The following is a 57,671-nucleotide window of genomic DNA, read 5'->3' as shown; positions in this document are numbered from 1 at the left end:
TGGACATCTTGATGAGATGTTGAGCATTATTGAAGCTTTTGGGGGTCATGAAATATTTTTTGTTACTACTTTTGCTGAAACTACGAGGGATTTAAAAGAGATTGCTGGTGTATATTATGTTAGAGAGCAATATAATGTTAAGCATAGAGTTTTTATAATTCCTATTGAATTGTTTTACATGATTAAGCTAATGTTTTCATGTTTAAGGATTTTACTTACAGAAAAACCACAAGTGATAGTAAGTACAGGTGGAGGATCTACCATTCCACTTTGTTATTTAGGTAAGTTATTTGGAGCAAAAATAATTTATATAGAAAGTATAGCTCGAGTAAATCAGCCTTCCGGCACTGGAAGAATTATCTACCCAATAGCAGATTTGTTTTTAGTTCAATGGAAGAGTATGCTTAGATTTTATAGAAAAGCAATGTATAAGGGGCGTGTGGTATGATCTTTGTAACGGTGGGAACAAGTTCATGGGACTTTTCTAGACTTATTATAGAAATGGATTACATTGCAGGAAAAATAGATGAGAAGGTAATAATGCAAATCAGCAATACAAAATATATTCCTGAAAATGCAGAATATTTTAGATTTACTTCTAATGAAGAAATTGAGAAATTATTTGAAAACTCAAGGGTAATAGTATCTCATGCTGGTGTTGGATGTATAATTTCTGCATTGAAACATAATAAATTAAATATTGTTGTACCTCGAAGAAAACAATTTAAAGAACATTTTGATGATCATCAAATGGATATTGCAAAAGAATTGGAGAAAGAGGGGATTTTAATAATAGTCGAAAACATAAAAGATTTAGAACAAAAATTGAAAAATATTGAAGAATATTCCTCTATTAAACAAAAAGAAAATAAATTAATATATGAACTAAAAAAATATATACGTAATCTTAATGTGATTGAATGAATAAGATTATAGGTAAAATCACTTAATATCAATTTAATAAACTATGTTCGAAAAATATGGAGATGGTAATATAAAAGGTCCAATTGATTATGATGAATTGCATAAACAATACTCTTATTGTCTAAATTTAAATGCAAAAAAAATGAATAAAGTTTCTCTGAAAATTGAAGGTGGTGATATATTATGCGATATCGGTGTCGGGACAGGCGAGTTAATTGATCGTATCACAGATAGGTTCAATTTTGTGTATGGTGTGGACACAGATGACAATGCTGTAGTTTTCTGTTCTAAGAGATTCTCCGACTATAAGAATATCTTGATTATTAAGAGGGATATCATAGAACCAAATGAAGAATTTAGAAATTTAGAATTTGATTATATTACAGCTCTGGATGTTCTAGAGCATTTAGACCCTGATATTGCTAATAGATATTTAACAAAAATATATACGCTACTAAAAAGAGGAGGAAGATTTATTTTTACAGCACCAAATTGGTATGATATAATTGGGATAAAACTTGGACACTCAAAACTTCATAAATTTTCACATAGTTCATATGGCTGGAGCCGTATGATAAAGCGGTCTGGGTTAAAAATAAAATCCATTGAATCTGTAGAGTTTCCTCTTTTAAATGATAATGAATTTTTGGCAAAACATTTTCACATATTTGGAAAGTGCCCATTAATAGTAGCGGAGAAAGTTTAAGAGTGATTTAAAATGAACGAGACATTATATTATAATCTACACAATGTAATCAATTTGAGATCGCGAGAGAATTGGAAAAAGAGAAAAATGAAAATGGTGTGGGATGTAGATAATTCAGGTGAAACACTGTGGAAGTTTGAACCCTTTTTCGAAACTTTCTTATAATAAAAAGTATTTGGTTTATTTAAAATGGAAAAATATTATAATATTCATAACACAATAAAATTTAAACTTGTGAATACAGGGTCATCTAAATATCAATTTAATAAAGTATGTAGCAAATATAAAAGTTTTGAAAGTGAAAATAGTAAAGAATATGATTTTATTGTGTATTTAGGAAAATTTGATCCTGCAAATTCAGATTGCCAAATCATTAATAATATATATTATATTAAAAAAGATTATTTGTATTGTAGTGAGGATTCGTATAAATTTACAAAATGGAAATTTGAAATATCTGGGTTTGAGAATGAAAATACTATAGTTCGTGTTTCGGGTAATTTTTTAAGTAGTATGGCTATATCTGGTCATTTAATAGATATTTTAATGCGTATTAAAATGAATCAGAAAGGCTATCCATTTATCCATGGGTCATGCATAAACAAAAATTCCCGTGGTATTTTATTTCCTTCACGAAGTGGTGCTGGCAAAACCACAATTGCATTACATTTTGTCGAGGAAGGATGGGACTTTTTAAGCGATGATTACACAATAATCCATGATAAGAAAGCTGTTGGTTTTCTTTCACAATTAAATATTTTTACTTATAATTTATCCCCATTAATCAAAAAAAATATTGGAGTTAAAAGTAATATTATTTTAGGTCTGAAAAATTTATTATATAAAATGACTTTTGGATATATTAAAATATTTACGACATTATATCCTATGGAAGTATTCCCAAATTCAATAATTAATGAATGTATGTTGTCTGCTGTTTTTCTTCTAATCCCAAAAGATGAATTTAAGGTAAATAGGATATCACGTGATGAATTAATTTGTCATTTGGTTGTGAGCCAGAAACTTGAATCTCTCCCATTTACTAAGCATTTGGTGGAGTACTCATATATTTTCCCAGATAGCAAGTTTGCGAATCATTGGAAGATGTATAAAGAGAATCTGAAGAATCACTTGCCTGAAAACATACCTTTTTATAAAGTTGAAGTCCCACAAAAGTACGATACAAAAACATTTGAAAAAATTTTGGCGATAATTAATGAAACAAATACTTAACTATAATATCCACAATTTAATAAAATTTCAAATAATCCGAGATAATAAGCGTGATTACGTAAGAGATTTAAATTTACCCTTCGCGTTTTTTGAAGTTAAAGAAATGGATGCACCAGACATTATACTTAACATAGGAAAATTTACTCCTTCAAATAATGATTGCTATCTTCTAGACCATAAATACCATATCAAAGAAAATTATCTTTATTGCAAGGATTCCGGAGGAAGAGCAAAATGGGAAGTAGAAATATTTGGATTTGAAGATGGGTCAACAACTATAAATTATAACGGTAAAGTATCTGGATCAGAAGCACTTTTCCATGATCGAGTGCCTCAAAATTTTATACTGCAGCCATTCATTGAATATAAACTCTGTAAAAAAGGTCACCTTTTCATTCATGCTGCTGGTGTCACTAATAATAATAAAGGGTATATATTGGCAGGAAGACCCAGTGCTTTTAAATCAACACTCACTATGGATTTTGTTCGAAAAGATGGATTCAAATGGTTGGGTGATGATAGAGTTATTATCCAAAAAGATAAAATACTATGTTTTCCTATTTCTCCAATAACTTTTGACTTTAAATGCAAGTATCTATCAACCGAAGAATTCAATGGCATTTTTGATCGAATTAATTTAATTAAATACCTCCATAATAAAGCCGATTATAAGAAGTGCGATAAATCAATAGCGAACTCAGCCAGGTTGGATGCACTTTTCTTTATTAGCCGAACAAATAAAGGAACCATTAAAAAGAATAACATCAGCCTTAATGAAGCTGTTGGTAAATTGATTGAAAATAATCGAGGAGAAATGATACTCCTGCATTTTTATAAATATATGCTAGCATATACCTTTGTTTTTCCTATGAGTGGAATTGCAATGCATTGGGATCGCTTGAGGATAAATTTAGAAAAATTTTTGAAAGAAGTGCCTATTTATGAAGTTGAAATACCTCAAAATTATAACTCAAGTGTATTTAGAGAGGTGCATGCTCTACTATGAACAAAAATGAACTTGTATCTATCCTTCTTCCTACTTACAACCGGGCAAACCTATTGCCCCAATGCATAGATTCAATTTTAGCACAATCATACCCGAATTGGGAGCTTATTATTTCCGATGATGCATCTTCTGACGATACATTGGCAATTTCACAACAGTATACCGAAATAAATCCGAGAATTCGTTATAACAAGAATTTTTCACGTTTCGGACTTCCTGCTAATAGAAATGTGGCAATATCACTATCCTTGGGCAAAATTATATTTTTTATTGAGGACGACCTTGTTGTGGAAAAGGATTGCTTGAAAATATTGGTGGATACATTCGAAGAGCTTGTTAATAGTGGGGAGAATGTTGGTGCTATTGCTCCTAAACTTCTACTAAAGAATAAAGACCGATTTACCAAAGGACCATTAAGTCTCGATTATAAAATGACCAAGAATAACTATGCATGTATATTTGATAAGAAAACAGGGTTGATGTATCGCAATTTTGATATTTCTACAGATAAAATTCAGGAAGTTCCAGACGTTCATGCATGTTCATTATATCTTAAAGATGCGCTCCAAAAAGTAGGTGGATATGAGGAGAATGCATACAAGGGAAATTACACATGCGAAGAAGTAGATCTTAATTTCAGGATAAGAAAAATAGGATTTAAATTGTACTTCCAGCCAAAGGCAGTGGTATATCATTATAAAGCAGAGCTTGGCGGAGTTAGACTTTCTTCAGCATACCTCACGAATTATTACATGGTTAGAAACCATATTATTTTTATAATAAGAAACTTTGGAATCAAATCATTTTACATGGTTCCATCTTTTTTGTTTCACTTTGCTGATCTTATAATTAAGTATTATACTTCAAAAATGCTATCCCCGCAATCGCAAAAAGAGGGGGTTTAGAGAGAGTGAAGGTATCTGGCGTTAGTACAGATGTTGATAAAAAACTCGGTACCATAGGGGCAGTGGGAGCTATTATTCTCTTAGTTTATTCCACGAGTATATTAAAATCATTTATATTGCAAGAAATGTCTTTAACGGTGTTTTTAGCTTGTATTGTCTATCTGTTGTGCCGAGAAAATCTTTCAACTCTAAGTCCACTTGACTTTTCCACAAATATGAAAGAGATTAAATCAATTTTGTTCCTACTTAACATCCTTTTTTTTGGATTTTTAATTCTAAGTTTTATCATATGGTCACGAAGCGTTCAGCCTCAGCCTTTTATTTTATTGTTAATAGCATCTATCATTTCAAGCATTTTGGCAGTTGAAATATTTTATAACAACAATAGAGCTTATTCAGCCTTTATATTGGTTAAACTCCTTATGGTGGGAATACTCCTCAGGGCATATCCTTATTTTCTATTCCCCCTTCAAGCAGGAGTGGATTCACTTTATCATGTTAATTTTATAGAACAATTGCTATTGCAAGGACATATACCAATTAATACGTCTTATGAATCATATCCTATGACACATATCGTCGCAGCTTTACTATCACAACTTACAGGATTAAATGTTAAAAACTCCTTTTTCTTCATAAGTATTATAGCAGTACTCAGTCTAACCTTTCTATTTTTAATTGGAAGAAAGCTTTTTAATGAGAAAATAGGGTTATTATCAGTTTTAGTTCTAGGGGTTAGCGCTTCACAAATCACATTGGGGTGGTGGATAACTGCAATGACCCTAGGGTTAGGGTTATTGTCAATGTTTATCTTCTTCTTATGGTCATCACGTGAAAAGGGAAAAGAAATCACTTACAAAGTATTCATTTTACTATTAATGATTATAGTTATTTTAACGCATCCTGTTCCGTCCACAACCGTGGGAATATTGTTGGGACTAACCATAATAGTATCTTACCTAATGTACGAGATTTTAGGGGGTTCAGCGAAATCAACTCAGGTTACTAGTATTCCATTGACTGCCATATTTATTACCATGCTTCTTGGATACTGGAGGTCTATATCAGGTTTTTTAGACTATCATATAGCCAGTTCTATGGTAAGTGCCTTCAAAGTTGATCGATCATTAGCAATAGATGTCGCCCCTTCAATGGCAATTAAAAATGATGTTTTAGAATCAATATGGCGTTCTCTTCCAATACTTATTTTTTTATTTTTTATGATAATAGGTTTTTTAGCAATATTCCGCAGAAATTATACCAGGCAACTACCACAAATCCATTATGGCATTTTATGTGCCTGCTTCGTATTCTTTGTTTCCGGTATCCAATTATTCAAGTTTTATGAAGCTCTTCCAGGGAGGTGGATTTCTTTTATGGAGATAATCTCGGCGTTTTTGGTTGGAATTGGACTATTAGTAATCACTAATTCAACGAAAGAACATAGAAAATTAGTGGCAATTTTTACACTGACTATGATTTTTGCCATCGTTATGATCTCGAGTGGAATATCCAACGTTATTTCAATAACTCCATGGGATAGTAAGCCACGAATGGTACTGTTAGATTCGGAAAGGTATGCCGCAGAGCGGATATATCAACTTTCAGTATCTGAAGAATCCAATAAAAATAATATCTATGTTGATTCATATGTGATGTGGCCTTACCAATATAAAAATAGTACCTTCACCGCTCAAGATGCTGGAGACATATTTTTAGGAAGACAACCTCTTGAAGGAATATTGATATTGCGGAAGGAGGTGATGGATAACACTGTCTTGATATCTTCGCAAGGTTTTACGCAAGAATTTAGGATGGATAGATTCCAATTCCTGTCATTTATTGAAGGATCGGAATATAATATAATCTATGATAGTGGCACAGTTAGAGCAATAAAAAATAGGATGTAAATTTGATGAAAGTGGCAATGTTATGTCAATACCCTCTACACAAAATGTGGGGAGGCCCTGCGGTATATATCGATCGATTAGCGTATCATTTGTCATGCATCAAAGATGTTGATTTGCATGTAATAACGATTGGTGAAGAAGGAAAACAGTTCAGAAGAGGAAATCTGAACATTCATATAGTTAAAATTCCTAAAGTCCTTCGTGTTCCCTTTTTTATTCCTTTTACAACTCTGATTTTGAAACACAAAGTTCTAAAATTAGATCCAGATATTGTTCATGCTGCCCAAGGAACCCTACCGCCTTATTCGCTTGTAGCGGTTCTCTTAAAAGGTAGATATCCAGTTCTATTGACCATCCTTGGAATTATATCAAAAGAAGCTGAATATAATACAAATATTGGTTATCGTATTGGGACATTTTTTAACCAACCAATAGAAAAGTATGTTATTTCTCGCATTCCAAATATCATTGTAGAAGCACCATCTATCCGAGATTTAATTTGTAAGAATACAAATTCTAATATATATATTAATCCAGTTGGTATTGATTATGATAAAATAGAAGATATGCATAAATATAAAGGAGAATCTAATTTTGATATTTTATATATTGGTAGATTAGAAAAAATTAAGGGCGTGGATATATTAATTAACTCACTTTACACTGTTATTAAATTAATACCAGGCATCAAGCTATATATCGTAGGATCTGGTTCTCAGGCGAAAAATCTTAAGGCTCTTGCCCGGAAGTTAAATTTAGAAAATAACGTAAAGTTTTTGGGTTTTATTTCGGAAATGGAAAAGTACCAAAAATTTAAGGCTTGCAAACTTGTTGTTGTACCATCCCGATGGGACTGCCAGCCATTTGCGCTATTTGACGCTGCTGCATCAGGGGTACCTGTAATTGCATCTGATATGTCCAATCCTGGAATTGTTGATAACGGAAAGACAGGTTTTATATTTGAATCAGAAAATATTGAAGATTTGGCTAATAAAATAATAACATTATTAAAGAATGACAAATTAAGAGAAGAGATGGGAAATGCTGCAAAGGAAAAAGCAAAACAATATGATTGGAATAAAATCGCAGAAAGAACCGTTGAGATTTATAGGGAAATAATAGCTAAAGCAAAAACAAAAGTTATGCAACATTAGACGATATATAATAGAAAATTTATGTAAAAATAGTTGAGACTGAAATGATAAAAAACCAACAAGTAATGGTGTTTAACCAAAATAAAAAGAGATAATAAAATGAAAGAAGAAAATTATCACAAAAATGAGCAATCTTATGAAGCCAACAAAATTAAGACATTTATTTCTAAATCACCGTTAGGTGATATTTATACATTTGATTTACACGTAAATTCTTTAAAAGATGAAATAGACAATTTTATTAAGAAAAATAACTGTGAAAAAAATGTAATAATTCAAGGATTAGGTTTTGTCGGGTCTGCCATGTTAACTGCAGTTTCTTCTGCAAAAAATAAGCAGGGAAACCCTAAATATGCAGTAATCGGCGTAGATCTACCAACCCCTGAAAATTATTGGAAAGTGGGTAGAATTAATGCGGGATCACTCCCGATAGTCTCATCGGATGAAAACTTGAAAGAGGTTTTTGATAGAACTTTTGAAAATGGAAACATCATGGCAACTACAAATTCTTATGCTTACGAAGTAGCTGACATAATAGTTGTAGATATCAACCTGGATGTTAGGAAAAAGAGTCCTGGAGATGTAAGAGAACCAATTGTAGAACTTGAAAATTTTAAAGAAGCTATGCGTACAATAGCACAGAGGATGAAACCATCCTGTTTGATTATTATTGAAACAACAGTTCCTATAGGAACCTGTGAAAGGATTATACTGCCTGTCATAGAATTGGAATTTAATAACAGGAATTTATTGAATACCTCTATAAAACTAGCTCATTCTTATGAAAGAGTAATGCCCGGAAAAAATTATTTGCAAAGTATCATCTCCTTTTATCGAGTCTATTCTGGAGTAAATGAAATTTCCAAGAAAAAAGTGAGAGAATTTCTTGAAAGCTTCATCGACACTAATAATTATCCTTTAACTGAATTATCATCTCCGACAGCTTCTGAACTTGGAAAACTGCTGGAAAATAGTTATCGAGCAACTAACATAGCATTTATTCAAGAATGGACTGAATTAGCTGAATCAGTTGGAGTAAACCTTTTCGAAGTAATTCAGGCCATAAAAAAAAGGAATACTCACAATAACATAATGCTTCCAGGCTTTGGTGTTGGTGGATATTGCTTATCAAAAGATCCTCTGTTCGCTAACTGGTCTATTTTTAATATATTCGGACTGTCCAGAGAGTTAAATATGTCTGTTGAGGCCGTACATATCAATGATTTAATGACTTATCACTCATTTTCTTTGTTAAGAAAAAACATGGGTGATATCAGGGATAAAAAATTGTTGTTGATGGGGGTCTCATATTTAGCTGATGTGGCCGATACACGTAATTCTCCCAGTGAAATTTTCTACAAAGAGTGTGTGAAGTCTGGAGCATTTATATTTTTACATGATCCAATTGTAAGTTATTGGCCAGAAATTGATTTGAAAGTGGAAAAGATTTTAGATCGTATGAAAAATAAAGAGATGGATGCGATAATATTGGCGGTAAAGCATGAAGAATACTTTAATTTAACACCAAATGATTTTAAAGATATTCTCAAACCAAATGGGCTCATACTGGATTGTAATGATCTGGTAGATGATGAAAAAGGAGAACAATTGAGGCAACTCGGTTTTAAACTGGTTGGTGTCGGTAAAGGACATTGGAATATAATAAAAGGTAATAAATATGAGTAAGATACTGGTTACTGGAGGGGCTGGATTTATTGGATATCATTTGATTAAAGAACTTATTCAACAAGGAAAAAATGAAATTCATGTTGTGGATAATCTCTCAAGAGGTAGAATGGATTCAGATTTTGAGGCATTTATTAATAATTCTCAAATTGAATTTATACATGCAGACCTTACAGACCTCCAGTCATTTTCCCGTTTAGATTTGGACTATGATTTTATTTATCACTTAGCTGCTGTAATTGGGGTAAAAAATGTCATTAATAACCCAGATAAGGTTCTTCATGTTAATATTGTTTCAACACTTAACCTTTTTGAGTGGGTTAAGAATAATCACAAGCATCTCAAAAAAATTTTATTTTCTTCAACGAGTGAAGTTTATGCAGGTACTATGAAACACTATGGAGTTTCTGTTCCTACTGACGAGACTGTAAATCTCACTGTTGAAGATATAACCTCTCCCAGAACAACATATGGTCTAAGTAAGATAATAGGAGAAAGTGTATGCTTTTCCTATTATAAAAAATATAATATCCCAATAACCATAGTTCGCTATCATAATGTTTATGGTCCTAGAATGGGCTTTGCCCATGTTATTCCTGAGTTAATGATTCGAGCATATAATGCAAAGGATTGTCTTGAAATATATTCACCAAATCATTCCAGGGCCTTCTGCTATATCGACGATGCGGTTCAGGCCACAATTAAACTTGCTGAATCCAAGGACTCTACAGGACATATCGTTAATGTCGGCAACAGTGAAAATGAAGTAACAATTGATATATTAGCAAGAAAAATTATAGAGTTGATCAACCCAACTTTGAAGATAAGATATATGGATGTTCAGGAAGGGTCGACTAGACGTCGATGTCCCAACACCGAAAAACTAATAAAACTTACACAGTTCCGACCCAGGATACCCATTAACTTGGGAATCCAATTGACCTGGAATTGGTATAAAAATAATGTAAGTGATATTTATGAATAAAGAAGAAATGAAAGCAGTAATACTTGCTGGTGGAAAAGGGACAAGATTAAAACCATTCACAACGGTTTTTCCAAAGCCTTTGATGCCAATTGACGATAAACCAATTATTGAGATTGTTATTCGGCAATTAAAATCTTGTGGTATTAATGAAATTATAATGGCTGTCGGACACCTATCGGAATTGATCATGGCATTTTTGGGGGATGGAAGTAAATATGGTGTTAAAATTAAATATTCAAGAGAGGATATACCTTTAGGTACAGTTGGAGGTTTAGGGCTAATAAAGAATGAGTTAAAAGAAACATTCTTGATGATGAACGGCGATGTTTTAACTACACTCAATTATTCTGAATTAGTCAATTTCCATAAAAGAAATGGAGCTGTTGCAACGATAGCACTTAATAAAAGATATGTTAAAATCGATTTTGGTGTTGTTGAACTTGAGGAAAGTACCATCTCAAAATATATAGAAAAGCCATCGATCGATTATTTAGTAAGCATGGGAGTTTATGTATTCGAACCAAGAGTATTAGAATATATTAAACTAAATACATATCTCGATTTTCCAGATCTCATTAAAAAATTGATCTCTAACGGTGAAACTGTGAAGGGTTATGTTTATGATGGTTATTGGTTAGACATAGGCAGACCAGACGATTATGAAAAGGCAAATAACGAGATAGATAGTATATTTAATAAACTGGGGATAGCATCGGTGGTATAATGGAATGGAAAATCCCTTTGTCGGATATTGATTTAGATGAAGAAGAAATTGGAGCTGTTACGAAGGTATTAAGATCCAAATGGCTCTCGATGGGTCCTGTTACCCAACAGTTCGAGGAAGAATTTGCAAAGTATCTAGGTGTAAAGTACGCTTTTGGTGTTGCAAACGGCACGGCTGCGCTTCATATTGCTCACAAAGTATTAGGAATCGCGGAAAACGACGAAGTGATTGTTCCTTCTTTAACCTTCGTGGCAACTGCAAACTCTGTTCTTTACTGTGGAGCAAAGCCCGTTTTTGCTGATATAACAAGTTTAGACGATTTCAATATATCACCTGAAGATATCATCGAAAAGATTACATCAAAAACAAAGGCTATTACCATTGTCCATTATGGCGGATACCCCTGCGATATGGATGCGATAATGAAAATCGCAAGCGATCATAACTTGAAAGTGATAGAAGATGCAGCTCATGCACCAGGAGCAGAATATAAAAGTAAAAAATGTGGGACGATTGGAGATATAGGATGTTTCAGTTTTTTTTCTAATAAAAATCTGGCGACTGGAGAGGGGGGAATGATCGTAACCAATAATGAAGCACTGGCTGAGAAAATACGGATAATGAGGTCACATGGGATGACCACTCTAACCTGGGATCGGCATAAGGGGCATGCGTATAGCTATGATGTGATAGATATAGGCTTTAATTATCGGATAAACGAAATGGCATCTGCACTTGGATTGGTTCAATTGAAAAAATTAGATGAAAATAATGAGAAAAGAAGAAAAATTGTTGATGAATATAGAATTCGATTAAATAGCATATCTGAGATTTCTATTCCATTTAGAAATTATAAGGTAAAATCATCAAATCATATCTTTCCGATATTGTTATCAAAAAATATTGAAAGAAATGCCTTTATTGATACATTAAAAGAAAAAGGAATACAGACAAGTATTCATTATCCACCGATTCATCTTTTTACATATTATCGAAAGATGTTTGGATTTAAAGAAGAGATACTCCCAAAAACCGAATTTGTTGGGACGCATGAAGTAACACTGCCTTTGTATCCAATGATGACTGAAAAAGAAATTGAATATTTAGTAAGTTGCATTAACTATTAAAATGGACTGCGCCCCTCATAGTGGACAGATAGTTAAGCTAGGGTCACTATGAGGGAATTACATGGGAAAAAGGACAAGAAGAAGGTACACGCGGGAATTCAAGGTCTCCCTAATTCGGGAGCTTGAGAGTGGAAAGAACCTGGCACAACTCAGTCGTGAGAACAACCTTCATCCGACAATGATATCCAGATGGAGACTGGAATACCAAAAGGATCCAGATTCTGCATTCAGTGGCAATACTTACAAGGAGGCTGCATGGAATCAAGAACTGGAAAGGCTAGTAGGCAAACTATATGCTGAGAATGAATTTTTAAAAAAAGCATTGAATTTCTTGGAAAAGAGGGTACAGGAAGAGATATCAAGGGAGGAGTAAAGTTCATGGCCATTTCAAATTGTTTGGATTCTGTCTATGTCAATAGGGCTACGGAATTGCTTGATGTCAGCAGGTCTGGATACTACACGTGGCGGCATAGTTCTTATAGGCTTTTTTGTGAGGATAATTCTGATATATCGCTCAGGGAAGAAATTCAGAATATCGCAATCGAGTTTCCAGGATATGGTTATAGAAGGGATTACAGTAGAACTCCGAAACAGGGGACATCTTGCTAATAGCAAGAAAGTACGACGATTCATGAAAGAAGACAATCTTCTGTGCGTGAAAAATAGTCAGACTGCAAACCATACGACAACGCTTGCGGAGAGTCTCATAAAGACTTTGAAGTGTGAAGAGGTCTATTTGAACGAATACGGGACATTCAAAGACGCTCTTCAGAATATAGACCGTTTCATTGAGGAGGTATACAATTCAAAACGCCTTCATTCGTCGATTGGTTACAAATCACCGATCAATTTCGAGTAGCGTTAACTTTAAATATGGAAGCTTAACTTGTTGTCTACTTAAAGGGGTGCGGTCTAAAATGAAAACAAAGGAATACTGGGAAGTAGAAGCAAGAAGGAGATTACCAAGTTTGGCAAAAGGAGAAAAGCTATTTGCAAGTTATTGGACGAAACGATATTTAAAACAACTAAAATACCTGCCTGAAGCTAAAAGAATTTTGGATATTGGATGTGGTGATGCAAAGTATTTTATCAAACTAACTGACAAATTTAATGAGTTTTATGGTGTAGAATTGAGTAATGCTCATTTTGAATCTGCCAGGAAAATATTTCCAGAAGCTAACTATACCGTTGCGAGTGGCTGTAAGTTACCATTCCAAGATTCTTCTTTTGAGGCGATTATTTCCTTTGGTGCTTTTGAGCATAATGATAATATTGATTCTATATTCAAAGATTGTTACAGAGTCTTAAAAGAAGATGGGATATTATTGTTCTCTGTTCCCAATTATTTCTGTCCCTATTTTCCTTATTGTTATATTTCTCATGCTATAAAAAAGCAGGACAGAATAGCAGCAATAGGTCATTATTATACAAAGAAACAGTTGACTTCAACATTAAAAGAACGAGGATTCAAAAAGATTGAAATGCTTGATTCTATGTACTTCTGAAGAGAGTGGACAATCACAAGGTGACAAGCTTGAGAACCTAAAAAGCATCGGTAAAAATCTTGTTTATTATTACAGCAAAGCTTTTTACCCTTTTGAACTATTGGGGTTTGGTTTTATGAGGGTGATTTATTGTGAAAAGTAAAGGGTGCTTATAAATGGATTTTGAATATGATGAAAAAGTCTCGACGTCAAAATGGGAAGAAATAATTAGAAACTCTGAAAATAGTTATTTTTTCCACACCCCCGCATGGGCAAAGATCTTAGAAGAGACCTATAGCTATCGGATTGCTACACGATTGTACGAAATAGATGGCAACGAGGTTCTGATTCCAATGATGGAAGACAAAAAATATGGATTTTATCATTATAATTCTATACCATTGGGTTACGGAGGAATATTTTCTTTATCAGATATCTCATCAGAAACTCTTCAGAAAATATTGAAAAATATCGTTGACTGGAGACATTTGTCCTTTAATCTATCGCTACCTCCATTTTCTAACTTCTCAGTTCCAGAGGATTCACTGATAAAACAAGTAAATTCAGAATGGAATTATACACATATGCTTTCGTTGGAAAATGGATTTGAATATATATGGAAGAACAAATTTGAAAAAAATACCAGAACAGCCATACGAAAGGCAGATAGAAGTGGCTTTGAGATTTTAGATTGTAATTCATTAGATGAGGTAAGAGAATTTTATAAATTGTATATTGAATCATCCATACGATGGGGGTACAAAAAACCACCACTTCCAATAAAATTATACGAGAATATATATAAATTTGGAAGACCACATGTGCGAATTAAGCTTGCATTTAAAGACGATAATCTGATAGCCGGGTGGGGGGATCATTATTATGGTAAAAATGTATTTGCCTTTTTAAGTGTTTACTCGCAAGGCTATGAAAGATACAACCCTGTAAATTTATTGGTAAAAGATTCAATCGAACAAGCATGTAACGAGGGGCACAAATATTACAATTTTGGCGCCAGTGGTAATCTTGAAGGGGTGCAAAAATTTAAAGAGAGCTTTGGCGCAGAAAAAGAAAAGCTTAAAAACTATAGAGTATTATCACGATTGGGAAAGTTTGCCGATATGATATTGAAAATATAAGGGAGGTAAATGCCGAAAAAAGATATTATATTATTGGAAGAAAAACTTGCAAGTTATGTTGGCAGAGACTATTGCATCTGCACAGGTTCAGGAACAGCAGCATTAGTTGCTGTTATGCGAGCAATGGATATACCAAAGAAATCAGAGGTAATTGTACCCTCGATATGTTGCCCTGTGGTACCATTTGCAGTAAGTTATAGCGGTCTAAGACCAATTTTTTGCGATGTATCTCCATCAGATTACAACATGGATCCAGACTCCATCAAAGATGTGGTGTCGACAAGAACAAAAGCAGTAATTCCTGTCCATCAATTTGGACAAGCAGCGCCAATGGATGAAATAATGGAGCAAGCAGAATCGCATTCTTTGTTTGTGATAGAGGACGCAGCACAATCTTTCGGGGGAAAATTTAAAGATAAGAAATTTGGAAGTTTTGGAGATGCATCAATTACAAGCTTTGGTTATTCAAAAATTATTGATGTATCTTCTGGGGAATATGCAACTGGAGGAGGGGGGGCGATATTTACTGACGATCAAAAATTAGCTGAAAAAGCTATGGGAATAGTTAATAATTGGAAACCATATTCTAAATTACGCAACCAATGGTATCGAATGATATATAGTTCCGGTTTTGCATTTACGGAAATGTTAGAGAGGAAGAAAATAAAAGCACGTAGAACAATTCCGTATATTTCAAAATTTTTAGAAAAAATGTTTGTTTACAAAATGAGAAATGAATGGGCAAAAAAAATTTCTAATGAATTAGATTTTTTGGATGAAAATTTACGTATACGAACAAGAAATGCATGTACATATCGAAAATTAATACGGTCACCATCAATAATACATCCTCAATATAAAAACGAATCTGGTGTATATTCGAGATACAGTTGTTTATTAAGGGACATAAATAGACAAGAGTTTATTACGGAATTGGGTAAACGAGGAGTCTTGGTGTACCAATTATATTCTCCACCCTTACATAAATATTATTATAGCACAAGAAAGCTTCCTAACTCCGAATTTGTATCATCACGCATTTTTAATCTTAATACAGAACCACAGTATAAAAAAAATATAATAAGAGATGCGCTAATTGTGAATGAGGTTAGTGATATTTTACGTAATGATAAATCAATCGATAAATCGATTAATGTACTGCGCGCCCCTTTGAGTGGATAATAATTTAAGCTTCTATATTTAAACCTTAACTCTGCCACAGATATGGAATAACTTTATCCATCAATACCGTCTCTTGCATCAGTTTCTTCTTGGCACTTCACTATTTATAGTCAAGTGTCTCTTTCCATTCTCTTCTAAATTTGATACCATTTTTCAATTTTGCTGTCTTATGACTCATGTTTCAAAGAAACGTGAATTTCCTCTAATTTTTTAGCAGAAACCACTATGCATTGACCCGTCTTGCCTCTGTATGGCCTAACTTTTAATTCATCAATTTGGCCTAATGCCTATCGATTTAATAACCTCATTCAAATCTTCTTTTGTAAGTATAAATTTAGTGATCAATATAGCATAAAGTCCAACGAGAATAAAGATTAGCAAATATATATTTATCTGCTGTCTAAAGACATAAAACAATACTATTATTGGAACAATGAAAATAAATATTTTTATGAATATTCGATAATTAATTTTTATATTTAATTTATTATAGAAATAAAATTCCATTATAATCAATGATAAAAATGATGTCGCTGTGCCTATTGCAGCCCCTATTATACCCAAAACAGGAATTAAAATTATATCAATGATCACATTAACTATTACAAGTGGTGCATTTTGCTTAACCTGTATGTCAGGTCTTCCCAGAGCGCTAAACGCCGCTCCAACAGAAGCCACAGATCCGAAGAATATAATCGCTAAAACTAATATTGTCATAGGTGTAACTGCAGGCAAGAATTCAGGTCTAAGCCCTAATAAAATTATATCTTCGGAAAAAAATATTATACAAATTCCTAAAATAGATAAAATTACTAAAGAATACTTCATAGACCTATTTATTAGCATCTCAATCGCATCATGCTGTCCTTTAAAATTGTATTCAGAAATTGCGGGAAAAGTTACAGTTGATATAGCTCCTGGAATCATTAAAAGACCAGAAGAAATTGCCAAGGCTATTGTATAGATTCCAACATCCTTTGCCAGCAAAAAATAGCCAACTAAGAGTTTGTCAACGTTTGTATTTACCATCCAGACTGCACTAGCAATGAATAATTGGCTACCAAATTTTAACATTTCTTTGGTGTTTTCAAAGTAATCTTTTATAATAAACTTAAAAAAATCCTTTGAATATAATATTAATAGAAAGAGTGTTCCTATTTCAGATAACAACAACGAAAAAACTGCCCCTTTAACGCCAAATCCAATACCGACTAATAAGGTTGTAAAGCCAAGTAATAAGATAGATCGAACAATCGTACGAAATGAGTATAACTTCATTTCTCTTAATCCATTGAGCACGCCAAGCAATGCGTTATTAACTGCCAGAAATGGGAGTGAAAAAGCAATTATTTTGATTAAATCTGTTAGTTCTGGCATATTAAAGATACTTGCGAACATGCCAGATATAGCAAATAAAACTAAACCCGTTATCACTCCAAAAACCAATGAATTAATAATACCACATGAAACAAAAATGTTTAGCTTATCCTTATCTTGTTTAGACTCCGCAACATATTTTACAATTGCTGTAGGAATTCCAATACCACCAACTAATGCTACAATCGCATAGATCGTAAGGGTCATCGAATACAATCCAAAAGGTGCCGCGCCCAGAAATTTGCCCAAGATAACACTAAGAAAAAAACCTGTTACGAATGTGATTATCTGACTAATGAAAACCCAACCAATATCTAATGCGAATTTTTTTGCTGTAGTTACTGTCATCTTTTGCCTTTTATCTGCCGCTTCCTCAACTTGTGCCAATGCCCCTACATCCTATTCCCCGCCCCCATATACACAAACCCCAGCCCTCTCACTTCATCCTTCTCAAACACCCTTCTCCCATCTATCAGTATCGGCATACGCATGCGCTCCTTCGCCCTCAGCAGGTCAAGCTCCCTGAACTCCCTGTGCACAGTCATCAGCACAAGGGCATCCGCGCCTTCAAGAGCCATGTAAATGTTCCATATCGGTTTTCCACCCAAGTTGCCTGTGAATTCTTCACCACCTGTTTTCATGTTTTTCATTTTGCATCTTTTGTGCATAGATGCCGGTAATCAATTTAAAAGTTGTGAATGCTTATTTTATGGAGGGGAGGTTGCATGGGGGATTGTGGAGGCACCAGGACTGTAGAATTATACATTGTGAATGATTATTTATTGGTTAGCATCTGAGTTAGCGGCGCAATGATAATATTTCTTGATTTATTATAGCATTTCAGTAAATAGGATGACTCTTAAAAATTGCTTCGATATTATGTGTGATTTGAATCGATATGCCCATCAAAATCATAAAAAAACAGCAGATTGTACTATAATTGTTAGTTTTTATATATCAATAGTAATATGTATAACCCAATTCAAATCCACTATTTGGAATTATATTCTTATTAGTCCCCTCCGCATACAGCTCTAAGTCATCAAACCAGAAAGTTCCATAACCCCTAAAGATATCAGCATATACTAAAACCCAGTATGTATCGTTGCTTGTCTTAAATTTTATTTGCTTCTGCGTCCAGTCATTTGTTCCATTGTTGAATTTTAGACTCCTTTCCATTATCAACGTATTGTTAGAATCCATTTCCCCTATTAACACCCAAGGAGTGTTTGTACCTCCTGCACCTTCTGTCCTGCCCCATGATGAGAAAAGATATGTAGTATTCGGTTTAACTGATATTCGTTCACTTACCCATCTTCTTATGATTCTATTGTCATAATTCCAAATCTCAATTTTGGCTGAATGTTTACCACTATGATAGATAGTTGAATCCCACGATGCATTCTGCGTGAAAGACCAATTATCAATATATCCATTTTCTCTTATCGAATTTACTTTTTCCACCACCCCTATATCGATAATGCTAAACACAGATATCATAAAAATCATAATTGCAGCCGCAATACCAACCGATCTTGCAATCCTCCTGATGCCTCCTTTTCCTTCATACAGGACTCTTATCCCCCCGCATAAGACCATTAAGATCAATCCCACCATCAACACATCCGTATTCGCTATCCCATAAAGATCAGGCTTATAATCAAATAACCCGATCCCCAACTTCTGCTCAGATATCGGCCAGAGAAATGTATAAAACGGTTTGAACACCAGCGCATCTTCGAACATGTGCGCCCCGAACCCAATCCCCGCGAAAAGGAACGAATCCCAGAACCTCATGCCCGCCAACCTCAGCACAAGCGCCGCCGTGGTGGCGAAAAGCAGCAGGAAGGCTATGTTGTGGAAATCCCCGTGGCTGATTGGAGCGCCGTTGATGAGGATGTTTATACCTAATTTTTTGAACAACTCCCCGGCGACTATATCAAAGTCGGGTGCATAGGCGCTGACTATGATGATCCATGAGGGGTCTCTGCCTGTGTATTTATACCAGAGCATGCCTGCGATTATTGCTATGGCTGTTGAGTAGATGAGGTGTTCGGATAGCATATCTATTGGTTTAGATTCTTTGTATGGATGTTAAATATAAGCACGAATGGGTTTTTAACTCTGGAGGTTGCATAGCGCAGTAGCAATCGCGCACAGAGCTTTTTAAATTATAAAACTTAACCGATTTTAAATCCTGTTTAAACAATTCAAGTATAGTTCATTCTTAAACATATCCTCGACTATGCCCACGGCCGAATGTAAGGCAAATTTCAAACATTTGCCAGTGAATATAATTCAAGTAAATACTAAGTATATCAGTGAAATGTTCTGTCTTTTGAGGAAATTGCTCCTCTGTAAGAACTTAAGCACCCAAGGGTGCAGAACATTTCTTCTCTGATATGATTTTCCTGCACATATATTTCTTTGCCGCAATTCTCACATTTAACTTCAACTATTTCCAACACTCATTCCTCCTTTTCTTCTTTTTGCTTCCTATTGTGGAAAAAGAACGGAATTATTGCTCCTACCAGAAGGACAATGGTAGGTCAAGTCATCAGCATCACCACATAAAATACAATTCAACTCGATACTATAAATATTTATCGCTATTTAAAAATTTAAAAAATTATTATAATAGTCATGCTAATCATATGGTCATAAGAGTTATGGGTGTGTTCATAGAACTTTGATGAATAATGCAAATTCTTAAATTTGGAATACTCTCCACCCCAGGAACATATATTAAAATCAGCGCTACCGCAATCGGCTCATCAGGTACCTCAGGGATCAATCTTTCCAATGTGAAAATCAGTGAAAGCAAAAGAACAATCGAAGCTGCGAAAAAAGTCATTGAAGAGAGAAAAAGGAAATTTGTACCTACAGGTAAGCTTACAGATATCAATTGTCCTGTACATGCAGGAGTCAACATGATCCCATATAAATATGGCACTCTGATAAGAAATTATTTACTTCTGGTTTTGCTTGCTGGAATGTTTGCTTTAGTATTATCACAGTCAGCATCGGCTATACCTTATATAACGATAAATGGTACTTACGATATTAATAGTAATATATCGGTTGTTTCTAATGGTTCCTACTTAGATTTCTTTGCTAACATAACATCCAATAACACCAAGGTAGATCCATATCAAATAAATACTACAAACCTTTCGATATGGCTAAAGATGGATAAAAATAATGGACGATTTGTAAATGATAGTAGTGGCAATAATAACAACGGCACGTTTTATGGAAATGGAACAGGAGATGCAAATTGGACAACTGGAAAATACAATTCAGGAATAATTACTGATGGAATAAATGATTATGTTGATATACCAACTTCTCCAAGTTTGAATTTGTCATCTAATTTTACAATCAAAATATGGATTAAGTTTCATTCATTTCCGTTATCTGGTTCAAATAGTTTTATTTATAAAGGTATAACTACTGGTGGATTATATGACAGATATAGTTATGCTGTATATTATAATTCTATTAACAAATTGGTATATTTTGAAGGGTCTGGATTGGCAGACGAATGGGTTGAGGGTTCAAAAAACAATTGGGTTACTGAACAATGGTATCAAATTGCAATAACATATGATGGTAGTACTATAAAGCACTATGTAAATGGAGTTCTTGATAGGCAACAGGCAGATACAGGAACTATTACACTAAATGCAGGTGACCTATATTTAGCCGTAAAAGAAAACTCGCAAAACAAGTATTCTAATATAACGATGGATGATTTTCAGATATTAAAAAGAGTCCAAAACGAAAGTGAAATTCATAGTGATTATCTAGTATCGGTTAGTCAATTACAGTTAAATGACAATTCTGGAGTTAGATCTAGTTATTGGAACAGTTCTGCCGATAATTCTATTTCGCTCACACAATCCACAAGTTCAATAACTAATTTATCGTTTATGATACCGGGCATTGGTATTCAAAATGGAATTAATATTTACGATTTTAAAAACAACACGGATACTTTTACTGTAAATTTAAGCTATACGTTTATCAAAAACTCCACATCTAATATTGATTTTATTACAGCGCACAACGATTCGTTGTTGCTTGTAGTACCATATAATACTAACGTAGATTCATTTGTGATAAAGTCACCTCCTTATAACAAATTAAAAATAACAGATAATACTGTGGTGGTTGTAAGTTATGAAAATGGAAAAACATATAATGTTACTGGGTGGTCAATCAATTATTCAAATGGAAATCTTACATTAAACGTTTCTACATTGGATGGTAGAGATAATTACATTGTAGTTGACTTTAACCCCATAAGTAAGGTTGTCAATTCTGGATTTTATGGGTTTGTTCTGGACAATAATACTCAAGCAAATATGTATAAGAATTATTCTTTGGGGTGGTATTGGATTCAATCTTTTTCCAGAGCAGATAGATGCTGTAACGCAAATGCATCGGTTATACACAATTTAGCTTCTACCCATACAAGAATATTAAATAGAATATTCTTCTGGTATAATGCAAGTTTATGGAATCCAGGAACTAATACTTGGGCAGATTTGCAGAATAATAACACATTAATGAATATAGCCATAAACGATACTTTAGACCAAATAACGTATGATAGTTATGGAAATGCATTTGATATGAACGATTTTTATGGTGTTGTAATAAGTGAGGAAGAACCCGATGATGGTGGAGGTAATCAGACGGCGTATGTCTATGGTCATAATAAAATTTATAATGCTATCAAAAGTGTATATCCAACACTAAGAGTATATCCTGGTGTCCACGCATCACAGTTGAAAATGTCAAGTGCAAATTTAACCAATCTCAGTAAAGATGGACTGGTAGATGATTGGTTTGCTTATCATGTAAATACCGCAGATGCAGATAGTATGGCAACTTGGTTCGATGGTCTCAAGCAACAACAAACTATTTATGGGGAAGATAATGTTTACGGATTGATTTGGGCAACTACTAATGATAGCACTTCTGATGGAAGAGACCCATCTAATTATACGAGAGAGGTCTTTGAATTGGGGGTATCAAAAGGAGTTAAAAATATTGGGTTTTATGGTGTTGATAATTTCAAGGTCAATATATTTTGGATATATTATGATTTTTTCAATCCTTCATTACCAAGTTGGAACAGAAGTGAATTAGCGAAAGGTGTATTTAATGAAATGGTTAGTAGATACTCCACAAATAATTTATCTGGATTTTATATGAGTAATACCACTAACATAGTAGGTACAGATTACATTACTTATTCTAAAAAAATATATCCTTATGATATAAATATTCTTAACTTTACTATAACACCTTCATCAGATTCTGTCAATGTCACCGTCAATATATGGAATACCACAGGAGATTACTATAAGAAATGGAATGAGAGTAGTGAAAATCACAGCGTTATTACACAACATACGATGGGTGATTTTCCGATTAACACTAAATTTGATATAAAAAAGAATGGGGCTAAATGGAACTCTTATACCAGCAACTCAACAGGATATATTACATTTACTTATGGTGACGGTTATTCTGAAATACAGTTCGAGGCGACTCTGTCATCATCTAATGGCTATATACCACCATCGCCAACGAATTTAGCAGAAACACACGGCAACTTCTGGGTGAACCATACATGGCAGGCCGGTTCAGGTAGCATCACAAATAGTTATAACATAAGTCATAACGGTACGTGGTCAAACGGCACTGCAAACACTTATTTCAATGCTTCAGTCGGGGCTCATGGATGGAGCAATATAACCGTATATGCCTTTAACAGTTCAGGCAATGGGACGATCAATACAACGGGTATAAGCCAGAATACAAGGGTTCCAAACAATAATCCAGTCCAGCAGTCAATAGGCAAAAAGAGCGTGAACGAAGGTCAATGGCTGAATTTCACAATATCCTCTACTGATGTTGATAATGATGTATTGACCTACAGAACTAATGCAACAAAAGGTTATTTAACTCAAAAAAACTTTTCGTGGAAACCCACATACTCTGATGCGGGAATATATTATTGGGAATTCAATACAACGGATAACTACAGTGCTGTAGCTTCTGAAACTATAACCGTTACTGTGAATGACGTTGATACGAATACTACTCCCACAATTACTAATATCGCTAATGGTACAGTCGGGGATACATGGGGAATCTTGAACGCTACAATAGATCAAAGCAATGCAATTTCATACATTAGATACTCCAAGAACTCTGATCTAACGGGTTATGCTCAAACTTCTAACTTAACAGGTGGAACTGATAGGACTGTCAAGGTTGCCAATTTAGATAACGGAACCAAGTATTATTATCAGTGGTTTGCCCATAACAATAGTAACACAACACTGCGGACAAATTCGACTACCTATAATTTCACGACGAACAGCAATGTATCTGTACCACATAACTTTATCCCGCCCGCACCTGCTAATTTACAGAATACAGCAGGAAATCATTGGGTCAACCATACCTGGCAATCTGGCGCTGGAAACATTACAGATAGCTATAATGTTAGCGTAAACGGTATCTGGATAAATGGCAGTTCGAATACGTTCTATAATAATTCTGCCGGTGCAGGAAATTGGTCCAACATAACAGTATGGGCATTTAATAACAGCGGCACAGGAAGTTTGAGTTCAGTTTCTGTATCTCAAAATACACAGGTGCCTCTGGCAATTGCTCTTGATACTAATACGACCCCTTCAATAACCAATGTGACGAACGGTTCGGTTGGCGATACTTTTAGCATAATTAATTTCACAGTAGACCAGAGCAATGCATTGACTCAAATTAAGTATTCCATAAATTCTGATTTATCGGATCCTTCACAGACCGCGAACCAGTCAGGCGGTACGGACAGGAGTGTCGACATAACCGGCCTGAACAACGACACCAGGTATTACGACTCAGTTTTCGCTTTCAACGGTTCTAATATGTCCTTATGGGCAAATTCGAGCATTTCCAGTTTCATAACGGATAACAATGTCACCTACGACCCCCCAGGCATAACATCGTGGAGCAACAATAAGACAAACAGTTCATCTCTGTCTGTCACCGTCAATACCAGTGAGGCTGTCTCCTTCAACGTGACCGTCGACCAGACCGTGAAGGCGACCTGGTACATCAACGGAATAGAGGTATTCAATCAGAGCGGTGTAAACGGTTCCACATATATCAACAGCACCGCAGTTGCAGGATTCTGGAACGTAACTGCTTCTGCTCTGAATACTACAACTGGTCTCTCGGATTCGAAGGAATGGCTCTGGAATGTAACCGTAGCACCTACTCCAACTGCAACTGCCTCAGCTACTCCAACTGCAACTGCAACAGACACACCTACTCCAACTGCAACTGCAACAGCTACACCTACTCCAACCCCAACAGCAACAGACACACCTACTCCAACCCCAACAGCAACAGACACACCTACACCAACCCCAACAGCAACAGCCACACCTACACCAACAGCAACTGCAACAGCTACACCTACCCCAACTGCAACAGCAACAGACACACCTACTCCAACCCCAACAGCAACACCTACCCCAACTGCAACAGCAACAGACACACCTACTACCCCAACCCCAACAGCAACACCTACCCCAACTGCAACAGCAACAGACACACCTACTCCAACCCCAACAGCAACACCTACCCCAACTGCAACAGCAACAGACACACCTACTCCAACAGCCACAGCAACAGCTACACCTACTCCAACAGCCACAGCAACAGCTACAGCTACATCTACCCCAACAGCAACAGACACACCTACTCCAACAGCCACAGCAACAGCTACAGCTACATCTACCCCAACAGCAACAGACACACCTACTCCAACAGCCACAGCAACAGCTACAGCTACATCTACCCCAACAGCAACTGCAACAGACACACCTACTCCAACTGCCACTGCAACAGACACACCTACTCCAACTGCCACTGCTACAGATACACCTACTCCAACTGCAACTGTAACAGCTACACCTACTCCAACCCAAACAGCGGCAAAAGTTGTTATCAGCCCTTCAAACAAGACAGTATCTCAGGGGCAAATGTTTAATTTGAGTATATCTATTGATCCATCCGGTAATGCAATTGCAGGTGCGCAGCTAAACATTGCTTTTAACCAGTCCATACTTAATGTCAACAGTATCACAGAGGGAGATCTTTTTAGACAGAACGGAGCAAGTACATTCTTCAATAACGGTACAATAAATAATTCTCTGGGTACGATCGTAAATATCTCCGAAGCTGTCCTCGGGCACTCAAATGTATCGACTCCAGGCACATTCATCATTATCAACGCTACTGCAATCGGTTCATCGGGCGCATCCGGAATTAATCTCTCCAATGTGAAAATCAGCGATCCCGGTGGGGTTGCGATTCCTTTGAATTTGACAAACGGAGTTGTATCTATAACTGTCTATCCGCGCTACGATGTCAATGAGGACGGAATCGTAAATATCGAAGATTTGACGATCATCGAACAGCATTTCAATGAAATTGTTGTAGCGCCTTATCCTCGCTATGATGTGAATATGGACGGCGTTGTGGATATTGCAGATCTCACAATAGCAGCCCAGCACTTTGGTGAAAAAACATGAGATCTTACTCCATGATTCCCTGTACCTGTTTCTGAGCCTTGGAAGAATCCACAAGTTTTTTTTCCAGACTGGTACCCATGAGCGTAATTCCATGGTTTGTAAAAATGAACGAGTTGGGTATTTCATTGACTTTTGTCAATCGCATTTTTTGGATCTGAATATAATGGGTCAGATATGGATCCAGATCATGCAAGAATTCAAACCCGATGTCATTATCGCCTTCGTCATCCTCAATGCTTATCTGGAGATGCGCAAGGCGAAGAAGGATCACATTCCATTTGTGTATTATCTGATTGACCACCTGCATATGCTTCTTCCCGGCAAGTATAAGAGAAGTATCGCGAAGCAATTTGAGAAGGCGACCCTCAAAGACGCGGATAAAATCCTCGTTATCAATTATAGGGCTGAAAGATTATGCCGCGGAAGTGGGCGGGGATTTCAATAAGATCTCGGTTATACCCGCATATTAAGGAACGCCTGTTACTTCAATGTGAAAAAAGTTAAAAAAGTAGCTTGTGGCCCTAGAATGGGGAACATTGGGTATATATCCAATTCAGAAATCGCTCTCTTTACTTTCACCGTAGATTAACTCTACAAATTGCCTGGGTGTCCTGTACTCCTCCTGCCCTATGAAATCCCTGTCCAGGCTTATGATATATTTAATCCCATATTTCTTCACAACAGCTAATTGTTCCAAGTCTTTTTCTTTTATTTGTCCACGGTATTTTTTCATAGTATCTTTAACGTCTTTGGAAAGTAGTATCCTGCAGGCTTTATAGAGATAATTCCTGAAGCTGTCTGCAAGTTTTTTATCATAATATTTTTTAAAATAACGATAGACTTCCTTTATTACGCGTTCTGAAATTATAGCCTCTATTTTTCCATCGTTTAGCTGTTCTATGATCGTATTTGAATTTGAGTCTGGGAATTCAAAGGCGAATATGATAACGTTGGTATCCAGAAAGATTCTATGCTTCATCACGTATACTCTGAATATCTACTGCTAGTTGTTCGGAGCTTACTTTTCTCCTTTTAGTTGCCTGTATCTCCTGCCATATTGTTTTTTTATCAAGGAGGTTAAGGTCTATAGCGTATTTTATTAATGCAGATCTAATCGCCTCTGATTTACTGTTGAACAAGCCCAGATCAACCATCTGTTTGAGAAGATGTGCTTCGATTCCTTTGAATTTTAGTGTTAATGTAGTAGTATCAGCCATAAAAACTTATAGTGATTTAATAGTATTTATATATTGCCAGCATCCATTGATGCCCTTTTTCTGCAAGGGAAAGAATAACCCCAGACAACCACCATGGACCACAGTACCTATGCAATTAAAACGAAATAGAACACGGATGCCGCGGATTACACCATGATCCCCTGTACCTGTTTCTGAGCCTTGGAAGAATCCACAAGTTTTTTTTCCAGATTGGTACCCATGAGCGTCATTCCGTGGTTTGTAAAAATGAACGAGTTGGGTATTTCATTGACTTTTGTCAATCGCATTTTTTGGATCTGAATATAATGGGTCGGGTATGGATCCAGATCATGCTTCTGCCTCTTATCGAAAAAAATGATAGCATCGCCCATAAAATCGAAATCATCAAATTCTTTTACTTCAGCGCTATATCTTTTTTCAGTGATAGCGAAGCACGTTATCTTCATGTCCTTTATTTCCTTCAGGATATTCCGCCACTGCATGGACCGCCTGAACTCCCCGACATCAGGAAATACATTAAGTGAATCAAAAACAATCCTATTGGGCTTGAAAATATTAATGATTTCAATTATCTCCTCTGTTGAAAACCTGCTGAACCCGAAGATCTCAAGATATCCTTTATCGATATACTCTCCGATATCCCATCCGAAGCGAAGGGTCTGCTTTATAAGCTGGTCCGCCATTTCCTCGAAAGAAAAAAAAATACATCGTTCGCTATTCTTTATTCCTTCAAGCAAAAACTGCAGTGAAAATATGGTCTTTCCAGTACCCGGTGGACCTGTTACCACCACGACAAAGCCTTCGGGTATGCCCCCTTCAACAAGCCCGTCAAAGCCGGGAACACCGGTTTTTACCCTTTTGATGATCCTGCTGATATTTTGAATGTCTATCTTTTCTTTGAACCTGAGCTTGTCCATACCGAGTAGAGCGCGCTCAAGCACAGCATTCTTTGTCCCGAGCTCCTTCTCATAACGCTCAAGTATCCTCATCGCATCCGTGCTGAGGGTGGTGTGGATAGGGTGTTTATCGCGCATATTGTATATATAAGTAGCAATTAATCGTGGTCACTAACTTTATATCTATGGCCATAATATATGAATTTTTTGCTCATGATTATATATATTATGTTGATGATGAGTGTTTTTTATAATTATATTTATTATATTCAGCCGAAAAACAGTTCATATCTGAAAGCAGCCCCCGAGCGAAGCGAAGTGCTTATCCGCGATAGCGGCGCTGAACTCAACCACGCACGGAGTGCGCGCATTCTAATCCACAGGATTCAGATATCTATAAATATCCATCCCTACCTGCTTGCTGCTATGACCGATTACTGGGGCATTCCTGAAAAAGAATATGAACTCTCACTCCTGCAATTCGCAGGGAAAGAGTTATCTGAAATGGGTTATTCTGTCCTCGGCGAGAAGGTCGAGGTGTGCAGCGGGGCAGGGGCGCTGACCCTCACAGCAATAATAAAAACAAAAGATTCAAAGTTCGGCTTGTATCTTCATGACGGTCCAAAACATCGGAAAACGAGGGGTCTACCCGTTATCAGAGCGCTTCGCCTTCTTCCCGGCATGAAAACCACAGAAGACTTAAGAAGCTTCGTATTGTCAAATCAAAATGAGTTCCAAACCATTCTGGCGCCTGAAGATGCGAGTTTGAAAGAGAGGGCAGAGGCGGATATAAGGAAAGTCTATACATTGGTATACAATTCGAAGATAAAAGACCTTTATGATACTGATTTAAGCAGTGCAGCCGATGTTTTGAGGATCAGGCTCAGGAAGAGTAATACTTTAAAAATTTTTGGACAGGACTTTAAATAATGCTCACCTGAAAGTTCCTGATCCCTGGCTTTTAGTTATCTTCTTCCATGCTTCCACTTCCCCGTCATCGCCCACAACAACAGCATATGTATCCTGATTTGACAGGATAATATTCCATGCCCCTGCAATATGTCTTATTTCATCAACTTTAAGATTACTGGCTTTTTTTTCCATAAAATTCAGCGCAATTTGCTCTGCTTCTTCCAATGAAATCCTTCCTACCTCCCCTTTTGGAACTTCAACGGGTGCCAGAATACCTCCTTTCAGCAAAGAGCGAACCTTATCTGTAATTTCTTTTGCCTCTGTTGCGGCAGTAAATTCTGTAAAAATGGTATGCTCCCTGTTATCTTCTACATATTTTATATCGATACCTGTTCCGAACAAGAAGCTCTTATTGAATTTCACGTCTGTGATGTCTTTTATCCGGATTGATTTTGTTTTTTCTCCGAATATCCTGAACCCGCGGTCTATTAAAAGCCGCAAGTTCGTTAAAACCAGAACTCCGCCACCAATCCTTGCATAGCCAACGGGATATTCATCTTTATCCAGCTTTAGTTCCATACTTTCAATTTAGATTAAGGACAGGATGCCTTCTTTGCGAGCCCGGAGAGCCATCCAGCCATCATTCGGTTCAACGGCTCTTCCACGTTCCTTTTGGCTTGCTATCTTTTTCTTCTAATTACCAATACGGCTGCTGTCATGGCTATAAGAATCCCAACCCATCCCAGTGCCGGCGTTCCTTTTGGCGTTGCCTGGGCTGCCATGTTGAATGTTGTGGTGTTGCTTACCTTTGCTAATTCCACGTTCACAGATTCCGTTTCCGTGGTAATAATCTCTGCTTGCAGCTGATAGGTCAACGTTGCCTGCGTATCCAGTTTACCTGTTCCATCTGGCACATCAAACTCGAACACCTCTAGCCTGCTCTCTTTCGGCTTGAATCTGTTATCCTTGGCTATGGAGACCGCCTTCCAGAAGTCAGCCACTTCATTACCATATTGGTCGACAAGAGTCTTGGCGTAAACTTTCTGGTCACTGAATATCTCCCGTCCCTGCTCGTCGCTTGCCTTAAAGTCCAGAACCACCTTTCTTGAGGGGAGACCGCTTGGAATCATGTGACCCACGTTGTTGTTGGTAATATTGATCGTAACTTTGACCCGGTTTCCTGTTCTCTGCATCGATGACTCTATCTGAAAAGCATTTTGTAAGAACTGCCCGGTGTGTCCACCGTACCAGAAGTGCTGGTAAACCTTATCCCGGATTGTCCCGTTCTCCGCTGCAGCCCCGCTTTTTGTCTCCATATGGCAGTCCTGGCATTGCTTTCCCTCGGCTGCATAGGGTCCTTCCTTCCATTCCGAATAGGTATCGGAGATGGGCACGCCGTTGATCGAGAACTCGTGGCATCCTGCACAGAACTCTGATTTTGTATGGAGCGCCGAGTATGCAGAAGCATGTGCATCTGTCTTTGAATCATTATAAGGTCCCTGCATTGGGTTATTTGGATTGAAGGTAAAATTGTTATTCTCAACTCCTGTGACTGAATGGCAGAAACTGCAGGTAATACCTTCAACAGATATCGATTTTGTCAGGTTGAAATCGTTGGTTATCCTGGTCGTTGGGGAGTGGCAGGTCAGGCAGAAGTTCCTGTATTTGGGGTCGGATTGATAGGCTCTCAGGTATGCTGCCTCAAAAATCGGGTCGTTAACTGCCAGCGCATGCATCGAGCGGGACCATTCGTTATACCTCTCCTGGTGACAGCTGGTACAGGAATAGCTTAACTGAAATTCTCCTTCAGCATGCACTGCTGGAATTATCCACATGAACATTAAACCTAATATTATTCCGTATATTAATTTTAATCTCATACATCATCCCTCCTCATGGGGTTGTCCGGGATATTATTCTGGTCGTTCAAGGAGATAAAACCATTGTCAAGTCGTTTCTCGCCGCCCTTACCAGAGTGCCTGCGACCCTTTCTCTTTTGCCTGTTCTTTTAAGATCGGCTTTAAAATCCCAGGATATGTATAATCCTGTACTGTCGTTTCAGCGACAATCCAGTCCCTGGTTACTTTTGATGGTGGTTCTCTTGTTTTCTCTCCGATTTTCAATGCCTTCTTGAGTGCAGCTACTTTTCTTAGATGTTCGAGGTCTTTCAATTCTTTTTTTGCCAGAAGCCCTGATGCCACTGCCGAATCCAGTATCTTTTTTCCGAGTTCTGTCCTGACAATCGTGGTATTCCAGCCATCTTCGCTTCCCACAGACCCTATCGAGATATCAGCATATTCTGCTGCATAATCATGGCAGGGAAGGCAGCCAAGCAGGCCGTATTTATGGAGTTCTTTTAAGCTATAGGTATGTACTGCAATCTTATCCTCAACCGTTATCTCATGGATTATCATCCTGCCTTTTACATCTACTTTCTGGATATTGGAGGGTTTTATTTTCTGGTTATCCTTCAGGAACTCGGTAAAAAGCCCGCGGTAATTGAAAGCCTCCATGCAGAATATTCCTATTTTCAGCTTATGTACATCACCGAACTCTTTGAAATCAGGGGATCCGTCAATGAGGTGCTCTGCTATGGTTACGCAGGGCATACCCACTATTGCAAGATTCTTAAATCCCGCTTTTATCGCATCCCGCCAGCAGGTGAGAACAGATGCCTCTGAAAGCTTGGTGCCTGCGGATTCGAGGATTTCTTCAGGGGTTGCGGCAAGTCTGGGTTTTCCGATCCATCCTTTGTCTTTGTCCACAAGGAGGGCTGAATCAATGACCTCATCCTTCATCCCCTGCAGAAGCAACGATGTGACTGTTCCTCCGATCTGTGCTTTTCGGAGAACGCTCTCGTCAGTACTTTTTGTAGAACAAATTTCAAGATAAGGACCGAGAAGCTCATCGACGGTCTGACCTTCCATAACGGGAGGTCTGGGATATGTTGTCGAGTGGTTGGCATTTATGACCGGGCAGACCTGCAGGTCTTTATCGAACATGATACTCTCTTCATCGAACACCAGTTCCCCGTTTTCAAAACCTACTCCGGGGCTCGGGTTCACGCATACACATGCGCCGCAGTAAACACAGCATTCCCGTGCAACGGGTTTTACGAGCCTGCTGTCTGCATATTTTTCAATGTCAAGATACATCCTTAGACCTCCCTTTTGGTTATTTCGATTATCCCCACAGGACACTGGTTCTCACAGAGACGGCAGCCAAAGCACATGTCCTCGGCGACCACTTCTGTGATCGTCCCCATCCACTGCGGGATCCTTTCTTCATACTCAGGCCCCTTAAAATCCGTGGGTTTTAACCTGAATACCCTCCGCGGACACATGTCCTCGCATATACCGCAGGCGAAGCACTGGGACTGGTTGACATATACGTTATATCTGGGCATATAATCCTCCGGAAAATGACCTTAAGAGGTCATCTTCGGAAAGTGGATGTTTCATCCCAACACACCAAGTGTCGCTGCATATTCATCCAGTATCTGAGTGATAGTGCTTTGTGCAGCCTTCATTCCTGCAACATCGCCGCTCTTTGCTGCATTCGTAAGGGCAGTGAATGCGTCTTCGACCTGCGAATATTTCGCGCTGTCCCATGTCTTCAAACTGTCTCCGAGTTTATCATATATCGCATAGGCATCCTGAGCTTTGATGAGGGCGCTTGAATTATCACCTTTTTGCGCTGCATTTACGGCATCGTCCATTGCAGTTTTTACATCCTTAATTGTATCAGCATTCGATAAAGGAATTAAATATGTGCTCATAAAAAATTCGGAGCCTTTTGCTTCCCAGAGCGGTCCGATTGAATATGGAACCAGGACTGCGACAAATGTCAGAGCCGTAAGCCCGGTTGCGACCATGTATTTGGTCTTATTCGCATCCGTATCAGTGGCAAGCTTGTACACCAGGGTTATAATACCAAGCACGAAAGCCGGTATAAAAACGCCAGTGTTCCAATCAGCCTGCACCCTTGGAACAATAAATATACCTATAAGTGCAACTGGAATAAGTATTAAAACATCTCTTCCTATTATCCATGCCTCCCATAGTATATCAGCACCGAGCCTGAGAGTCATCCTGTTTAGATATCGTACGACCATGGGTCTGGCGACATGAAGGCTGAGCGCTATAAAGAGCATTATTATTATGCTCGGAAAAAGCGTAACAATCACGAACCATTCTGAATAATCCATCCATCCCTTCATCATCAGAGCGTTTCCGCTCAGAGCCGGGCCCGCTTGTGCCGCAGCTATTCCGATAAAGAGTGTCGTCATCAATACCAATATTGCCAAACTTAATACTGGCCTAAAGTTTCCAATCTTCATATATACCTCACTGGCTTAAAGCCATTTTCATTCATTAGGATTCACCATATTTATAATTATTCAATAAAAAAAATAATTGTGCGTCAGGAACAAAAATAAAGTATCCAAAACAAATGTTTTTGTAGCACAGGAAGAAAAGTAATGATTAAACATAAAGATTAAAGGTAATAACGATTAAGTAAAGCAATTAATCACAAAATGACAATTGAACAAATAAAAGAACTAAAGGCAGTAGAGTTTTTTAAAGTTCTTTCTCATGAAATCAGGGTGAAAATAATAGCCCTTCTTCATGAAAACATAGAAATGTCGTACACAGAGATTCTGCACACACTCAACCTTGAAGAGGGAAATCTTAATTTTCATTTGAGGAAGATGAAAGGTTTTGTTGAACTCACTGAGAAAAAGAATTACAGGCTTTCAGAGTACGGAAGAATTACCTATGGCATGCTGCAGGAAGTGGATGCACGATTATGGAAAGATGCAAAGGAAATAATCAAAAATGATGGGAACTATACCTTTTCCGCTCAAATATTGATAAGGAGAGCCTTTGCAGCGCTGATCGATTTTGCATTATTCTTGCTATTTGGAGCTACTAATATTTTAATATTAAAAAATTGGCTAAAATTCGATGCATTTGCTGTTATAATATATCTTCAAATAGTACTTCTATTAGCATATGTCTATTTTGTTATCATGGAAACATACAGCGGGCAGACGATTGGTAAATACGCTATGAAGATCAGAGTCGTAAAAACAAACGGGGATAAGGTCAACGTGCTTGAGTGCGCCATAAGAAACATAGGAAAGGTCTTCTTCCTGCCTTTTGATGTTTTGGTAGGGGTGCTGTTCTACAGAAAAAAGGGATATATTAAGTTCTTTGATTATTATACAAAGACAAAAGTTGAAAAGGTTATTTAAATCATTTATATGAACAACACATTTTCCTGATTTCAACGATATTCAATCCCAGTTGCCTGCTTATTTCATAGGCGTTCCTTGTAGGCACTGCAATCCTGTCGATCCCGGAGAGAATGGCATACTTATCAAGCATCGAACGATACCTTCCTCCCGGGCGCACGCAGCTCAACGAAAGCGGGATGTCAAACATCCCTCTCGCCTTTGTAATCACTTTGACCACATCCTCCAGCCGTGGCGGGGCAATCCCTTCCAGCGCAGTTCCTTTTGTAGGGATGAATACCACTATTACCACAACTTCTGGATTGAATTTCCTCACTATTTCAAGGGCTTTCAACTCTCCTCTCAGTTTCCCGTTATGCAAGCCCACAATGATATGCGGGGCAAGGGGAATCCCTGCAGATGATAGCGCTCTCAGTGAATCCTCATAATCCCGGACGCAGGCATCTATGCCCAGTATATCGTGTATGGTTTCATCGTCCCCGATAACGTCCATGAGCGCCATATCAAGATACTCCGAAAGCATATGCGCCTGCAGGTCATCCACAATGCCTGTATGCGCGCTGATTTTTAGTTTCATCTCCTGCCTGATTTTAAGGATATCCATGGCATGTGCGTACGTGGGAACGCTTCCGTCAGCTGCGCTTCCCCCGCTCAGCAGTATCCCTTCTGCGCCCTTTTCTTTTAAAAGACCGGCATGCGAGTATAATTTCCCGCCCGAACCGTCCAGCATGTGGCGCAGGTAATGCGAATTGCAGTGTTTACAGTAAAGTGAGCATTGAGTGCCTGTCAGGGAAACCGGGGTGAAAGGCTCCCTGAAAAAATGAATATTGCCGCCAAAAAGTTCAATCCTGCGTTTGAATGCCTTGAGCATGGAAGCTTTGGTCGCGGCATCAGTTTCCAGTGAGTCTATCATGCTTGCGGCGCGATGCGGGTCGAAATGCATAATTTCGTTTAAGATGTTTGCTGTATAAATATCCACCCCTGGCTTTTTCAATAGGTAAATAATATATATCCATAGCACCAAGTGGGCGGGAAATCAGGAGGAATTATGGACTCGTTATTGTACTCAGCCCCGCTTGCGGGCGTAATCGGTTTATTATTTGCCGTGTATCTTGCTTTGTATATACTCAAACTTGATGCCGGAAGCGATCGGATGAAATCCATCGCATCTGCCATACAGGAAGGCGCTATGGCTTACCTGAACAGGCAGTATAAGACAGTCGCAGTAATTGCGGTTATACTTGCTGTTTTGATTGCGCTGGCAATTAACACTGAGACTGCCGTCGGATTTGTTTTCGGTGCTGTTATGTCAGCCGCTGCCGGTTATCTTGGTATGAACATCTCTGTCCGAAGCAATGTGCGCTGTGCCAATGCGGCAAAAGAGGGCATGCAGAAAGCCCTGAGCGTGGCTTTCAAAGGAGGAGCCGTAACAGGGATTTCCGTTGCCAGCCTTGCGCTCCTCGGTGTAAGTGGATTATATATCGCATTCGGAGGGGATGCAAAGGCTGTTGAAAAAGTCGTGGGTTTCGGCTTCGGTGCCTCGCTCATAAGCCTTTTCGCCAGGATTGGCGGCGGGATATACACAAAAGCAGCAGATGTGGGCACAGACCTTGTGGGAAAAGTGGAAGCCGGAATACCTGAAGACGACCCGCGCAACCCGGGTGTGATTGCGGATAACGTGGGCGATAATGTGGGCGACTGCGCCGGAATGGCGGCAGACCTTTTCGAAACGTACGCAGTGACAGCGCTTGGTGCCATGCTTATTGGCGTCACGGTTTTATCAACATATCAAAATGCGATCATCTATCCACTTATGCTGGGCGCCGCAGCGATTATAGCATCCATAATCGGAACGTTCTTCGTAAAGCTGGGGAAATCGGGCGACATAATGGGGGCGATGTATAAAGGCGCAATCGTGGCTGGAGCGATTTCAGTGGTATTGTTCTACTTAATCACACAGCAGTTGATGGATGGAAATAAGGGTCTGTTCATAAGCGCGCTTGTGGGTCTTGGCGTTACGGCAGCGATGATAATCATTACGGAATATTACACAGCAACAACGCATGCTCCTGTAAAGGACATTGCCAACGCTTCTGTGACAGGTCCAGGGACAAATATCATAACCGGTCTTGCTGTGGGTTTGCAGAGCACGGCTTTACCTGTGCTTGTTATCTGCGCCGGGATATTGATTTCATATTTCGTTAACGGTGGTGCGTCCAACCCTGCTATGGGGTTATATGGTATCGCCATAGCGGCAGCAGCCATGCTTTCTGTTACGGGCATCATAATTTCGATCGATGCATATGGCCCGATAACGGATAACGCAGGCGGCATAGCTGAAATGGCAGAGCTTTCCAAGGATGTCAGGGATATTACAGACCCGCTTGACGCGGTGGGGAACACTACAAAAGCGGTCACGAAGGGTTATGCCATAGGTTCGGCAGCTCTCGGTGCTCTTGCGCTCTATGCTGCTTACAGTAGCGAGATTAACAATCTGCTGGTACAGCAGGGTAAACCTGAATTGATTCTTAAACTCTCAGACCCTATGGTCTTGATAGGACTTCTTATAGGAGGCATGATTCCTTTCCTGTTCGCAAGTTTCCTGATGAGAGCAGTCGGAAGGGCAGCATCCACCATAGTGTCTGAAATAAGGCGCCAGTTCAGGGAAATTGCAGGTATCATGGAAGGGAAAGCAAAGCCTGATTACGGGCGCTGCGTGGATATTGTCACTGTGGCTGCTCAAAAGGAGATGGTGGTACCCGGGCTTCTCGCAGTGCTATCACCCCTGGTTATAGGCTTTATCTTCGGTCCGGTAGCTCTTGGCGGTTTGCTTATCGGCGTGATTATTTCGGGTTTGCTTCTGGCGCTCATGATGACTGCGGGAGGCGCAGCCTGGGACAATGCCAAGAAATACATCGAGTCCGGAAACCTTGGAGGAAAGAAACTCCCTGACGGCAGCAGGAACCCGACACATGCTGCAGCCGTGGTCGGGGATACCGTGGGCGACCCCACGAAGGACACAGCAGGTCCGGCTATCAACCCGCTGATAAAAGTAATGAACATAGTGGCGATACTGTTTGCTGCGCTGATTCTCAAATACAACCTTCTGGGATGAAGGCTGTAACTTTTTAGAAAACGTTATTATTCCGCCCACTTTTTAAAGGGTGAGGAATCTTCTTGAATACAACTGCATTTGCTGTTGAAAATATCCCTCTGATCAAAGCCGGGGATGACATTGCACGCCTCTTGAGTGAAAAAACCCAACTCAAAGAGCACGATATCGTAATTATTTCCTCCACTATTGTATCCAAATCCGAGGGCAGGGTTATCCCGCTGAATAAAATTAAAGTAACGGGGAAAGCAAAAGCTATCGCAAAAAGAAACACCAACGACCCCAGATTCGTACAGGCAGTAATCGATGAAAGCAGTGAAATATTGGTTGAATCGCCTTTTCTTCTCGTGCGCACAAGAAATGGAAGCATATGCGTCAATGCAGGCATCGACCACTCCAATGTTGAAGGAAGTGAGAACATCCTTCTGCTCCCGGAAGACCCAGATAAAAGCGCGCTGGGAATAAAGGAATCCATATTCAATTTCACAGGTAACAAAGTTAGCGTTATCATCACTGATACCAACGGCAGGGCGTTCAGGATGGGTCAGACAGGTGCTGCCATCGGGATTGCGGGCATAAAAGCAACAAGGGACTGGAGAGGGACAGAGGACCTTTTCGGGAAATTGCTTGAAGTAAAAAACGAAGCTGTTGTGGATGAAATAGCAGGTTTCGCGAATATCCTGATGGGCGAGGGAAACGGAGGTACTCCCATTGTGGTAATACGCGGCTTAGACCTTTATAATGAATCCTGCGGCATAAAGGAATTATATAGACCTGAAAAAGAAGACGTGATACGCAGGGCCCTTGTTAAATTTGCGAGATTAGAAGTATTGTAAACAATTATAAAAATTTATAAACCAAAAAAAATTAAGAAGAATGCAAGTTCTCAGCCGAACAAGGCGCCGAGCCCTTCCATTCCGCTCTCTTCAGCTTTCTCTTTTACCTTCTCATCCTTCTTTGGCGTCTCAGCCGCTGCTGCCGGTGCTGCTGCCGCCGCTGCAGGCGCTGCCGCTGCCGGAGCTGCAAACGCAGCCTTTGAGATTGCTTCTTCTATATTGACGCCTTCAAGGGCTGAAACAAGCGCTTTGGCTCTAACTGCATCAACGTCTATACCTGCCGCCTTAACCACGGCAGTAATTCCTTCCTCTGTCACTTTCTTTCCTGCGCTGTGTAATATAAGCGCTGCATATACATATTCCATTTTAATCACCTTTTACGTATCTTAACCGAACAGCGAGCCCAAGCCCGCTGCAATATCGCTTTCCTTGGGTTCTTCCTTCTTTTTCTCTGCCTTTGCTTCTGCTGGCGCTGCCTCTGGCTTCGCCTCGACCTTTGGCGCCGCTGCAAGCTTTTCTTTTAATTTGCTGCCAATCGCATTTGCATCCTTCGCCGATGCGACATGAGCAAGGGACAGCATCTGTGAATTTGCTTTCGCCAGCAGCACATCAATGATATCAGGCATTATTATTTCGGCATTTATAGCAAGGTTCCTTGATTGGGACGCTGCTTTTGCAATCAGCGTGCTTATCGTGGCTTTCGCCGGATATGCCGAGTTGATGGATAAATTAAATGCCCGCTGGACAGCAGATGTCAGGTCACTTATGTATTTTGTTTCATCCACTGAAAGGAGCTTTGACTCATATATGATGCCCTTTTCATAGACAGCCCTGAGTTCAAAACCCAGTTCAACAGGATGAATCTCAAGACGGGCAAGGATGGATGCAAGCTTTGCATCCACCACATCGCCTTGTTTAGCTACTGTTTTTGTCTCCCGGATTACAACCTTCCCGCCCTCTATCCCTGCCGGGATTCCCGCACCTGTCAGTTCTCCAACAATCGGTCCGGGCGGAAATGAGGTTGGACCTTTCTGCACCACTATATCCTTTGGAGCTACCCCACCGGGTTTTATCGGGGCGGAGGTCTTGCCCTTCTCTAAAATCTTGTATAGCTTGAAGGGATTCTCGTTGGTGAATAATAGCGCTGTCTGGTCTTCCACATATTTATCAATCTTCTTAAAATCATCAGACGATTCGTTAATGGCACGCTCGATAAGCGAATTCCTGCACATCTTGATATTCGCCAGGCCGCGCAGGTTCTTTCGCATTAACTGGAGCTGGTTTGAAGGTATACCCACAACTCCAACTACGCCTACTGAAGAATTAGTAGTCATTAATCTCTTAATGTCCTCTATCTCGTCTTTCTTCCATTTTGGGATATGGATGCTGCGGTGCGCTGCTTCTGCTTCCATTTATACCACCCTCACAGCAGGTCCCATGGTAGTCTTAACATAAATCGATTTCACGTTGTATAAGCCCCGCTCATACCTGTGCTCGATGCGGTTAATTATTGTCGCGATATTCTCAGACAGTTTCTGGGGATCCATTTCTTTTCTTCCAATTGAGATATGGAACGTCATCTTGTCCTTTGACCTGACCTTTATGGAGTTCTTTGATTTGTTGATAATCTGCACAATATCCTTGTCAGGCGTGAGCGGTATGGGCATTTTCCCCCGGGGACCGAGCACCTGACCCAGGGTTTTACCTATGGCAGGCATGTACGCAGCCTCTGCTATGAAAAAATTGACCTCTTCGGCAAGAGCTTTCGCCCTTCCTTTATCCTCGCCGAGAATTGCGATTTCATCCGGGTCAAAAACGTAATCCGCGCCCGCGCCTTTTGCCCTCTGCCCGGTCTCGCCTTTTGCGAAGACGGCGATCTTAATGGGTTTACCAATGCCATTGGGCAGGATTATCTCCTCGTCGATCCTGTTCTGCGGCTGGTTCATATCGAGGTTCTTAAGGTTTATGGCAAGGTCGATGCTTTCTGAAAATTTGCGCTGTGAGGACTTCTCAAGTGCCTGTTTCACAGCTTCTGTGATTATTTCCTGTTCCAAATAGTATTCCTCCCGTAGTAATCGACTATCGTCTCCTACGGATGATAGGGGAGTGCTAATTTTGGCGGTATGGTACTTTAAGGTATCGGTTGAGCGCAGTGATGCACTATTGAACCACGACTTACTGTTGCTTTTCTCCCTTTATCGTAATCACCGTCTGTTGAATGGGCAGAACCTTCCCCGACTTCGCCACAGCCTCCTCCACTATTCTCTGCAACCCGAAGCAGCAGGGCACTTCCATATTCACAAGCGTTATTCCCCTGATATTATTATTCTTCAGCAGCTCCGTGAGTTTATCCACATAAAACCCGGCATCATCCAGCTTGGGGCAGCCTATAATCAGCGATTTTCCCGCAAGGAAGTCAGAATGGAAATTCGGGTAAGCGAACGGAACGCAGTCCGCGGCTACGAGAAGTTCAGCATCCCTGAAATAAGGCGCACCATGCGATACGAGGGTCAATTGCACAGGCCACTGCCTCAGTTCCGAGTTTTGGCGCGCCGCTGCTGCAACATTAGCTTTTTTTGCACTTCTGAAGTCCATCGCCATGCTTCCGGGGCAGCCGTGCGATGCCATCACAGGCTTTTTCGGCATCAAGTGCTTTTTTACCGCTGCCTCATCAAACTCCGGCGCTTCCCTTTCTATTACCGTAATCGCATCCTGCGGGCAGTGCCCGAGGCATGCGCCGAGACCATCGCAGAACCGCTCGTCCGCAAGCTTCGCTTTTCCATTTATGAGCTTGATAGCTCCTTCCGCGCAGCTGGGGATGCACAAGCCGCAGCCGTTACACTTCTCTTCATCTATGGATACTATACTTCTTTTCATGTTTTTATCATGTTTATATCTGCATTATAATTTATAAACTTAATTGTTCTATTATATAGGCAAACTTGGAGATTTGATTGTAAATAATAGAAAACTATATAATAACTTCTGCAAATATCAGGTTTATGCGAGAATTTCTTGACCTTGACAAAAGAGACAGGGAGATACTATCCCTGCTTGAGCGAAACCCCGAAATGTCCCAGAACGATATGGCTGAAAAACTCAAGATATCCCAGCCCTCTGTCAGCGCCAGGGTTCACAAGCTCAAACAAAAAGGAGCATTATCCCATGTCGTGGGCATGAATTTAAAGAAAGTCAACCTGTATATGGCCAAGGTTGATGTGATGGCTAAAAATACCTCTTCCGTGCTTGATATTTTCAAAGACTGCCCTTATTTCCTGAACGGTCTTATTGTGTCAGGAGAACACAACCTGTGTCTTTTTTTTGTGGGTGAGGATATTGCAACCCTTGAAGCGATTGTGGATGGACATCTGCGAAATAATCCAGTAGTCAGCAGCGCCAAGGTCAGCATTGTGATTACCCCTATGAAGGATTTGATTTTGCCTGTTAGAATGAATTTCGATTACAGCGATACCCCGCCGTGCGGTAACGGGTGCAACTGCAGGGAGTGCACGCACCATATATCGAACAGGTGTCTTGGCTGTCCTGTGACCAATAGCTACAGCGGAAAGATCTGGAAATAACTGCAAATACTATTTATTTTTAAAAACCCTTTAAAGAAGAAATGCCTACCATAAGTGAAAAAATCCTCAGCCGCGCCTCTGGTAAACCTGCGAAGGCAGATGACTTCGTAATAGCCAATATAGACTATGCCATGGCGCACGACGGCACGAGCGTGCTCGCTGTAAAGGCATTCAACGAGATGGGCGCAAAAAAAGTATGGAATCCGAAGCGGATAATCATACCCTTTGACCATATCGCGCCTGCAAACAATGAAACCGCAGCAAAGCTGCAGCAAAGCATAAGGAAATGGCTTCGCGAGCAGGGGATCACGAATTTCTTCGATGTGGGCGAGGGCATCTGTCACCAGTTGCTGCCTGAACACGGGTTCGCCCTGCCTGGAAAACTCATAATAGGCGCTGACTCGCATTCCTGCACCTACGGCGCCTTCGGGGCATTTGCCACTGGCGTAGGGGCAACGGACATGGCAGAGATTTTCGCAACAGGAAAGCTCTGGCTTCGTGTTCCGCGCACCATAAGGATAACAGTTGAAGGCAAATTAACCAAAGGTGTGTCCGCAAAAGACCTTACGCTTTGCATCATCAAAAAAGTGGGCACTGACGGAGCAAATTATAAAGCAATTGAATACTACGGCGAAACTATAAGCGGATTGTCAATACCGGAGCGCATGACGCTTTGCAACATGTCCATCGAGATGGGTGCAAAAACAGGCATCGTGCCGCCTGATGAAAAAACCTTCGGATACTTGAAAGGAAAAGCGAAAGAAAAATACACCCCTGTTTATGCCGATGAGGAGGCGCAGTATTGCGAAGAATACAATTTCGACGTTAACGACCTTGAACCTCAGGTAGCGAAGCCGCACGAAGTGGATAATGTTTCTTCGGTGAGTGAAGTCGCAGGAATCCTGCTCGACCAGGTTTTCATAGGCTCGTGCACCAACGGCAGGTATGAGGATTTGGAAGTAGTGGCAAAGATCCTTCGCGGCAAAAAGGTCAAAGTCAGGACGGTTGTGCTTCCAGCCTCGCGCTCCATTCTGATTAAAGCCACGGAATCGGGCATAATAGCCATTCTCTTAAAGGCAGGTGTTATCATTGCTCCTCCGGGCTGCGGTCCATGCCTGGGAGCGCACATGGGAGTGCTCTGCGAAGGCGAGACCTGCCTCTCAACTTCCAACAGGAACTTCAAGGGCAGGATGGGTGCAGGAGGTTTGATATACCTCTCATCGCCTGAAACCGCGGCGGCGAGTGCGCTGCACGGGGTGATTGCTGACCCTAGGGAATTTATCTAAAACTTCGTTATTTGACGAAGTCGCCTTCGTTAGTTTTATATGCCTTCACATCATAACCCGCCATTAATATGACCGACAAAGCAGCTATTGCTACGCCTGCACATCCTGCTCCTGGCATAAATGGTGAATATCAGGACATCAGGAACAAATTAGCTGAAAAAATGGCTGGGGAAATCACGCTCTCCGACAATCCCGGGGAGACATTAAAAAAATGGCGCGCCAATTTTGAGATCTCCCAGTCCGACCTTGCAACTTTTCTGAAAGTTTCACCCTCCGTGATAAGCGATTACGAAAGCGGCAGGAGAAAATCCCCGGGTATTTTTATCGTGAGCAGGATTGTGGAGGCAATCCTTGAAATGGATGCAGCACGCGGCGGGGCAAAAACCCGTTCCTACGAAGGCATGCTGCGGGGGGGGTTCAGCGCAGATGCCATATACGAGATACATGAATACCTATCGCCTATTTCTGTTGAAGAACTTACAAACCTTGTGAAGGGAGAGGTAGTTTACATCCCGGGCAGCGAATTTATAAAACCATTATACGGCTACACCATAGTCGACAGTTTAAAAGCAATACTTGCGCTTTCTTACAACGAATTCCAGAAGCTGTATGGATGGAGTTCTGAAAGAGCCATGATTTTCACAAACGTATCCACAGGCAGGTCGCCCATGGTAGCCCTTAGAGTCACCAATCTGAAACCTGCTTTAGTTGTAATCCACGGGCTTTCCGCATCTCAGGTTGACATAATCGCTGTTAAAATTGCGGAAATAGAACATGTGCCGCTCGTAGCTACAGTCATGCAGATTCCCGATCTTGTTCGTGCACTCCAATCGCACGATGTAAAACATTAATTTTTAAACGAGGTGAAAAAAATGAATGTTGGAATTGTATCATATGGCGCTTACATACCCTGCTATCGAATCAAGGTGGAAGAGATAGCTAAAGTATGGGGTAGTAATTCTAATAGTATAATCGACGGGCTTATGGTTTATGAAAAATCCGTGCCCGACATGGATGAAGATACCATAACAATCGCGGTAGAGGCTGCGCGTCATGCGGTTAACCGTGCAGGAGTAAACCCTGAAAAAATAGAGGCTATTTACACGGGTTCAGAAAGCCATCCCTATGCCGTAAAACCCACAAGTACGGTTGTGGCTGAGGCTATAGGTGCAACTCCTAACCTGACATCAGCGGATTTTGAGTTTGCCTGCAAAGCAGGTACGGCTGCCATACAGGCATGCATGGGTCTGGTCGGCGCAGGCATGATCGAGCTTGGACTGGCAATCGGTTCTGATGTCTCGCAGGGGGCGCCTGGCGATGCACTTGAATATACAGCCGCCGCAGGGGGTGTGGCATACATAATAGGAAGGGAAAATACTGTTGCGGATATCGAGTCAACATATTCTTTCACCACGGATACGCCGGACTTCTGGAGGAGGGAGGGAATGCCCTACCCTGAACACGGAGGGCGGTTTACGGGCGAGCCGGGATACTTTAAACATGTGACATCATGCGCCTGCGGTCTAATGGAAAAAATTGGTACAAAACCTTCTGATTACGATTATGCCATATTTCACCAGCCGAACGGCAAGTTCCCCATGCGCGTGGCAAAGATGCTTGGCTTCACCAACGAGCAGATCAAACCCGGGCTTGTGGTATCGCGTCTTGGGAACACATATTCGGGCTCCTGCATGATGGGACTGGCTGCCACGCTTGATATTGCCAAGCCTGGTGAGAGAATATTCGTGACGGCTTTTGGTTCTGGCGCTGGAAGCGATGCTTTCAGCATAACAGTTACTGACAGAATCGAGGAGATACGCAATGGCGCTCCAACCGTAGAAGAATTGCTGGCTAACCCTATATACATCAATTACGCTACGTATGCGAAACATAAAGGCAAGATTAAATTATGAGGTGATTTCATGAGAGATGTTGCGATTATCGGAGTGGGATGCACGGAATTCGGCGAATTATGGGATAAATCCTTCAGGGAACTTTTTGTAGAGGCTGGGGTAAGCGCAATAGAAGATGCTGATGTTCAGGGCGGGAAAATCGATGCGCTTTATGTGGGTAACATGAGCGGCGGGCGGTTTATCGAGCAGGAGCATCTCGGCGCCCTTATAGCAGATTATTCCGGACTGGCAAGCCTGCATGTGGCCTCAACCCGCGTTGAGGCAGCGTGCGCTTCTGGCGGGTTAGCACTTCGCCAGGGGATTATTGCCGTGGCATCCGGCTATCATGATATTGTAATAGCCGGAGGGGCTGAAAAAATGACCGATGTAGGCGTCGAGACCACAACCGATGCCCTTGCTGCTGCCGCGGATCGTGAATGGGAAGGAATAATGGGTGCAACGTTCCCGGGTCTTTATGCCATGATTGCCAGGCTGCACATGCATAAATTCGGAACTACGCAGGAACAGCTCGCAAGTGTTGCTGTTAAGAACCACCACAACGGCACCATGAATCCAAAAGCGCAGTTCCGGAATGAGATTACCATAGACACTGTCCTGAATTCGGTCATGGTGGCAGACCCGCTGCGTGTTTTTGACTGCTCGCCGATTACAGACGGTGCTTCCGCTGTTGTACTTGCACCCGCAGAGATAGCACGAAAATACACTGATACTCCGATATACGTAAAAGCTTCCGCGCAGGCAAGCGGCACCCTATCGCTCCACGATAGACCTGATATAACAACGCTTGACGCCACTGTTGCGGCTGCAAACAGGGCTTATAAGATGGCGAAGCTTAAGCCCGGAGATATCGACTTTGCCGAAGTGCATGACTGTTTTACGATTGCAGAAATCTGCGCTATCGAAGACCTCGGTTTTGTAAAAAAGGGCGAAGGGGGAAAAGCCACAGAAGAGGGCATGACCGCCATCGGAGGGAAAATACCCATAAACCCATCAGGTGGATTGAAAGCATGCGGTCATCCTGTCGGTGCTACAGGAGTAAAACAGGCTGTTGAAATAACGCTCCAACTGCGAGGCGAGGCTGGCAAGCGGCTGATAGATGGCGCCGAAATCGGTCTCACCCATAACGTGGGCGGTTCAGGCGGCACAGCCGTAGTTCATATATTCTCAAGGGAGAGATGAATATGTCAGTTCCAAGATTCTGGAGAAGACTCAAGAACCTGTACAACCTCATAGGCACACGATGTGAAAAATGCGGCGAGTATTACTATCCGCCCAGGAACATGTGCCCGAAATGCAGGCGGCATGGTGTGATAGTCCCGTTTAAATTCAACGGAAAAGGAGAGGTGGTGACTTATACCATTGTGCACAGCGCTGCAAAGGATTATGCGAAGCAAACACCCTACATACTTGCCATAATAAAACTGGATGAAGGTCCCCGCCTTACTTCACAGGTGATATGTGCGCATGATGACATTCATATAGGCATGAGGGTAAAATCCGCATTCAGAAGGCTGGGTGAAGAGAGCGAGAAGGGAATGATATACTACGGGACAAAATTTATCCCTCTTGAGTCTGTTAAGTAAGTAGTATATTGCAAATGAACAATCTCCATAATAAGTCCGGGGTAGACGAAGAACTGGCGGAAAAAATCAACCAGTTTTTTTCTATTTACGATATCCAGCACGAGAATGGTAATATCTTTTTCTTTGGGATCCCTAAGGAAGATATCAGGATAATCTATCAAAAATTATGGCCTGTTTTTACGGAAAAGAATTATCAGTTATCTGTTAAGTACGAGCTTGGTGAGCACATGCTCATAGCCTCGCCTTTTACTCCAGCCCGCGAGAGGCGATGGATAAACGTGGCTCTGGCAATCGCTACTGTTATTACTACGATGGTGATGGGTTCATTTCTTTTTGGTGCTGACCCGATAGGCAACCCATCCGGCATCTTAAAGGGTATCCCGTTCACCATTGCAATCATGGCAGTGCTGGGGTCTCATGAGGCTGGGCACTACCTGATTGCAAAAAAACATGGCATGCGCACTTCGTTGCCTTACTTTATCCCGTTCCCTTTGGGGATTGGAACAATGGGGGCAGTGATCAAACACCGCGGACCGATACCCAGCCGCAAAGCCCTGTTTGACGTAGGTGTTTCAGGTCCTCTGATCGGGCTTTTTGTTTCAATCGTTGTGACTATCGTAGGACTTTTTCAACCTCCTGTTACCCAAACCTCAGAGTTTTTTCAGATTCAATTATCCCGTCCACTCTTGTTTGAATTTATAACTCGTTTTATCCCGTTGAATACTGCGTTGATTTCGTATCCGATCGCATTTGCAGGCTGGGTCGGGATGTTTGTGACAGCCTTGAACCTCATGCCTGCCGGGCAGTTGGACGGTGGGCATGTGCTTCGCGCAATGCTGGGTGAGAAAGCCAGGCATGTCTCAACAGTTATGCCGTTTTTACTTATTTCACTTGGATTTTACGTGACTTATTTCCAGAAAAGCGATGGATTTTTATGGGTATTATGGGGACTTTTCCTGTCATTTTTCGCTGCCGCAGGGCATCCAAAACCACTTAATGACGAAGTGCCGCTCGGAAAAGGCAGGATGGCTCTGGGGATTCTTGCCTTTATTCTGGGACTGCTTTCTTTGACTCTTGTTCCTTTCCAGATGCAATGAATTCCCTACAAAATCAGCAATAATTCTTCGAATTTTATTTGAATTAACAACACGGTAATCCATGCATATTGATATCCTTGGTTCCATCCCCATAAATAAGAGTTTAATCACAAAATTAAATTACGGAGTCTCGAATTAAATCGAAACATTTATACGAACATGATCCACCATTACATTATCCGTAGGGATAAAAACGGGTGGATTCATGACTTGCAGTCGATGAATTAATCGATAGGTGGCCAAGTAGTCAATAAACAAAAGGGAGGTGAGAATAATGATGGAAGAACCAGAATACGTAAATGATAGTATTAGTGTACCATGTGTAGTTCCATGCAAAGCATGGCAATGGAAAATCTTATGTCTACCATTACCACAAGTAACGTGTATTGTCTAAATTAATAAATTTTATTTTTTATTTTTTTATCATAAATAAGAGGAATACTACGATGAACAAATACCCAATACTCGCAAAGGAAATGATGCTTCACATAACGCCGGAAGGGGGTACGCTTTACACCGGCCCTGTTCCGCTCCAGACTTTAAATCGTCCCGCTGCGGATATATTATCACTATGTGATGGAAGACATTCTCTGGATGAGATTTGTGGAATGCTCGCTAAAAAATATAATGATAGTATTGAACGAGTAAGAGACTTAGTTATTAACTTTTCGAAAAAAAGTGAAGAAAGAGGAAATATCCTATTTACTAACGGAGAAATGTTTGAAAAACCTATTATTGGAGGTAATAAAAATTTTTGGGCACCAATCGCTATCACAGTAGAGATTACTTCCCAGTGCGATTTAAGTTGCATTCATTGCTATGCTGAAGCGGGAGCTCGAAAGAGAAATGAAGTATCATTCGAAAAATGGATAAAAGTTTTAGATGGATTTCATAGGGCTGGTACAAGGCTGATAAGTATAACAGGAGGAGACCCGCTTGCTTATCCACACATTTTTCAAATTCTAGATTTTTGTGAGGATAAATTTAAAGTAAGACTTTTAACATCAGGCTATAGAGTAAATAAAGATATTGTGGAGAAGCTGTCTCGATATAAAAACCTCGAAATGATTCAAGTAAGCTTGGACGGTCCCGACAAAGAAACCCATGACTATATTAGAGGAAAAAAAGGTTCTTTTGAAAAAGCCACAAATGCTATAAGGCTATTATCTGAAGTAGGAATTTTAACTCATGTAGGCATGATGGCTTTCAGGTTAAATAAAGATAAAATAGAAGATACAATAAAACTTGCTGATAAACTTGGTGCAAATGTCTTTGCAGTAGGAAGAGTTATTTCTCTCGGTAGAGCAACTAAACATGACCTTTCTTTAACTGTTGATGAGATGATGTCTATAGGAAGGGATATAGAAAAATTCTCTCAAAAGTACTCACATAAGAATTTTAATGTACGAACAAAAGATAATCTCAAGATCGAACTACCATTACCTTCTGGAGATAATGAAGAAAAATCCATTAAAGAAGAAATACTAATGAAACAAAACGAATTGTTAAAAATAATTGGAGGAAATTGTGGTGCAGGATACAGATCCATGTTCATAAATTCTATAGGAGTTATCAAATCATGTAACTTATGGGATTATACTATAGGTGATGTTTCAAAACAAAGTGTAGAGGAGATTTTGAAATCTATTCATACACAATTTTGCAAAGACCTTAAGGCGCCCAATTCTGAGATGTGCAGTGACTGCGGGCGTATATATCTTTGTTTTGGATGCCATGCTCATGCAGATATTTACAGTAACAATGCAACACATTGTAAATGGAAAGAGCAGTTAATATGTACCCCACACTAAGTGAAGATACCACCCTAAACCTTTCTCCTAAGGAGAGTATAATCTGGAAATTGGATACACCTCATTGTTATCTTAACCCCATTGGTGCAGAAATATTAGAATTATGTGATGGAAAACATAATATTGACGAAATTTCTAAGATACTTGCCCAGAGGCATGATGATCATCTTTCTAAGGTTTATGGTCTTGTAGCTAAATTTTTGCGAGAAAGCGAAAAAAAAGGACATGTGGTTTTTCATAATATATCTCCAGAGAGTCATGGAACCATATTAGGTAGCAGAGAATATTTTGTGCCTGTGGATGTTTCTTTGACACTTACGCAAAGATGTGATTTAATGTGCAAACATTGTTATGTAAATGCCGGAAAAAATCTGGAGGAAGTCCTTTCCACTGTGGAAATATTAAAAATTCTAAATTCTGTTTATGATAATGGTACGAGAAAGATTGTGCTCACTGGAGGTGATCCCTTTGTTCGCAAAGACTTTCTTAAAATCTTGAAATTCTGCTCTCAAAAGTTCTTGGTTGTTGACATATCAACGAACGGATATAATATAGACAGCAAGTTAACAAGCGAAATAGTGGATATTTCCAAAAGTGGATGCTGTAAATTTACTGCAAGTATAAGTTTAGATGGAAAACTTGAAACACATGACTCCATAAGAGGGGTAAAAGGATCATGGGAGAGAGCGGTAAAATCTGCAAAACTTCTTTCCCCACATATACCCGTCAGCTTCACAATGACATTAAATCCTAAGAATCTTATGGAAATTGAAGATGTAATAAAGGTTGCTAAAAAAAGTGGTGTAAGAAGACTTAAAGTGGGTATGACGATTTCGGCAGGAAGAGCCGAAGGTAAAAACCTTGAATTAACAAAAGAGCAGAAGAATAAAGCAAATGCAATGTTGATTGAGTTAAGTAAAAAGTATACAGACGAAAATTTCTATGTAAAGCCCTGGTTCGAGAGTTTTGAAACTGAAGTGACTTTGTCTGACGAAAGGAAGAACTGTGGTGCAGGATATAATATGATAGCAATAGATGTTTACGGAAATGTAAAGATATGCCTTGCTTTTGAGTATTCAATAGGTAATATCTTTAAAACGGATCTAAAGCAAATATACATGTCTCCTCTTATTGATTTTTTCTATCAATTAAAGTGTCCTAATAAAGAAATGTGTGGTGAATGTCAAAATTTTCATATTTGTACAGCCTGTCATGCAGCAGCGTTTGTAAAATCGAAAAATATGGATAACTGCCCATGGGCCATTCAATGGGAAAAACTACCTGAGGCATATAAAAATCCGTTCAAGTGAAAAAAGTTGTTATGATTACCGTTGTATGCGTCCGGCATGTTGAAGATTTAAATGAAAAATTAAGACAAGTAATCGTGGAAAGAATGCCCTCCACTGTATGCGTGGAACTGGATGAGTTAGGGTATAATACTTTACTAGGTAAAACCTCCAAAGAAGAGGAACGTTATTACTTTCGTAAAAAAATGAAAGAAAACATATATTTAAGAAGAGGTTTAAGAATTGAAACAAGTCTTGCTGCCTACCAAATAACCAGTGCAAAAAAAACAAGATATTTTAATATTGGTGAAGAATTTAAAACAGCAATTCGTGTTGCAACGGAAATCGGTGCAAAAATTTTTCCGATAGACATGGATAGGTCTGCTGTTGCAGAACTTATAGGAAAGAGAATGTCACTTAAAGAGAGAATAAACCTTTTTTTGGGATGTTTGCGAGGATCATTGCTGGATAGAGCAGGGGTCGAAAAGAAAAGGAAGGAATGTGAAAAAGAAGGATACGAAGAAATATTTGCTAGAAATTATCCTGTCCTCAAACAAATTTTAATAGATGAGAGAAATCTGTATATGGCAGAAAAAATTAGAGGAATTTATAAGGAGAATAGCAACATGGCAGTGATTATAGGCAACGCCCATGTTGAAGGAATTTGCAAAGCATTAATGGATTTTGATCTAGAGATCATTAAACTGGATAATCTAAGAAATATATGCCACTACTGAACTCACAACTAAATTTTTTCAGTAGAATGCCAAACTCCCATCCTTCTTTGCCTTATTTAGTCCCTTATGTAAAATATAAAGACCTACGAAGAAAAATAATATTGATAATCCAGACAGTATCCATATATATTTCATGATTTCTATAGCCTGTATAGTTGGCACGAGTGATATTCTTAATCCTTCAATAGAATAATAAAATGGAATATATTTTGCTACAGGTTGAAAGAATTCTGGCAAAACGGTTATAGGGAAATATACACCACTAAAAAACATCACAATGGTTTGAATTAATGGGACTGTTTGACCTATATCTTTCATCCAAAGTGTCAACCCGCCAAATATCATTCCAAAACCTATCATAAGAAGTATTGACAGGAAAAATATGACGAGAGTATAAATGTTTGCATCACTATAAGCTACAATTCCAAAAAAGAAATAACCTGCTGCGAAAATGATTCCTGTGGAAATAGCACCAAAAATGCAACCTGATAGTGTATATGCAATAATAAGAGTAGTTATACTAGTCTTCGTCTGCATTATAGATTCCAGTGTTCCCATTTTCATCTCGTCGCTCAGTGCGCTGGATGTGGCATTTACTATACTCCATAGGAAACTCCAACCAATTGAGCCTACAAGCATATATGAAATAAAACCCCCACCGTACATGGCTATACCTGAGGGATTGTTTTCTTTAAACATGCTACCGAAAAGTGCAAGATAAAAAAGGTTAAAAATAGTTGAAAGAACCATGCTGGTGATTGCCAATCCATAGGTAGACAAAATCATGAAGTCTCGTTTTATGAACGTGCTTATGGTCCTTATTTTATCTGTCATTTTTTTAAACCAGCCATGAATATTTCCTCAAGACTTGGTTTCAGGGTTTTTATCTCATTGATCTTAATGTTATTATTTTTTGCAACCTCCATAATATTTAAAAATGTGGCTGTGATATTCTTTGTTTTTATCATGACAAGATCTCCCTCTATTTCTCCTAATGAGGAGAATGCACTTGCATTATTTGACCGCACGGCAATCTTTTCATACTCCCATATTTTTTTTTTCAATTCTTCTGGCTGTCCCTCCAAAACAATCTTCCCTTTATTTATCAACGCTATTCTATGACACATTTCCTCAATCTCATACAAGTTATGTGATGTCCAGATAACTGTTTTATCCCTGAATTTGTTTTTTATCATGTTTTTTAATTGAAACGTTGTCACAGGGTCGATGCCGCTCAGTGGTTCATCTAGGAATAGTATTGGGGGATCATTTAATAATGCGACTGCAAGGGCAAGCTTATGCTTCATTCCTGTGGAATATTTCATAATGAGATCATTTTCATAATCTTTCAGGTCGAACATCTCTAAAAGTTCATCAATTCTCTTATCTATATTCCGCATATTCCTCAGATTCGCAAAAAATTCTAGATTTTGTCTCCCCGACAAACGCCAATATAGAGCCCTTGTAAATTCGCCTGCAAGAACACCAATATTTTCTCTAACTTTTTCCGCATCTTTTTTAACATTATAGCCATTAACAGTCACAGTGCCTTCATCGGGTAGAATGAGTGTTGAAAGTATTTTTATGGTTGTGGTTTTACCTGCACCATTTGGTCCTATAAGACCAAAAATTTCTCCCTTATTTATATTCAGGTTTAAGTGGTCAACTGCAACAATTTTTTCCTTCTTTCCCAGAAAGGATTTTCTCGTGAAAGTTTTTGTAAGATTATTTAATACAATCATCTAATCCAGTTAGATATAAGTATCGCTTAATTAAGTTTTTGTTAATCCAATCACTACCGCGAATGTTCCTGGAGAGCCGCCACGGACCCCATGACATGGAATGCCTCAAATTTCCCTGGATTCTGGTATGACATTAAATCTGATTGAAGACCTAGACGCTGAATATAGCAACCCTGATCGGCAGGGATTATACAGGAAAATCAATTGTGGTACGGATACTACCAAAGCAAGCATGACCTTAAAAGTAGTGGAAAACGGACATACTTCTACTGAGATACTCATAGCATTCGGTGGATCACTCCTTCCATACGACGGGTCCGGAGAATATGACGTCGTGGGCTGGATGGGCCGGCCATATGTTGCAGTCAAAGGCAATGCAAAGAAATTTTCAAGGATTGTGATCGAGCAGGGCAATGCGTCATCTGATAAGAAAATACTGGCTGTGCGCAAATCCGGGGATGTTGGAGATGGATGGACATTGACAGCCAACTCCATTGATGCCAAAGCTTCCCCAAGACAGGTATGGTTCTCTCTTAGCAAAGATGGGGTTAAACTCTACACCTGCTGCAGAAATAGAAACCCCTTAACAACGTGCCGCTTGGAAAAGGCAGGATGGCTCTGGGGATTCTTGCTTTCATTCTGGGACTGCTTTCTTTGACTCTTGTTCCTTTCCAGATGCACTGAAATTCGAGAGGAACGAAGTGTTTTTCCTATGTAGTCGATACAGCCACTGACTGTGCTCCTATTATTTTGCCGCTGCCATCTACCAGTTGAAGCGTAATCCTGTTGTTTGCAGGGTCGTTGGCTATTGCTGCTGTTGGTGTCAGGAACACTGCAAAGGTCGGAGTAGCGCCCACGTTAATGGTCAATCCTGTTGCCGGACCTTTGATAGTACCGTTCGCAGGATAGGTTTCATTTATCTGATAAGATAATCCGCTTATCGAAGCCGGCACGCTCAAGACCAAGCTTACCCCGGTTGCATTGGCTCCCCCAACGTTTGCTGTCGCTACTGCAAACACAGCAGGTGTATTAACTGCTGTACTTACAGCTAATGACGTGGACATCATGATAACATCCGCACTGGGCACTGTACTTGCTGAGATGGTCAGAGTGTTAACTCCACTTATAGGAGCTGCTGCTGCATTGGTGCCAGATACATTGAATGTCAGCGATGAAGTGCTGAAAGCTTGTGTTGCATTAATGGTCAGCACAAAGTTAGCTAAGACGCCTGCAGGCATGTCCACAGGTGTGTTCGGCGAACCTGTGAACGCAGTGCCGTTCCACTGCTGGTAGGTTACAGTTACAGGCAAACCGGATGCCTGTGCTACCCTCACGCCTGTCGCGCTGGCTGTTCCGCCATTAATCACTGACATGAATATCGTGACTGGCGTGCCTACCTGCGCATTCCTGCTGTTCGGGGTTATGGAGGATACCAGTAATGGCACGGGTGTAGGTGTTGGAGCAGGGGTTGGCGTAGGAGTTGGAGTGGGGGTTGGTGTGACAGCCGGAGAGGAAACGGCTACTCTTCCTGTCATGGAAAGATGAATGCTGCAATGATAATCATAATTTCCAGCATCATTGAAGGTTCGGGAAAACGTCTGACCATGAGAAAGAAAGCTTGAATCGAATAGTCCGGTATCGCTGGTGACTGTATGAGTTGCCGAGCCCAGATGAGTCCAGGTGACTGTAGTTCCTGCGGCTACATTTATGGTTTGCGGCTGGAAAGAGAAATCTAAGATGCTGACGTTGGCGGTGGACGTTGAAGTGAACTTGTATGCAAGTGGCAGATAATCGATATTGCTTCCATCAAGCGTGTATGTTGAGTCGCATATCCCATCGCCATTGTTATCAGTGCAGGTCTTGCTATAGCCTGTGCCGTTCGGATAAGCCCAGAAGTTGCCGCCGAGATAGGAGCCGCCGACTATGTTCGTGCCGGAGGTTTTGGCGGTGTTCCAGATGTTGCTTTCTACGGTTCCAAGACCAAAATTGTTGGTGTTGTTGAAAGCGTTGTTATAAATGTTGTTGTTGCTGGAAGAGAGCAGATAGATGCCGTAGTCGTTGTTAGAGTTAGCTTTGTTGCCGCTCAGCGTGTTGTTGCTGGATGAGGACAGATAGATGCCGTTGTAGGTGTTCGAATTGGCATTGTTGCCGCTCAGCGTGTTGTTGCTGTTAAAAATGGACAGATATATGCCGTTGTAGGTGTTCGAATTGGCATTGTTGCCACTCAGCATGTTGCTGTTGGAACCGGACAGATATATGCCGTTGTAGTTGTTCGAATTGGCATTGTTGCCGCTCAGCGTGTTGTTGCTGGAATGGTCCAGAATGATGCCGTAGTCGTAGTTGTTCGAGACATTGTTGCCGCTCAGCGTGTTGTTGCTGTTAAAAATGGACAGAGCGATGCCAGCGGCGTTGTTCGAGACATTGTTGCCGCTCAGCGTGTTATTGCTGGAAGAGTACAGAGTTATGCCGTAGGTGTTGTTCGAGGCATTGTTGCCGTTCAGCGTGTTGTTGTTGGAAGAGTCCAGATAGATGCCGTGGGAAAAGTTCCTGACATTCGTATTCTTTATCGTGACGCCGTTTCTTCCTGAAAGATAAATCCCGTTCCCTGTAGAGCTTCCTGTTATCGTATGACCATTGCCGCTAAGGGTTATGCCGTCGCTATCTATCTCTATTGTTCCGGTTAAATCAGTTGTCAGCGTGCAGGTCTTCGATGCAGCATTCCATGTACCAATAGAGGTGCAGTCCCCGCCTGTTGCAGTGTCGTTGATGAACCAACCTGCGCTTGCCGACACCCCGCCCACCATCAGCAACACAAGCGCCGTTATTCCCACCGCAATCCCGAGGGCACGCCCTCTGCACTTTTTATTCTCGAACATTCTTACCACCAATCCATGGACTTTGATGCCCATTTTTTGAGCATGAAAACTATACCGCCAGAGTGCTTAAACCTCGAAAGTATAAGAATCTTGCGAAATAATCAGTATAAATTAGCCTTTATCTATGCAATCTCGCTCCACGCGTATTATTCCCCAACCCCAACTATCCCCGAAACAATCCCCTCAAGTTCTTTCTTCCTCTTTTTACTCGATGATTCCACCGTCCCATCAGACTCGACCACGGACACCATGACATCGAACCGCTCCGCTGCTGCGACATCCGCAGAGGACATTATGGGGAATTCTGTAGGCATAGTCCAGGGACTTGCCATGAACTCAAGTTCCTGCAGAGTGGGGGTATAGGAGTGGATGATCTCAAGCCTTCCTTCTTTTTCATGTTTATAAGCGCGATATAACGCCCTGTTCTGCCGGAAGCCCACGTAAATCTCAAGAAGCGTCACGCCGATTAAAGAATTTGTCTGCTTTCCCACCACAAGGTCGCTTATGATTTTTTCCCGTTCGTCCGTATGAAGTACGAGAAAACCGCTCTCTTTATTCTCGTTATTTGAAATTTCAATCATTTTTTGCAGGCAGTCTTTTATGGTCAATCCTTTTGTCGGGATTATCCTGTCAAAATCCTTTATCGTTCTTGAAATCTGGTCATCCGAATAATCAGCCACTCCATCTCGGTTAATAATATCCGTGATCTTCGCTCCCTGAATGCCCAGAAGATTTGATTCTATCCCGTACTTTTTTTCTTTTTCCAGGAGCAATGATAGCCGTTCCTTTGCGTCGAGGTGCCGCGACAGTCTTCTTTTTACAAGCTCTTCATCGCTGGCTATAAGTTCAATCCCTTTCGGAACCGCGCCAAGTTTTTTTGTCAGAAGGGTAATCTGCCTTATCAATTCAGGCTCTCCCAGTTCCATTACATCGAATATGTTCTCGACCAGCAATTTTACCTGGTCATACACCGAAACTTCGACAAATACGGGCTCATCCTCTTCAAAGATGGGAAGCTTTCTTTTCTCATATAGCTCCCCTTTCATTTTCTCAACAAAGTCTTTTCTTATAAGAACAACAGGCTGGGCTGAGCGCGCTCTCCCTTCAAACATTGCTCCCACGTTCCCCGTGAGCATCTGGATAGCCAGGGTCGTTTTTCCCCCTCCCTGCGGCCCTGTCAATATTAAAATAGGGTTTTTTCCCAGCTCTTTTGAGAGAAGCCTGACAGATTCTTCTTTGGTATGGGCAGAGGTATCAAGAATTTCCATCGAAACAATACCCGATTTACAAATCTGCGTTCATAAACCGAGACTTCGGTTTACGCAGTACCCACGTATGGCGAAGCCATACGTCAAGGGTTGCGCCC

At 40.0% G+C, this 57,671-nt stretch carries 53 protein-coding genes and 1 pseudogene (1 of these 54 running past the window's edge); 32 read left to right on the top strand and 22 right to left on the bottom strand.

What is annotated here, in order from left to right; all coding sequences use genetic code 11:
* From O8C68_10270 to O8C68_10195, 16 genes and pseudogenes are all read left to right on the top strand, one after another.
* A protein-coding gene (locus O8C68_10270; protein MCZ7396181.1) for a hypothetical protein crosses the window boundary here: on the top strand, nucleotides 1-448 show its 3' portion. 29 nt of this gene lie to the left of the window's left edge; only the last 448 of its 477 coding nucleotides appear in the window; its start codon lies off the left edge, out of view; its stop codon occupies nucleotides 446-448.
* An 11-nt stretch (nucleotides 449-459) separates the two neighbouring features.
* Nucleotides 460-924: a glycosyltransferase gene (locus O8C68_10265; protein MCZ7396180.1), complete on the top strand. Its 465-nt coding sequence runs from the start codon at nucleotides 460-462 to the stop codon at nucleotides 922-924.
* Between the two features lie 43 nt (nucleotides 925-967).
* On the top strand, nucleotides 968-1,630 hold the full coding sequence (locus O8C68_10260; protein ID MCZ7396179.1) for a class I SAM-dependent methyltransferase: 663 nt from the start codon (nucleotides 968-970) through the stop codon (nucleotides 1,628-1,630).
* A 189-nt stretch (nucleotides 1,631-1,819) separates the two neighbouring features.
* Nucleotides 1,820-2,863: a hypothetical protein gene (locus O8C68_10255; GenBank protein MCZ7396178.1), complete on the top strand. Its 1,044-nt coding sequence runs from the start codon at nucleotides 1,820-1,822 to the stop codon at nucleotides 2,861-2,863.
* Nucleotides 2,847-3,869, top strand: coding sequence for a hypothetical protein (locus tag O8C68_10250; GenBank protein MCZ7396177.1), 1,023 nt, complete (start codon nucleotides 2,847-2,849; stop codon nucleotides 3,867-3,869). Before O8C68_10255 ends, O8C68_10250 begins: the two co-directional genes overlap by 17 nt.
* The gene (locus O8C68_10245) at nucleotides 3,866-4,774 is read left to right on the top strand and encodes a glycosyltransferase (protein MCZ7396176.1); all 909 of its coding nucleotides are present in this window, start codon (nucleotides 3,866-3,868) and stop codon (nucleotides 4,772-4,774) included. Before O8C68_10250 ends, O8C68_10245 begins: the two co-directional genes overlap by 4 nt.
* Nucleotides 4,775-4,779: 5 nt before the next feature.
* Nucleotides 4,780-6,684 (top strand): hypothetical protein, encoded by a 1,905-nt coding sequence (locus O8C68_10240; protein MCZ7396175.1) that lies wholly within the window; start codon nucleotides 4,780-4,782, stop codon nucleotides 6,682-6,684.
* Between the two features lie 5 nt (nucleotides 6,685-6,689).
* Nucleotides 6,690-7,838, top strand: a complete 1,149-nt coding sequence (locus tag O8C68_10235; protein ID MCZ7396174.1) for a glycosyltransferase family 4 protein — start codon at nucleotides 6,690-6,692, stop codon at nucleotides 7,836-7,838.
* A 99-nt stretch (nucleotides 7,839-7,937) separates the two neighbouring features.
* Entirely contained in the window at nucleotides 7,938-9,524 is a 1,587-nt protein-coding gene (locus tag O8C68_10230) for a nucleotide sugar dehydrogenase (protein MCZ7396173.1), read from the top strand.
* Nucleotides 9,517-10,509 carry an NAD-dependent epimerase/dehydratase family protein gene (locus tag O8C68_10225; protein ID MCZ7396172.1) on the top strand — a complete coding sequence of 331 codons (993 nt, stop codon included), beginning with the start codon at nucleotides 9,517-9,519 and terminating at the stop codon, nucleotides 10,507-10,509. The genes O8C68_10230 and O8C68_10225 overlap by 8 nt, the downstream gene beginning before the upstream one ends.
* A complete protein-coding gene (locus O8C68_10220; GenBank protein ID MCZ7396171.1) occupies nucleotides 10,502-11,233 on the top strand; it encodes a sugar phosphate nucleotidyltransferase in 732 nt (243 codons plus the stop codon). The genes O8C68_10225 and O8C68_10220 overlap by 8 nt, the downstream gene beginning before the upstream one ends.
* Nucleotides 11,233-12,360 carry a DegT/DnrJ/EryC1/StrS family aminotransferase gene (locus O8C68_10215; GenBank protein ID MCZ7396170.1) on the top strand — a complete coding sequence of 376 codons (1,128 nt, stop codon included), beginning with the start codon at nucleotides 11,233-11,235 and terminating at the stop codon, nucleotides 12,358-12,360. Before O8C68_10220 ends, O8C68_10215 begins: the two co-directional genes overlap by 1 nt.
* 61 nt (nucleotides 12,361-12,421) lie before the next feature.
* Nucleotides 12,422-13,219 (top strand): annotated as a pseudogene (locus O8C68_10210) (IS3 family transposase).
* 58 nt (nucleotides 13,220-13,277) lie between these two features.
* Nucleotides 13,278-13,865: a class I SAM-dependent methyltransferase gene (locus O8C68_10205; protein MCZ7396169.1), complete on the top strand. Its 588-nt coding sequence runs from the start codon at nucleotides 13,278-13,280 to the stop codon at nucleotides 13,863-13,865.
* Between the two features lie 155 nt (nucleotides 13,866-14,020).
* The gene (locus O8C68_10200; protein ID MCZ7396168.1) at nucleotides 14,021-14,983 is read left to right on the top strand and encodes a GNAT family N-acetyltransferase; all 963 of its coding nucleotides are present in this window, start codon (nucleotides 14,021-14,023) and stop codon (nucleotides 14,981-14,983) included.
* Nucleotides 14,984-14,992: 9 nt separating this feature from the next.
* Nucleotides 14,993-16,165: a DegT/DnrJ/EryC1/StrS family aminotransferase gene (locus O8C68_10195; protein MCZ7396167.1), complete on the top strand. Its 1,173-nt coding sequence runs from the start codon at nucleotides 14,993-14,995 to the stop codon at nucleotides 16,163-16,165.
* 270 nt (nucleotides 16,166-16,435) lie between these two features.
* Here O8C68_10195 and O8C68_10190 read toward each other — a convergent pair whose 3' ends face one another.
* The 4 genes from O8C68_10190 to O8C68_10175 form a co-directional block, all read right to left on the bottom strand.
* A complete protein-coding gene (locus O8C68_10190) occupies nucleotides 16,436-17,929 on the bottom strand; it encodes a flippase (protein MCZ7396166.1) in 1,494 nt (497 codons plus the stop codon).
* Between the two features lie 5 nt (nucleotides 17,930-17,934).
* Nucleotides 17,935-18,192, bottom strand: coding sequence for a UDP binding domain-containing protein (locus O8C68_10185; protein MCZ7396165.1), 258 nt, complete (start codon nucleotides 18,190-18,192; stop codon nucleotides 17,935-17,937).
* A 307-nt stretch (nucleotides 18,193-18,499) separates the two neighbouring features.
* The gene (locus O8C68_10180; protein MCZ7396164.1) at nucleotides 18,500-19,606 is read right to left on the bottom strand and encodes a metal-dependent hydrolase; all 1,107 of its coding nucleotides are present in this window, start codon (nucleotides 19,604-19,606) and stop codon (nucleotides 18,500-18,502) included.
* A 254-nt stretch (nucleotides 19,607-19,860) separates the two neighbouring features.
* Nucleotides 19,861-20,007, bottom strand: a complete 147-nt coding sequence (locus O8C68_10175; GenBank protein ID MCZ7396163.1) for a hypothetical protein — start codon at nucleotides 20,005-20,007, stop codon at nucleotides 19,861-19,863.
* A gap of 2,172 nt (nucleotides 20,008-22,179) precedes the next feature.
* Between O8C68_10175 and O8C68_10170 the strand changes: the two genes are divergently transcribed.
* The gene (locus O8C68_10170; GenBank protein ID MCZ7396162.1) at nucleotides 22,180-26,163 is read left to right on the top strand and encodes a cohesin domain-containing protein; all 3,984 of its coding nucleotides are present in this window, start codon (nucleotides 22,180-22,182) and stop codon (nucleotides 26,161-26,163) included.
* 4 nt (nucleotides 26,164-26,167) lie between these two features.
* On the opposite strand, the gene O8C68_10165 is transcribed toward O8C68_10170, so the two are convergent.
* The 4 genes from O8C68_10165 to O8C68_10150 form a co-directional block, all read right to left on the bottom strand.
* Nucleotides 26,168-26,512, bottom strand: coding sequence for a hypothetical protein (locus O8C68_10165; GenBank protein ID MCZ7396161.1), 345 nt, complete (start codon nucleotides 26,510-26,512; stop codon nucleotides 26,168-26,170).
* Nucleotides 26,513-26,716: 204 nt separating this feature from the next.
* Nucleotides 26,717-27,142, bottom strand: coding sequence for a type II toxin-antitoxin system VapC family toxin (locus O8C68_10160; GenBank protein ID MCZ7396160.1), 426 nt, complete (start codon nucleotides 27,140-27,142; stop codon nucleotides 26,717-26,719).
* Nucleotides 27,132-27,380: a hypothetical protein gene (locus tag O8C68_10155; protein MCZ7396159.1), complete on the bottom strand. Its 249-nt coding sequence runs from the start codon at nucleotides 27,378-27,380 to the stop codon at nucleotides 27,132-27,134. The genes O8C68_10160 and O8C68_10155 overlap by 11 nt, the downstream gene beginning before the upstream one ends.
* 146 nt (nucleotides 27,381-27,526) lie before the next feature.
* Nucleotides 27,527-28,414, bottom strand: coding sequence for a circadian clock protein KaiC (locus O8C68_10150; GenBank protein MCZ7396158.1), 888 nt, complete (start codon nucleotides 28,412-28,414; stop codon nucleotides 27,527-27,529).
* 69 nt (nucleotides 28,415-28,483) lie between these two features.
* Between O8C68_10150 and O8C68_10145 the strand changes: the two genes are divergently transcribed.
* Entirely contained in the window at nucleotides 28,484-29,206 is a 723-nt protein-coding gene (locus tag O8C68_10145; GenBank protein ID MCZ7396157.1) for a hypothetical protein, read from the top strand.
* Nucleotides 29,207-29,209: 3 nt separating this feature from the next.
* Here O8C68_10145 and O8C68_10140 read toward each other — a convergent pair whose 3' ends face one another.
* The 5 genes from O8C68_10140 to O8C68_10120 all read right to left on the bottom strand — a co-directional run bounded on the left by O8C68_10140 (nucleotide 29,210) and on the right by O8C68_10120 (nucleotide 33,494).
* The gene (locus O8C68_10140; GenBank protein MCZ7396156.1) at nucleotides 29,210-29,767 is read right to left on the bottom strand and encodes a PH domain-containing protein; all 558 of its coding nucleotides are present in this window, start codon (nucleotides 29,765-29,767) and stop codon (nucleotides 29,210-29,212) included.
* A 101-nt stretch (nucleotides 29,768-29,868) separates the two neighbouring features.
* On the bottom strand, nucleotides 29,869-31,068 hold the full coding sequence (locus O8C68_10135) for a multiheme c-type cytochrome (protein ID MCZ7396155.1): 1,200 nt from the start codon (nucleotides 31,066-31,068) through the stop codon (nucleotides 29,869-29,871).
* Between the two features lie 87 nt (nucleotides 31,069-31,155).
* Nucleotides 31,156-32,343, bottom strand: a complete 1,188-nt coding sequence (locus O8C68_10130; protein ID MCZ7396154.1) for a Coenzyme F420 hydrogenase/dehydrogenase, beta subunit C-terminal domain — start codon at nucleotides 32,341-32,343, stop codon at nucleotides 31,156-31,158.
* Between the two features lie 2 nt (nucleotides 32,344-32,345).
* Nucleotides 32,346-32,594 (bottom strand): 4Fe-4S binding protein, encoded by a 249-nt coding sequence (locus O8C68_10125; protein MCZ7396153.1) that lies wholly within the window; start codon nucleotides 32,592-32,594, stop codon nucleotides 32,346-32,348.
* Between the two features lie 51 nt (nucleotides 32,595-32,645).
* Nucleotides 32,646-33,494, bottom strand: coding sequence for a hypothetical protein (locus tag O8C68_10120; GenBank protein ID MCZ7396152.1), 849 nt, complete (start codon nucleotides 33,492-33,494; stop codon nucleotides 32,646-32,648).
* A gap of 231 nt (nucleotides 33,495-33,725) precedes the next feature.
* Between O8C68_10120 and O8C68_10115 the strand changes: the two genes are divergently transcribed.
* Nucleotides 33,726-34,445, top strand: coding sequence for an RDD family protein (locus tag O8C68_10115; GenBank protein MCZ7396151.1), 720 nt, complete (start codon nucleotides 33,726-33,728; stop codon nucleotides 34,443-34,445).
* Between the two features lies 1 nt (nucleotide 34,446).
* Here O8C68_10115 and O8C68_10110 read toward each other — a convergent pair whose 3' ends face one another.
* A complete protein-coding gene (locus O8C68_10110; GenBank protein ID MCZ7396150.1) occupies nucleotides 34,447-35,439 on the bottom strand; it encodes a hypothetical protein in 993 nt (330 codons plus the stop codon).
* 54 nt (nucleotides 35,440-35,493) lie between these two features.
* On the opposite strand from O8C68_10110, the gene O8C68_10105 reads away from it, so the two are divergent.
* Nucleotides 35,494-37,560, top strand: a complete 2,067-nt coding sequence (locus tag O8C68_10105; GenBank protein ID MCZ7396149.1) for a sodium-translocating pyrophosphatase — start codon at nucleotides 35,494-35,496, stop codon at nucleotides 37,558-37,560.
* A gap of 62 nt (nucleotides 37,561-37,622) precedes the next feature.
* Nucleotides 37,623-38,393: a coenzyme F420-0:L-glutamate ligase gene (locus O8C68_10100; protein MCZ7396148.1), complete on the top strand. Its 771-nt coding sequence runs from the start codon at nucleotides 37,623-37,625 to the stop codon at nucleotides 38,391-38,393.
* A 50-nt stretch (nucleotides 38,394-38,443) separates the two neighbouring features.
* On the opposite strand, the gene rpl12p is transcribed toward O8C68_10100, so the two are convergent.
* From rpl12p to O8C68_10080, 4 genes are all read right to left on the bottom strand, one after another.
* Nucleotides 38,444-38,758, bottom strand: coding sequence for a 50S ribosomal protein P1 (gene rpl12p / locus O8C68_10095; GenBank protein ID MCZ7396147.1), 315 nt, complete (start codon nucleotides 38,756-38,758; stop codon nucleotides 38,444-38,446).
* Between the two features lie 21 nt (nucleotides 38,759-38,779).
* Entirely contained in the window at nucleotides 38,780-39,805 is a 1,026-nt protein-coding gene (locus O8C68_10090; GenBank protein MCZ7396146.1) for a 50S ribosomal protein L10, read from the bottom strand.
* Entirely contained in the window at nucleotides 39,806-40,447 is a 642-nt protein-coding gene (locus tag O8C68_10085; protein ID MCZ7396145.1) for a 50S ribosomal protein L1, read from the bottom strand.
* 121 nt (nucleotides 40,448-40,568) lie between these two features.
* Nucleotides 40,569-41,270 (bottom strand): 4Fe-4S binding protein, encoded by a 702-nt coding sequence (locus tag O8C68_10080; GenBank protein ID MCZ7396144.1) that lies wholly within the window; start codon nucleotides 41,268-41,270, stop codon nucleotides 40,569-40,571.
* A 125-nt stretch (nucleotides 41,271-41,395) separates the two neighbouring features.
* Between O8C68_10080 and O8C68_10075 the strand changes: the two genes are divergently transcribed.
* The 10 genes from O8C68_10075 (at nucleotide 41,396) to O8C68_10030 (ending at nucleotide 51,687) form a co-directional block, all read left to right on the top strand.
* A complete protein-coding gene (locus tag O8C68_10075) occupies nucleotides 41,396-41,974 on the top strand; it encodes an Lrp/AsnC family transcriptional regulator (protein MCZ7396143.1) in 579 nt (192 codons plus the stop codon).
* Between the two features lie 41 nt (nucleotides 41,975-42,015).
* Nucleotides 42,016-43,260 carry a 3-isopropylmalate dehydratase large subunit gene (locus O8C68_10070; GenBank protein MCZ7396142.1) on the top strand — a complete coding sequence of 415 codons (1,245 nt, stop codon included), beginning with the start codon at nucleotides 42,016-42,018 and terminating at the stop codon, nucleotides 43,258-43,260.
* Nucleotides 43,261-43,421: 161 nt separating this feature from the next.
* Nucleotides 43,422-44,111, top strand: a complete 690-nt coding sequence (locus O8C68_10065; GenBank protein ID MCZ7396141.1) for a helix-turn-helix domain-containing protein — start codon at nucleotides 43,422-43,424, stop codon at nucleotides 44,109-44,111.
* A gap of 21 nt (nucleotides 44,112-44,132) precedes the next feature.
* Nucleotides 44,133-45,173 carry a hydroxymethylglutaryl-CoA synthase gene (locus O8C68_10060; protein MCZ7396140.1) on the top strand — a complete coding sequence of 347 codons (1,041 nt, stop codon included), beginning with the start codon at nucleotides 44,133-44,135 and terminating at the stop codon, nucleotides 45,171-45,173.
* Nucleotides 45,174-45,182: 9 nt separating this feature from the next.
* On the top strand, nucleotides 45,183-46,352 hold the full coding sequence (locus O8C68_10055) for a thiolase domain-containing protein (protein ID MCZ7396139.1): 1,170 nt from the start codon (nucleotides 45,183-45,185) through the stop codon (nucleotides 46,350-46,352).
* Between the two features lie 2 nt (nucleotides 46,353-46,354).
* Entirely contained in the window at nucleotides 46,355-46,756 is a 402-nt protein-coding gene (locus tag O8C68_10050) for a Zn-ribbon domain-containing OB-fold protein (protein ID MCZ7396138.1), read from the top strand.
* Between the two features lie 14 nt (nucleotides 46,757-46,770).
* Nucleotides 46,771-47,853: a site-2 protease family protein gene (locus O8C68_10045; GenBank protein ID MCZ7396137.1), complete on the top strand. Its 1,083-nt coding sequence runs from the start codon at nucleotides 46,771-46,773 to the stop codon at nucleotides 47,851-47,853.
* Between the two features lie 446 nt (nucleotides 47,854-48,299).
* Nucleotides 48,300-49,664, top strand: a complete 1,365-nt coding sequence (locus tag O8C68_10040; protein ID MCZ7396136.1) for a PqqD family peptide modification chaperone — start codon at nucleotides 48,300-48,302, stop codon at nucleotides 49,662-49,664.
* On the top strand, nucleotides 49,631-50,974 hold the full coding sequence (locus O8C68_10035; GenBank protein MCZ7396135.1) for a PqqD family peptide modification chaperone: 1,344 nt from the start codon (nucleotides 49,631-49,633) through the stop codon (nucleotides 50,972-50,974). The genes O8C68_10040 and O8C68_10035 overlap by 34 nt, the downstream gene beginning before the upstream one ends.
* A gap of 11 nt (nucleotides 50,975-50,985) precedes the next feature.
* Complete coding sequence (locus O8C68_10030) at nucleotides 50,986-51,687, top strand: TraB/GumN family protein (GenBank protein ID MCZ7396134.1); 702 nt, start codon at nucleotides 50,986-50,988, stop codon at nucleotides 51,685-51,687.
* A gap of 18 nt (nucleotides 51,688-51,705) precedes the next feature.
* Here the strand turns inward: O8C68_10030 and O8C68_10025 are convergent, their stop codons facing one another.
* Nucleotides 51,706-52,521: an ABC transporter permease gene (locus O8C68_10025; protein ID MCZ7396133.1), complete on the bottom strand. Its 816-nt coding sequence runs from the start codon at nucleotides 52,519-52,521 to the stop codon at nucleotides 51,706-51,708.
* On the bottom strand, nucleotides 52,518-53,429 hold the full coding sequence (locus tag O8C68_10020) for an ABC transporter ATP-binding protein (GenBank protein MCZ7396132.1): 912 nt from the start codon (nucleotides 53,427-53,429) through the stop codon (nucleotides 52,518-52,520). Before O8C68_10020 ends, O8C68_10025 begins: the two co-directional genes overlap by 4 nt.
* Before the next feature lie 127 nt (nucleotides 53,430-53,556).
* On the opposite strand from O8C68_10020, the gene O8C68_10015 reads away from it, so the two are divergent.
* Nucleotides 53,557-54,087 carry an S-layer protein domain-containing protein gene (locus O8C68_10015; protein MCZ7396131.1) on the top strand — a complete coding sequence of 177 codons (531 nt, stop codon included), beginning with the start codon at nucleotides 53,557-53,559 and terminating at the stop codon, nucleotides 54,085-54,087.
* 52 nt (nucleotides 54,088-54,139) lie between these two features.
* On the opposite strand, the gene O8C68_10010 is transcribed toward O8C68_10015, so the two are convergent.
* Together O8C68_10010 and O8C68_10005 are read right to left on the bottom strand one after the other, a co-directional pair.
* Nucleotides 54,140-56,305: a right-handed parallel beta-helix repeat-containing protein gene (locus O8C68_10010; GenBank protein MCZ7396130.1), complete on the bottom strand. Its 2,166-nt coding sequence runs from the start codon at nucleotides 56,303-56,305 to the stop codon at nucleotides 54,140-54,142.
* Nucleotides 56,306-56,451: 146 nt separating this feature from the next.
* Complete coding sequence (locus tag O8C68_10005; protein ID MCZ7396129.1) at nucleotides 56,452-57,573, bottom strand: hypothetical protein; 1,122 nt, start codon at nucleotides 57,571-57,573, stop codon at nucleotides 56,452-56,454.
* Nucleotides 57,574-57,671: the final 98 nt, after the last annotated feature.

This window comes from Candidatus Methanoperedens sp., assembly GCA_027460525.1.
Taxonomy (GTDB): Archaea; Halobacteriota; Methanosarcinia; order Methanosarcinales; family Methanoperedenaceae; genus Methanoperedens.
Note: the sequence above shows the minus strand (reverse complement) of the source record. Positions and strands in the feature narration are given on the sequence as shown.

Coding starts and splice junctions, on each gene's coding strand:
- O8C68_10260 (MCZ7396179.1), top strand. CDS start 968: ATGTTCGAAAAATATGGAGATGGTAATATAAAAGGTCCAATTGATTAT.
- O8C68_10255 (MCZ7396178.1), top strand. CDS start 1,820: ATGGAAAAATATTATAATATTCATAACACAATAAAATTTAAACTTGTG.
- O8C68_10250 (MCZ7396177.1), top strand. CDS start 2,847: ATGAAACAAATACTTAACTATAATATCCACAATTTAATAAAATTTCAA.
- O8C68_10245 (MCZ7396176.1), top strand. CDS start 3,866: ATGAACAAAAATGAACTTGTATCTATCCTTCTTCCTACTTACAACCGG.
- O8C68_10235 (MCZ7396174.1), top strand. CDS start 6,690: ATGAAAGTGGCAATGTTATGTCAATACCCTCTACACAAAATGTGGGGA.
- O8C68_10230 (MCZ7396173.1), top strand. CDS start 7,938: ATGAAAGAAGAAAATTATCACAAAAATGAGCAATCTTATGAAGCCAAC.
- O8C68_10225 (MCZ7396172.1), top strand. CDS start 9,517: ATGAGTAAGATACTGGTTACTGGAGGGGCTGGATTTATTGGATATCAT.
- O8C68_10220 (MCZ7396171.1), top strand. CDS start 10,502: ATGAATAAAGAAGAAATGAAAGCAGTAATACTTGCTGGTGGAAAAGGG.
- O8C68_10215 (MCZ7396170.1), top strand. CDS start 11,233: ATGGAATGGAAAATCCCTTTGTCGGATATTGATTTAGATGAAGAAGAA.
- O8C68_10205 (MCZ7396169.1), top strand. CDS start 13,278: ATGAAAACAAAGGAATACTGGGAAGTAGAAGCAAGAAGGAGATTACCA.
- O8C68_10200 (MCZ7396168.1), top strand. CDS start 14,021: ATGGATTTTGAATATGATGAAAAAGTCTCGACGTCAAAATGGGAAGAA.
- O8C68_10195 (MCZ7396167.1), top strand. CDS start 14,993: ATGCCGAAAAAAGATATTATATTATTGGAAGAAAAACTTGCAAGTTAT.
- O8C68_10185 (MCZ7396165.1), bottom strand. CDS start 18,192: ATGAAAAACATGAAAACAGGTGGTGAAGAATTCACAGGCAACTTGGGT.
- O8C68_10180 (MCZ7396164.1), bottom strand. CDS start 19,606: ATGCTATCCGAACACCTCATCTACTCAACAGCCATAGCAATAATCGCA.
- O8C68_10170 (MCZ7396162.1), top strand. CDS start 22,180: ATGAACGATTTTTATGGTGTTGTAATAAGTGAGGAAGAACCCGATGAT.
- O8C68_10160 (MCZ7396160.1), bottom strand. CDS start 27,142: ATGAAGCATAGAATCTTTCTGGATACCAACGTTATCATATTCGCCTTT.
- O8C68_10155 (MCZ7396159.1), bottom strand. CDS start 27,380: ATGGCTGATACTACTACATTAACACTAAAATTCAAAGGAATCGAAGCA.
- O8C68_10150 (MCZ7396158.1), bottom strand. CDS start 28,414: ATGCGCGATAAACACCCTATCCACACCACCCTCAGCACGGATGCGATG.
- O8C68_10140 (MCZ7396156.1), bottom strand. CDS start 29,767: ATGGAACTAAAGCTGGATAAAGATGAATATCCCGTTGGCTATGCAAGG.
- O8C68_10135 (MCZ7396155.1), bottom strand. CDS start 31,068: ATGAGATTAAAATTAATATACGGAATAATATTAGGTTTAATGTTCATG.
- O8C68_10130 (MCZ7396154.1), bottom strand. CDS start 32,343: ATGTATCTTGACATTGAAAAATATGCAGACAGCAGGCTCGTAAAACCC.
- O8C68_10125 (MCZ7396153.1), bottom strand. CDS start 32,594: ATGCCCAGATATAACGTATATGTCAACCAGTCCCAGTGCTTCGCCTGC.
- O8C68_10115 (MCZ7396151.1), top strand. CDS start 33,726: ATGACAATTGAACAAATAAAAGAACTAAAGGCAGTAGAGTTTTTTAAA.
- O8C68_10105 (MCZ7396149.1), top strand. CDS start 35,494: ATGGACTCGTTATTGTACTCAGCCCCGCTTGCGGGCGTAATCGGTTTA.
- rpl12p (MCZ7396147.1), bottom strand. CDS start 38,758: ATGGAATATGTATATGCAGCGCTTATATTACACAGCGCAGGAAAGAAA.
- O8C68_10090 (MCZ7396146.1), bottom strand. CDS start 39,805: ATGGAAGCAGAAGCAGCGCACCGCAGCATCCATATCCCAAAATGGAAG.
- O8C68_10080 (MCZ7396144.1), bottom strand. CDS start 41,270: ATGAAAAGAAGTATAGTATCCATAGATGAAGAGAAGTGTAACGGCTGC.
- O8C68_10075 (MCZ7396143.1), top strand. CDS start 41,396: ATGCGAGAATTTCTTGACCTTGACAAAAGAGACAGGGAGATACTATCC.
- O8C68_10070 (MCZ7396142.1), top strand. CDS start 42,016: ATGCCTACCATAAGTGAAAAAATCCTCAGCCGCGCCTCTGGTAAACCT.
- O8C68_10065 (MCZ7396141.1), top strand. CDS start 43,422: ATGGCTGGGGAAATCACGCTCTCCGACAATCCCGGGGAGACATTAAAA.
- O8C68_10060 (MCZ7396140.1), top strand. CDS start 44,133: ATGAATGTTGGAATTGTATCATATGGCGCTTACATACCCTGCTATCGA.
- O8C68_10055 (MCZ7396139.1), top strand. CDS start 45,183: ATGAGAGATGTTGCGATTATCGGAGTGGGATGCACGGAATTCGGCGAA.
- O8C68_10050 (MCZ7396138.1), top strand. CDS start 46,355: ATGTCAGTTCCAAGATTCTGGAGAAGACTCAAGAACCTGTACAACCTC.
- O8C68_10045 (MCZ7396137.1), top strand. CDS start 46,771: ATGAACAATCTCCATAATAAGTCCGGGGTAGACGAAGAACTGGCGGAA.
- O8C68_10040 (MCZ7396136.1), top strand. CDS start 48,300: ATGAACAAATACCCAATACTCGCAAAGGAAATGATGCTTCACATAACG.
- O8C68_10035 (MCZ7396135.1), top strand. CDS start 49,631: ATGGAAAGAGCAGTTAATATGTACCCCACACTAAGTGAAGATACCACC.
- O8C68_10030 (MCZ7396134.1), top strand. CDS start 50,986: ATGATTACCGTTGTATGCGTCCGGCATGTTGAAGATTTAAATGAAAAA.
- O8C68_10025 (MCZ7396133.1), bottom strand. CDS start 52,521: ATGACAGATAAAATAAGGACCATAAGCACGTTCATAAAACGAGACTTC.
- O8C68_10020 (MCZ7396132.1), bottom strand. CDS start 53,429: ATGATTGTATTAAATAATCTTACAAAAACTTTCACGAGAAAATCCTTT.
- O8C68_10015 (MCZ7396131.1), top strand. CDS start 53,557: ATGACATTAAATCTGATTGAAGACCTAGACGCTGAATATAGCAACCCT.
- O8C68_10010 (MCZ7396130.1), bottom strand. CDS start 56,305: ATGTTCGAGAATAAAAAGTGCAGAGGGCGTGCCCTCGGGATTGCGGTG.
- O8C68_10005 (MCZ7396129.1), bottom strand. CDS start 57,573: ATGGAAATTCTTGATACCTCTGCCCATACCAAAGAAGAATCTGTCAGG.